This window comes from Paenibacillus sp. J22R3 (assembly GCF_056269305.1).
The window spans coordinates 461,374-519,044 of record NZ_JBWDNS010000002.1 but is presented as its reverse complement, the minus strand read 5'-3'; the positions used below and the strand labels follow the sequence as shown (position 1 = coordinate 519,044).

Sequence of the window (57,671 nt, the reverse complement as noted above, 5' to 3'; positions counted from 1 at the left end):
GCAAAGGATCTAACAGACAACAGACCGCTAAGAGAGCTCATCGTTCGTGGCGCTAAGGAGCACATCCAAACCGCATTCTCCCCAAACCGATATGCGGCTGATTTGATCAACATCTTCATCGCACTCCGGTTAATGCAGCATGCTTAATCCGCAAAAATGGTTTTCTACCTAAGAACAACTGCTGTGTCTGCATTCGCCCTGTCCCCATATAGTAAGGATAGATATGAAACCGTCGAGGTGAGAGAAAGACTATGCTGCCAAAAGTGTCGATCGTCATTCCTTTCTATAACGATCCTTATGTTGATCAAGCTATCGTCAGTGCGCTCTATCAAACCTATCCGAATATCGAAATCATCGTCGTTGATGACGGCTCGACCCGGCATCAGAACATGATCGCCCCTTATCGCAGCCGCATTCATTATCTTGGCAAAAGAAACGGTGGAACAGGCAGCGCACTGAACTACGGCATTACGATGGCCACCGGCAAATACGTCGCGTGGCTCAGTTCTGACGATCGATTCACGCCGGATAAAGTGGAACGGCAAGTGGCCTATATGGAACAAACACAGGCGCGTATCTGCCATACGGATTACCATGTCATCAATGAACATGGGGCAATTACGGAATATACGGCAGCAGCCAAATATGCGTCAGCCAAAGCGTTCATTAACGGTATACGGCACGGATGTCCGGTCAATGGATGCACGATTATGATGACCAAAGAGCTGTTTCACGGTTTAGGGGGCTTCAACGAGGGGTTGCCCTATACCCATGACTACGATATGTGGATCCGCGTGCTGCTTTCTCGTGTTGATTTTCATTATCTGAATGAGCCGCTGACATTGTACCGCCGCCATTCCCAGATGGGGACGGTCCGAAACTTCAACACGGTCATGCATGAGGCTAACGGCGTCAATGCCAAATATGCGCATCTGCTCGATCAACTGCTCGCAACACTGCCTGGCTAGCTGATTCGACAAGAAGAGAATGCCTGCTGAGATTACTTTCGGCGTTGGGCATTCTCTTCTTGTTGTCAGGCCTAATTACCACGCCCGATTCGTCCAGCCATTCTGTCTTTCCTCACGGAAGCGCTGTACCCACTGCTCGGCAATGTCATCTGCAATCGGATCAAAATGTGGTGGTGCTACAACAACACCCTCCGTCTCCATGCCCAAATAGGTCAGAATATCCAGCACCGTCTGCTCGTAGTTCCGGATAAAATCCTCATAGACGATGGTCATCGGCGTAATTCCGCCCTCAATGAAGAACTCTTCCATCGCTGCCTCGCGCAATACCGATTCCGCCACCAAATGATTAATCGCATCAAAGTTATACTCATTGGAAATATCGACTTCACTAGGCTTCTGTCCATGCCCGCGGTGCCATTCATCTGAAACAATCGCACGCCACCAGGATACGGCAAGACGTACTTTGTTCCGCCTCGTCATGAAGATGTATTTGCAGTTTGGAAAAGCAGCTTCCCACACAGCCGGCCGAGGTACATCGTCTGCCAGATTATAAGCCGCTTTAAAACACGTGATCCACTTGTCGAACTGAGGGAAGCATATTGAATCCTTGATACCGAAGACCCCGTTCGGAGTAGTCCCTTCCTCCAATTTCTGCTCGATCTCTTGTAAGCTGATTGTTTCGGGATCATTAACGTGCATCCATTCTCTCGGAACCCCCGCTACACCTGTCGATGTCAGCGCTTCTGCGAGCAAAGTACTTCCGGTTCGTTGCGAGAAAAAGATCGTATACGATTGAGTTGGTTTCATAAGGTTATTCCTGCTTTCATCATGGATTATTTGTAGGTATGGAGTAAAATGCACGCAAAAAAGCCGCAGATGAACGAATGTCCATCTACGGCTTCAGGCAGCACGAGTACGCAGCACGAGCTGCGCGTCCGATTAGGCCAAGCGTTAAGGATGAATGTTCATGACAGGGTGCATGGTAGCCGGTAACACAAACAGACCGCTGCTGAGCAGCTGTTCGATCGCGTGTTGTAGCTATCATGCCTATTCAGATATCGATTAACCGATAACTGCTGTCAAGAACTGGGTCATCTTTGCACGCTCCATCCTCTTACAAATTTATCCTAGTGTAATCGCTTCCTTATTCGATCGTCAAGTAAAATTTTACTTAACAAGAATTATCATCCAACATAAGCTTCCCTCAGCCAGACCTGCTATGATAGATTAGACGAACTATTTTATACTAGGCAGGTTACTTATGAATGCTACTCAGCTTGATCTTGTTCCCTACATTCGTTCCGCGGCGAATGCGATTCGTAAGCCCTTCCTCCTCGGCGAGCGCACCTTGCTCGATTACGTGATTCTTTATGTGCAAGAGGGAACGATGCGCGTGACACTTACTCGGGAGAGTAGAGTATTTACCATAACGAGCGGGCAATTCTGCATGCTGCAGCCCGGTGATCTTCATATTCTGGAGGGGACGACGGATACCATCTCCCCGTATGTCCATATGGATCTATTCTATAACCCGCATCGCGAGCGCAGCTTCGTGACGTTGCCCGGGCAACTTCAAGTCGCTGGGCAAGAGGAGCTGATCCAGCCTCGGATTTCTGAATTGGAGGGCTTTCAACAGATACCGATCTTATTCACTCCCCGAAATAAATCGGCATTCGTCGAAACGCTGCTTGCGCTTATCCAAGCCTGGGATGACGGAGCTTGCGGCCTGCTTAATCGGATGAAGGCGCATGGCGCCGCACTGCAATTGATTTTCCAGCTGCTTGAGCCGTATGTCGAGGAGGAGCGAACTCCGAATAAGAGCCACTCGCTGCTCGGCTGGGTAACATCTTACTTTGCTTTGCACATCTCAGAGCCGCTGCGGGTAGCCGACATGGCAAAAAGGGCGAACCTGTCCGTGCCGCGCTTCAACGTCGTATTCCGCGAGACATTCGGCGTTTCGCCCTATCACTATTTTCTTATGATGCGGCTCAAGCACGCAAAAGAGCTGCTTCGCACGAGTATGCTGACTATGCACGAAATCGCCGATTATTGCGGCTTTACGGACAATCATCATTTTGCCAACACGTTCAAGCGAACGACGGGAGTTACTCCCGGCCAATACCGGGCCGGGATGAACGAAAGCGAGTAGGGTGGATGGCTAGTGTGGATGTATAGGGCGTAGTGGGCTAGAGCTTATGCGGCTTGTGGACGACTTGGGTGTGAACGGCTTAGGCGTAGTCGGCTGGTTGAACGGACGGCTTAGGTGTGGCATGTAGAGTGGAGCGCATAGAGATGCGCCTCTAGAAACAGGGAAAGAGAGGTACGATCTACCTCTCTTTCCCTGTTTCTACTGATTTCCCGCTCATGTAGACCCCTGGGTACCCTTCATTAGCGGATTCCACCGGATTTCCGCTGATGTAGACCTCTGGGTACCCTTCATTAGCGGATTTCACCAGAATTCCGCTCATGTAGACCCCTGGGTACCCTTCATTAGCGGATTTCACCAGAATTCCGCTCATGTAGACCCCTGGGGACTCTTCATTAGCGGATTTCACTGGATTTCCGCTCATGTAGACCCCTGGGTACTCTTCATTAGCGGATTCCACTGGAATTCCGCTCATGTAGACCCCTGGGTACCCTTCATTAGCGGATTTCACCTGATTTCCCGGTTTCCCACCAATGTGTGGCTCCCAGAACCACTCTTTCGCAGAATCCCCCGGTTTCCCACCAATGTGTGGCTCCCAGAACCACTCTTCTGCTGAACCCATCACTATTCCGCTAATGGGTTACTCCCAGAGCCACTCCATTCACCAAGCTCAATACCACTCGAATCGAGCTATTCGGCGAGAGCACGGCGCTGCCGTTAACTAGGCTTAGCTGCTCTCCGCTCTGCTCGAATTGCAGCTCTTCGTCGCCTAGGCGAACGGTTTTCACGCGGCTTGTGAGCGCTTCGCCCAATTGAAGGCGTTGCAGCGCAAATTCCCCGTAGAGCACTTCGATTTCAAGCGCATCTTCACCGCATTTTACCGTTCCCCATGCGCCGTCCAGAGCCCAGAAAGCCTGATAACTCGCCGCACCGACTCCTGCTGCAGCCGCAACCTTCGGCTCAAAACCGAGCAGCCCCTGCCCTTTGTGATAGTGGAATCCACTGTAAGCATGCAGCAGCGAGTAGCTGGCCATCGAGCGGGCATAATTGCTGCCGCATTCGATTTCATTCCAAGGATTGCGGCGGTTCCCATCGTAGCGGCGGCGAATGGCTTCGACTATGGATAAGCCTTCCTCGTACAGGCCCTCTTGAATCATGTGCACCGCAGCTTGATATTCGAAGCCGGTCATCGTCTCCGAATTATAGGTCAGCGGAACGGCTGGTTTCGTCCGACCTTCCGGCCAGGTGCAAATGAGCAATCCGCCCTCGTCGCCTAGCGAATACAACCGCCATGGGTTGGCTTCCTTCCTCATCTCGCTCTTGAAATTATAGCGATAGAGCGATTGCAGCGCCGTTTGCGTCTGCTCCCCGTCAAAGATCTCGCCTAACCCGCACAAGTTGGCATGCCACTGCGCGACGACCTGATCGATGCTGCAGCCTTCGCCGATTTGGTATTTGATCTCGCCCGCTTCCGCATTCCAGTACGCATTCACTACTGCATTGTCGAACGACGACTTCCCATCTGAATAGCGGGTAAGCTGCGACAAATCTTGTAATTGAACCTGCTGCGTATAATATTCTCCGTTAAACAGCTCGCGGTCGGTATAGGCTTTTCCACGTTCGAACAGCCCGCGGTAGAGCTCCGCCGTTTCCGGCTCGCCCAGATAATCCGCGATCTCCGCCCCCGCCTTCAAAGCGGCCAGGTAAAATCCGTTCAGCCATGAATTGGGTCCAAACAGCTCCATATCGAGCGTATGATGCTGCCGTCCTTCGAGCACGCCATCTTGATTGGCATCCCATTGGTCCTCATTGGTCTCGGCCCACGCGTAGGAAATCATCGATTTTGCCGCTTCCCAGTGCCCTCTTAGCCACTCGTCATCTCCACTAATCCGCCAATCCCGGTACAGTTTAATGATCCCGCCGAATTGCCCGTCAGCACAGGCGTGATATTTGGAGCGCTCGCGCCCAACAGGAAGCATCAGTCGGAACTGCATCTGCCCGTCTTCGCGGCGATTATGTTTAAAGTCCAGATCGCGCATGCTCCGCTCCAGCTGCGGGAACAAATACGGCAGCGCATAAGCGTAGTTCCAAACATGCGTACAGGAGCCTTCGCAGCAGCCGACATCCTCGATGCAGCCTTCGAAGCCGTAGAAAGACCCATCCTCGAGCCGCAGACAGGTTGGCGATTTCAGCACGGATAAATTCGCCACTACCGCATCCAGTACAGCCTCCGGAAGCGTTGATCCATACAGTGCATCACGGAATAGCCGCGTTTCTCGCTCCAGTCGATCCCACTCTGCAAATGCATATGCACTGCTGGCGAGCGAGTCTTCGAATCGAACCGCATAGTGATTTTTCCAGATGGTCTGTTTGCCGTCTTTCTCGGGATTCCAATGGTTGTACATGAACGGACTGCTCCAAGCGAGCATGAACCTTACACTGCGCGACTCACCTGCTGGTACGTTTATTGACGCTGCCAGTGAAGCCATATCTTGATTGCGGAATTTGGCATCCGGCTCATATTCGCGATTGTTGAAGGGTCCAAACGTAGTGAAATCCCGCCAAAACATCTCTAGCGAGTCACACCATCCGCCGCGATACCAGTACTGTTGGTAGCTGCCCTCTGTTTGATCCGTCGCCATCGTCAGCTCGCCATATTCCGGATTGTCCTTCTGCTCCGATAGTGTTGCCATATGTATCCGCTTCAAGCCGTTATCGTTCACAAAGCGGTGCTGACTTGGCGAGGTCTTCATCATATTCGCCGAAGATAAATTGACAGTGTAGGTTAATGCCTGCTCAGTCGTATTCGATACGGTAATCGTAAAGAAAGCTGCCGGCAGACTGGAATCATCTTCATTCGAAGGAATGAACGGATTAAACGCGCTCATTCGCACTTGCCCTGGGAATGCCGGATCTTGAAACTCGATATCAGCCATCGGGAACGTACCCGTGAAGACAGTCTTCTCAAAATGAGGCATTCCCCCCAGCGTCCCAGCATGCGGGCCAAATCCATATCCGGAATGCAGCGCGCCTCCTCGCACCGGCTCACCCATATATGGAGGTTGGAGTTCCCCTTGTAAAATCCGAGCGTCAAGCACGCGCTCGCCATCCTCCGCTTTGATTGCAAAATGACTAAGCACATTCATGCTGCGCTTGTTTGGACGATTCAAAATCTCCCAATCCATTAATCTGCCATTACCCGCCAGACCGATGCAGCCTGTGCCAATGCCGCCTATCGGAAACGATATCGCATTTAGCCGCTCATCCTCATATACAAATTGCTTCACTGTAATCGCTCCCTTCTACTTCACATTGTAGTACGAAGCCAGAGAGGAAGCATTGTAAAAGGGATTTCTTTTGTTGTAAATTCCGATTGAATTCTGACTTACACCCTATAGCACACTTACAACCAAGTAACTGGTACAATGGCTATAACTGGAAATCAAAGGAGTGAGGAATGTCGCACGTTGGATAATGAGCACACTTATTATTTTGTGCAGCGTTGTTGTTCTTAGTGGATGTACGAAACCGTCTGATATTTATGGAGGTATCAGCAAAACTGACTTTCCTGAATTGACCGATTCCAATCTCGAATATGTCTATGAGTATAGAGGGCATGCCGATAATTGGAGTGCTGTTCTGTTCGTTTACAAGCTCAAAGGCGCAGATCAATTCAAAATGAAAGAGGTGCTCGTGTACAACGGTGAAGATCCGAGACCTACCGGCCAACTTTCGACCGAATACACATTTGGTGACGCCGTTGGCGGCTCCGGCATATTAATTCCCGAGGCACCGGAGAACGGAATTTATGCGATGCTTCCATCGCTCGGAACGAAGGAGCTAATACCAAACACAACTGCCAAGCTGCTGGTCAAATGGGGAGCTCAGTCTGAGTATTTCGAGTTAAAGTCTGTGTCGGAGTAGCGTTCGCAGCAGTTATTTATCCCTATAACAAAAACAAGGATGCGGGCTTAGGCTCGCATCCTTGTTCACGTCCAACCTTAACGCACCACTACAACCGCGAACGGAAGCAGCTCCAGCTCAAAAGAGCCGTCATCCTGCACCACCGGCGCCGGATACGCTGCCGGCGCAACCGGCTGGACCGATCGCTCATCCAACGCGAACAGCTCCGCCGGCTTAATCGCCGTCGACTGCACACGAACGCGAATGGTTTCGTTCGTATTATTCGCTGCGAGCAGCGTCACAGCGCCATCAATGCTTCTGACTGCGAGCGCGTCGCAGCATAACCGATCAGATACTTGGCAATCCAGCACTTCTGCACCTTGCAGCTTGGCCGCAGCCGCCAATACATGATAGAGCGGATACTTCTCTTCCCCGCCATCATGCATAACCCCAAGCGGACCGGCTGTCTCTAGATAGCAGACCCGCTCGGCTCCGGCTTCCGATAAGCTTCGCAAGCTGCCAAGCGTCCACGCCGCGCCGAACAACGACCATTGGCGCGCATCGGTATGATTAGCCCGGTCCTCGGACTTGCGCCTTCCTTCTTCGCTAGTCGTGTTCGGATTCAGACGCGGCTTAAACGTGATTGGACCGATGCTTAGCGGCATTCCGGGCACAATACTTCGCGCACTGCGAACCGTATCGGCCTGAGCGGAAACCGTCTCGGCGAGTGAAGCAATATCGAAGGCATGCACCTGCGGATTAATCGTGTACATCGCCGCTTCCATCGGAGCAAGCGGCAGCTCCGCGCGGTTCAGCTCCGTGAAGTAAGCACGAGTGCCTCCGCCAACGCGAAAGGACAGCTTCGCCGAATCGCGCAGCTTCATAAGCTCGGAGGACAGCTCATGACTGCTCACGAATCCGGCCTCTGGGAATACAAACACCGTATCCACCGTAGCTTCCACTTCGGCAATAGCTTGAACAAGTTTCTCCAGCAACTGCTGGCCTGGGCTTTGGGTTTGCCCGTGGCTTTGCCCTTGCCCTTGCCCTTGTCCTTGTCCTTGCCCTTGTCCTTGCCCTCCCACTTCGCCTTCCCTTTTCCCCGGTACAACCACTTCAAGCTCTATACCTGCACCAAGCGCGCTTGCGGCAGCCGCCGTATTCGCAAGCTCCTGCTCCCAGCCCGCATCTGCCAATCGAATAACAGCTCGTAGGAAAGTAAGATCAAGCGGGCGAAGTGCCTCAATCTCAGTCATCGCTGCCGTACGGCCCGGCGTCATGCCTAAACCGATACCCGGAACCTGCCCGACCACATGGTCACGCAACTCAATTCTAATCTCTTGTGTACCCGAGAATTCAGCCGAACCCCTTACCAAGTCTCCGCCAACCTCATCCGAACTCAAGTCCGAATCAAGCGAATCCACAGCCTCGTCCACTTCCACTCTCTCACCAATCAACTTAAGCGTAACCGATTGCTTAACTCGCTCCCCACGTACCACTTCCACCGGGTAAGGGATGCTAAGCGGTGTGCAATATGTTTTGTAAGAGGCATCTGTCCAATTTCGCTGATCCTCCATCTCGAACAAATCACCGCTAAATCGCAGCTCCGCAGTCAGCTTCGGCGTTATTTCATGGCGAATAGCTGCCATGCCGAGGAATGGCTGATGCGGCGAAATCCGCTCCGGGAACACCCCCGAAATTGTCCGGTTCCCCGTTCCGATCTCCGACTTGTTCCCCATCCCGTCCCCCGACTCGCTCCCCGTCCCTTCCGCCGTCTCTACCTCCACCTTACAACCTGCCAGATTGGAAGGATGCAGAATGCAGAAGCCAATTCGGTTGCGAAGAAACGTCGAACGCGCCTCACCGTCGAATGTGAAGCTAATCGTTCCATCCTTCGAGCCGGTGATGGCTCCCTCCCACTCCAAGTCGATTTCGCCCTGCCGATGCTCTGCTACGAAACGGACTTCAAACTCATCCCTGCGATTCGTCACCACACGAAACTCCCGAAAAACCGGCTTGATCGTGCCCCAGTTCTGATCCCGGACAGCGGCGTAGATGCCACGCACAACTTCTTGCCCGCCATGGCGAATATAACGAAGTCCGCCCTCTTCCAGCGCAGCTGTCAGCGGCCCCGCCTTTAGTAGCAGCCGCTCCGGCAGCGGCTCGGCACTTCCGTACCGCAACACGGATATCTCCTTTGCCTGACTTACCATAACTCACGCTCTCCCCTTAGTTAGGCTTGCTTCTTCAAACACAGCACCCAGTCACTTTCATGCTCATCACTTTGAACTCCAAGATCATTCCGTCAGTGCAGCTGACCCTCTGAAGCAATAATATCGTGATCATGCCGAACACTTGTAACCACGGCGATTTCGATGGCTTTCACCATATCTTCCAGACTCATGCTAGGCAGCTGAGGCTTCTGATTCGTTTGGATCGGTAAGTAGGGGATATGAATGAAGCCGCCTCTTATCGCCGGAAACTCCGTCGCAATCATATGCTGAAGACCATAGAAGAGATGATTGCATACAAATGTACCCGCAGTATGGGATACCGAGGCCGGTATGCCTGCTTTGCGCAGCTGCGCGGTAATGGCCTTTATCGGCAGTGAGGACCAGTAGGCAACCGGACCTGCTACCGCGATAGGCTCATCGATCGGCTGATTACCCTCATTATCCGGGATACGGGCATCATTCAAGTTGATCGCCACTCGCTCTATCGCAATATCGCTTCGGCCTCCCGCTTGCCCGACGCAGATCACTACATCCGGCTTTACCTCCAGAATGGCCTGCCTTAGTGTTTGTATGGACTTCGTGAACACCGTCGGGATCGGTCTGACCTCCACTTCGAACCCTTCAAATGGCTGATGGCTCAAATGGCTGACTACCTCCCATGCGGGATTGATCGTTTCTCCACCAAATGGATCAAAGCCGGTTAACAAGACTCTGTTCATGAAGCTCCGCCTCCTCGCTTGCTAATCCTTCAGTCTCAAACCGCAGCTCGGACATTCCGGATCATGCTGGATAACTTTCTCGCCACAAGCAGGGCATTCCTCGTAGAGGTCTTCAGGTGCGCCGGGTTGATTTAATCGGAGCCGCTGGGCTGCATTGTGTTTACTCGGTTTGCCTTCCTTCTTCGCATCATACAAATAATCCCTTATGTCCTGAATGTTCTTAGCCATGTTCGAAGAATCCAGTGCGGACTGAATGACTGCATGCAATATAAAGAAGAAAACGGAAACCATAATCAACCATAGAACAATCGCTCCAACCATTGTGAATCCCCTTTTCGCTTCTCATCGCTTTGATAGTAAATAGTAGCTATCCCTATCTTCTCTATCTCTCACACGAATACCTCCCTGCCTTTCCAATTGAGTCTTTCTTCCTCTAACGGGATTCGAGAGATGATAAATGCGCGATAGACTAGTCCATTTGCTTAAACAAATCATAGAATACTAGTAGTGATTGGAGGTGATTATATGCCCATTCAATTTCTGGATTCTCGTATTTCCATTCATAGCAACGAATTCGGCGGATCAGACCCATTATCCGATTTGCCTCTGTTAATCGGGGACATCGGTCTGCAAGTTCTGGGTGCGATTCCACTCAACACATCCAACGTCCGCGTTGCTTTGACAGGGACGGCAGTCATCGATTTCGCACCGGCGGTAGAGCCTGAAGAAGGGATTCTGGACCCAACTGTCGTGACGCTCACTGTGGAACGCGGCGGCGACGGCACTGCAGGTACAGGTGTGATGATTCTTAATGAACAGTTCGAAATTTATCGTTGGAGCACCTTGTTCCCGATCACAGTGTCTGCCGGCGACTTTCCGCCTGCAGCTGATGTCTTAGGCCAACAAATTCGTTACACGCTGTTTATTGCCGTAGACGGTTATTTCAGTCTCGTTCTAGCCGGCCCTGCCGTATTTAACGGCATCGCTTCGGCTGGTTCGACTTAGTGTCCTTCCATTAGAAAAGGGCCAATGAACGGAAGCGATGCTTCGCGTTCATTGGCCCATTTTTTCAGCTTATCGTTATTGCATATTTATCCAGACGCTCTTGACTTCGGTGTAGTTGCGAAGCGCGTAGTCGCCCATTTCGCGTCCGATGCCAGACTGCTTATAGCCGCCAAAAGGAGAAGCAGCGTCAAACATATTGTAGCAGTTCACCCACACAGTACCTGCGCGAAGCCGGTTGGCTACATAGTGAGCATTTTTAAGATTCTCTGTCCACAGACCGGCGGCAAGTCCGTATTCACTGTTATTGGCGCGATCGATCACATCATCGATGGATTCAAACGGAATCGCACACACAACCGGACCGAAGATTTCTTCGCGGGCGATGGTCATCGATTCGTCAACGTCGGCAAAAATCGTCGGTTTGACGTAATAGCCGGCATCGAATCGGTCCTCCCCACCGCAAACGAGCTCCGCACCTTCCACGCGTCCTTGGCGAATATAGCCGAGCACTTTTTGCTGCTGCTCCAGTGATACAAGCGGGCCCATTTCCGTGTCGGCGTGAATGCCGGGTCCCTGTTTAATTTGGGCTGCAAAGGACGCCATGTCAGCAACCACGTTATCATATGCTTTTTTCTGAACGTACACGCGGCTTCCGGCGCAGCACACCTGCCCTTGGTTAAACATTACGCCCCCGAGTGCACCGGGAATCGCGCGGGAGAGATCCGCATCCGGCAGAATAATGTTCGGTGATTTGCCCCCAAGCTCGAGGGTTACGCGTTTAACATGATCCGCCGCTTGACGCGCAATGAGTTTGCCGACTTCCGTGGACCCGGTGAAGGCAATTTTATTGACATCGGGGTGATTGACAAGCGCTTGGCCTGCCGTTTCACCAAAGCCCGGGACAATGTTAACGACGCCATCCGGAAAGCCCGTTTCTTGAATGAGCTTTGCCAAATAAATCGCGGACAACGGCGTTTGTTCTGCCGGCTTTAATACGACGGTACAGCCTGTGGCAAGGGCGGGACCCAGTTTCCATGCCGCCATTAATAGCGGGAAGTTCCACGGGATAATTTGTCCGACAACGCCGACAGGCTCGTGTCTGGTGTAGTTGAAATATTCGCCGGCTACGGGAATCGTTTGCCCTGTAATTTTAGTTGCCCATCCCCCGTAGTAGCGGAAATGATCTATTGCAAGCGGAAGATCGGCTGCTCGCGTTTCGCGGATCGGTTTCCCGTTATCGAGCGACTCGAGCTGTGCAATCTCTTCACAGTTTGCTTCAATTAGATCAGCGAGTTTAAATAAAAGACGACCACGCTCAGAGGCGCTCATTGTACGCCAAGGACCGCTTTCAAAGGCTTGTCTTGCGGCAGCAACGGCGCGGTTAATATCCTCTTCTTTGCCCTCGTGCACCTGAGCAAGCGGCTTTCCGGTTGCCGGGTTATAGCTTACGAATGTTTTGCCTTCAGCTGAAGGTACAAATTGACCATTGATAAATAGCTGCTGCGGCTGCTTGAGTAGATTTTCAATCGATTGATTTACTTTAACTTCCTGTGCCATTCGTTTACATCCCTCCACTTGGATTGTAGTTATGTTCACTCAATCACAAATATATGGGGGAATGTCCCATTTCATAACTGCACAAAGTGACAGTCCGTCATAATACTTAATCAAGAAAGCACAGCTAACGTCGCCTTCCAACTACGGCGCATTCGTGCCATGACACGTTCATGACCCTCGATTTGGTCAACCAGTTCCGATAAAGCTCGCTGAACCTGTGACGTATATCGCCGAAATTCACGATCCGGCAACAGCTCCGCTCCTTCACGAATAATCGCATCCGACAACCGAAGTCCAGGAGACGTAGGCACGATGCGCATCCTCAGACGAACCGCTACCCTCCGCAGCTGCTTCCCGCACCGGCCGCCGCCATGACCGCCGTAGGTTACAATCATGACCGGCTTGTCTCGCCACTCGTGGTAAAGGTGATCAATCGCGTTCTTGAGGACCGCCGGATACCCCCAATTATACTGAGGCGTGACGACAATCAAGCCGCTTGCACTCTTGATCTTCTCGCTCCAAGCCTGCGTGTGGGGCTGGCTGTAGGTTACCAATGCGGGTATTCCCGGTTCATCGTCCATCGGCAAGGACCATTCCCCCAGATCAATGATCTCGTACTCGTACCTTGGATTCGCTCGGCCGATGGACTCGATCCAAGCCGTGATTTTCGGGCAATTTCTCCCCGCTCGTGTGCTCCCCATGATCAAGAGAATGGTCTTCTTCTGTTCCATTATTACACCTTCATTTCTTGTTATCGTTCCATGTCATTCCGAACTGCAGAGAATTAGGACGAATTCCCCCTTGGTTCCATGATGTTAACCAGAAGCACTGCCGCAAGCGTTGTAACTGAAGCGAAAATGACATCTTTACCCGCGTGAATCCAAAGTACGGGGATCCAGCCAATAGCCAGGTAACGATGAATCATTCTCATCCATTTATTCCGTACCTTCCTTATCCAATAGCCATATCCCACAATTGTAAGCAATATAATCAAGCTGGATGCACCGGAGTAAATATGTTGATCATGAATTTCTTTGATTAGAAAGTAAGTGCCATGTACAAGTACGAGAACTAATGCTGCCCAGCCCGAACATTGGTGTAGTTTACGCACCCACTTTGCAATTCGTCGGACGAGTGTAGACCGAGATTTCAATCCCCGTTTAAACCCTAACAAGGACATACATACCGCTCCCAGAAAAACCGCATATGTGCCCATATCATTCGCGATTATTCCAATTCTAACGTTAAGCTCGACACTGCCTTGCGCAACCTGCTCCGTTGCCAAACGTTTCAGATCACTGTCTCCGTTCCCGTGCAACGAAATGTAGTAGCACCAATAACCCAGGAAGAGCACGGCAAAGCCAATAGCGATTATGGCAAGAATCCAAACTCGTTTATTATTGCTCATGCGATATGGCGTCATAACCTCCAGCAAGAGAATATTAGTACGCGGTACAAACTACGTGTTACAAACAATATAGTTTGTGTGACGTACTATGTCAATGACTTTTATGATAAAATGAAAATTGACTAAGGCTTACAGGCTTCACACGACTATCTAAGCTTAAATGGAGTGAATCATGGTGAACCACAAAAACGCTGCTCCCCAGGAAAACCTCTCGATCATGGATAGTTTGGTCCAATTATCCTTTCTTGTTCAAGGCATCCTTAACGGAGTCGGAGCCGAATACGATGTTTCCATCATACAAATTCGATTGTTCGGCATTTTACGAGATCGAGAACTAAACATGTTACAGCTAGCGCAGTACCTCGGCCTCGACAAATCCAGCATTACCGGACTGATCAATCGCGCGGAGCGCCGAGGGCTTGTTGAACGCAGTAATTCCCCACACGATCGTCGTGTCATTCATGTAAAGGTGACCGCCGAAGGACGGCAACTCATTCAGACCGTAAGCAGTAAGATCCAACGTCAAATACAAGCAATAACGGATAACCTTAATGAAAATGAGCGCTCACAGTTCATTGCTCTTGCTTCTAAAATGCTGCTTCCTTCAGGCCGGTCGTAGTTCATTGCTCTTGCTTCTGTTCATTAATGAAGACAAAACGGCGGCCGATTGATCGGCCGCCGTTTTGTTTGTAATTTTTTATATGATATTGTACGAAAGAAATTCATTAACAAAACCTTCCAGCCAATCTTCTGAATAATCAAGAACTCCGGAATCAATGGGGATAAATATCGTATCAAGACCCATCACCCATAAGCGGCGAACAATCATAAATAATTCAATCGCTTCTTCATCTTGGACGGTGAAGCTTCTGATTGATTCGATAACCAGACATAAATGCATGTTTATCCATTTGGAAAGCATTGTTATTTCCGTGCATATCGCCATGACACAGCCCCCAATCCAAACCTAAAAATTCGCTGCCGCTGACAAACGACTGTAAAGTTCCCCATTATCAAAAGTTCACAATTTAAATCCGATAACTAAAAAGGCCTATAGTAAACACAGACTTCATTCTTTTTACGTCAGACAGCCAATCGGCTGCTCGCCATCAAAAAAGTTTAATCTCTTACTGAACCTTTTTGCAAATAGGAGCGAATTAAGAGTTGTAACACGTTCAGGAGGGGCCCCTATGAATGATAAAGAATTAATTCCATTGCTTGAAAATGCAACGTTAGGCGACGAGTCGGCTTTTCAGCTTGTCTATCAGGCGACTCACCAAGATGTCTATCGGACGGTTGCTTTTCTCGTCTACAACAAACAAGACATTGAGGACATCGTAAATGAGGTTTATCTGCGAATGTGGAGGTCTTTTCACACTTACGACTCGAGTCGGCCATTCCGATTTTGGTTGCACGGGATCACTGTACATCAGGTCCAGGATTGGAAGAGAAAGGCTTGGCGACGAATTCGGCTCATTGAACGTAAGCGCCAGACGACTGACGAAACTTTCGACTGGACGGACAAAACTGTCCTACAGTCCGAAATGCAGCATGAGCTGTTGAACCTTGTCCGCCAGTTGTCATACAAACTAAGAGTGGTCATCATCTTGCGTTATTTGCACGACTATACGTTGGAAGAAATCGCAGATCTGCTGCATATCCCCGTTGGCACAGTGAAATCCAGGCAGCACCTGGCACTGAAAGAACTACGAAATCGATTCAAAATGACGGGAGGAGATGCGTATGTCTATTGACAAGCAGTTACGTGAAGAGCTTCGTCAGATCGCAGATTCAATGCAGTGTCCTCCCGATTTGTATGGACGTGTCCGACGATCCTATCAACACTATGCAAACGAAAAGAGAGGAAAATCCATGAAAAAACGTATTCTCATCGGAATTGCGGCAATCGTAATCCTGATTCCATCCGCCGCATATGCTGGTTCCTATCTGGCTAATGATATTTTTGGTTCTCCTAAGACCATTGAGGAGCATGGCGGTACGCAGGAAGACTACAAAGAGATTGAGGGAATGCTTCAGGAAGCAAAAGGCAAGCTCACGGAAGACGAGTTCAAGGAGTATACAACACTGACCAAGCGGCTTGTGCAATTAAAGCTGAAAATCACCGATAAAAATGGAGTCATACACGAGGAGAAACTGACTAAAGAAGAACAGCAGCAATTTAAGCAGCTCGCCTCCAAGCTTGCCCCGTTCTTCGAGAAAATCAATGAGTCCGCCAAACCGTAAGAAATAAGAAAGAAACCCGGCATATTCTAGCCGGGTTTCTTTCTTCCAGTTAAATAAAACAACCTTTTGAACTATTACTACAAACTTGTCATTGCCTTAATCGAAGCCGAAGCCGCTTGCCTCGAACTTGCCGCGAAAAGATAGCGTGTTGAATATCCTATTTCTTCTGGTTTTTCCGGATCCGGGAAAAGACTACGAGTCCGGCGATCAACATAGCTATGTAACCCATGTTTTGAGCTGCTTCGGATCCCATACCCAGCACCATGCAAAGATTGGTAACCAAACTCTTCGTCAGGAGCGCAATCGCAATGAGCATGATCGGACGAAGAATATTGAACTTATTCATATAGGCCATCCTTTCGTTATCCAGCTAATAAATTCTCATACGACCCTGCTGATTTCCCAATTATTCATTACTCTTACGGAATATAGGGTCTATGGTTTCGTTTCATAGACTTCATTCTTTGTATCCATTCATGATTCTCTCATGAATCACCTTGCATTACTACCGCAACCGCTTCCGCAACAGTCCGATATCGCACCCGCCATAATTCTAACGAACCGTACAGGCCTTATTTGATCAGAAAGTAGCGATTTGAAATTCTAACGAACGCTACAGGTCCTATTCGCTCGAAAACTCGTGCACTTCTGCCAAATTCGAGGAAATAAGACCGCAGTGGTCCGTTAGAATAATTGAAGGGCCGATTTCTCCAAAATAAGACCTCCACGATTCGTTAGCGTAAGAGAGGTGCTGGCGAGAGCTGCTTTTCAGATTGTGTGACGGTCCTTTTTCGTGCTACGGTAGTTCAATCCGAATTAGTTCTACTTCCTTATTATTGCTGCAGATCAGTACACAAGGAAAAACGTACGGAACATAAGAGCCAGTGCCCCCGAGATCGATACGCGTATACTGTTCGTCCCCATGCTGGACGATGTGACTACCCATAATTGTAAGTGATAATTCATTAATTGCTTTTAAAGGTAGTAATAATGCTTTCACTCTTTTACGTTCTCTTTCAATTAAGCACCCTTCATTGAGATAGACCACAAACTTGGTTTCATCATCTTGAAAGTCTACCGGGTCTATTACAAAAATTTCGACAATTCTACCCTCTCTCTTGTATACAAAGTTACCATCTCTCTTCATGAAGAGTTTACTCATTCCCTTAAATATCCGAAAAGTTTTTCCATGAAAAGTGCCATAAGCGAAAAGCCCAACAGCCATACCGATTACGAGCACATTATTAGTGGGTTCATCCTTCAAATACATCATGTATGCTGAAGAAATCTCATAAAGATTTCTTATGCTGAATGGAATGGATGCCGTCAGAAATAGATTTGTAATCATAGCAATGAAAATTTGCAAGGCACACAATAGCCCAACAACTAACCTGATCGGCCAAACGATGACTTCCTCATGGACATTCTTCTGATAGAAATAGAGAACAAACATAAGCCCGAAAATTGGAATTAATATGAAATTCGATTTAAGCAAATAGATCGAGATCCCATAAACAAATCCCCAAAGGAGAACGAACAGCGTTAATTTAAGAATCGAGATCAGCCGGTTGGGTTCTCCCTGTTTCTCTATTCCTGACTGATTCTCTTGAGATGAATCAAGATCACTCGGCTGCAATTTCAATTGTGCCCTAATCGTGGAATACAACGTTTCAATATTGAGAGAAGGGAATTGGGAAATCGGAATTCTGATTGCGAACATCCCGCCGTACATATTGTTGATTTCAGACAAGAAGGATTGCTAGAAGTACGTGCATGGACCACTTCAGTTTGGCACGTTGTTCAATCGGTAAAGTATAATTTCCGTTTTCAAGTTGTAATTCCATCACTGTGGCCAGCCACCTCAATGCAGTCACTCTCTTTTACAATACTCACAACGTCCACTCCTTGGATTTGTATTGATGCTGGATTGCTACACGCAATGAAGCCGCCTATCATGCCGGCAGCTTCATCTTAGGTTCCCCGTTATTGCCTATCAATTCTGTAACGGTTGTGAGCGTGGCTATTTCATGAAATGAACACCTTTTATAATGCTAACGGTTGTGAGAATCGTTATTCGATGCATAATGGTTGATTTCTATCGAAAAATCTCCAAATAAGCCCGCTAGCAACCGTTAGAAAATATATTCAGACTTTTTAGTCCAAATAACCACTCCCACAACCGTTAGAGTTTGGCAGGCGACTCTTAACTCATCCACAAGCATCTATAAACACTCCAACAATTGATTTATGCGAATCGATACGTCCAGAATCGCTCCGTTCCGAAGCGCCCTTGGATTTCCGCATCCGATAATTTCTTGTTGCCTAACAATTCGGCTGCTTGAAACTGGGACTTATGGGCTTGAATAGACGCCATCTTCTGTTTCAAGTAACCTTTGACGTCATTGATGATATCGGGCTTCCCGATTTCTTGTTCGTGATTGTTGGCGAATGCCATGCAATGCACGGTCGGCCTGCGGTCGGCAGGCATTTTGGCGATGGTTCGGATTACCGCCGCCCCGCATGCGTTGTGATCGGGATGAACGCTCAGCGTCGGGTGAAACGTAAAGACCAACGTAGGATTCAGCTCTTCAATGAGCGCTTCGATACTCCCGTCTAACTTTGTTTTATCCTCGAATTCGAGCATTTTATCGTGAAACCCAAGCATCCGAAGATCCTTAATTCCAATGGCACGGCAAGAAGCTTCCAGCTCCTGCTTGCGTATGGCGGGTAAAGTGACCCTGCTCGCGAAAGGCGGGATTCCCATGTTGCGGCCCATCTCTCCTAAAGTCAAACAAGCGTAAGTGACATTTGCCGTTCCTTGATCGAGATGCATCGCAAGCGTCCCTGACAAGCTGAACGCTTCATCGTCCGGATGCGGAAGCACCACCAGTATGTTTTCTTTCATATCTGTTCCAAATCTCCCTTTACCTTAGAATGGTTCCCGGCTCAATTGCAATGCTACGACGAGTTTCCCCGCGGTGTCATGACCCGCAAGGATGAGCCTTTCGGAATCCGTCTCTTCATAGTGAGTAAGCCCCTCGGAATAAACCCAGCCTTGCTCCGTCTTCAAGCCGACGCGATATGGGCCGTCCCCGGAAATCGTGCCGTGGGAATAACGAATAACGGCGTTCGAAATAAAGGTCGCTGCCGGATGCTTCGTACGATCCAGATGCGCGGCGTAAGCTCCCGTTGTCATCTCGAGATGGATATATAAATCCCGATCAATAAGGATATCTATAAATTGCTGGACTTTCGTTTTGTCGATGAGCTGCATGTTCTTCCTCCAAACACCTATTGTATTTCCTAATCGCCAACAACTTTTACTTCATCATGCTTGCCGCGAGTCAGAGCGTTTAATCGCTTTATTTATTATATTATCAAAAACGATACAGATATATAAATTCAATAATTTGATGATATTCTTGACGTAATTCTTGACGCTCCTTTAATTCCGTTTGTGATATTCTGAGTGGAATATTTTTCTAATTTTTGTACACAATAACTCCAGATGGTGGGTTCAACTGTGCCTAAACCCGCCTCATTCTATCCTCGATCATAAAATCGGCTCTTATAGATGGGTTTGTCATCAAACTCATGCTTGCCTCCATTCCAATCGAAGAGGAAGGTTGTACACTATATAACTAATAATGGAGGGTTCAACTGTGCCTAAGCTTTCCGTTACTCTGCCGATGCAGGAGCAAATCCGAAATCGTATGAAGGAAGCTCCTGACTTCGTCATTCGGCCGTTCCCTCTCCGTGGATCTTTGGCTTTCACCTGCCTCTATCTATCCTCGATTGTGGAATCGGCTCTAGTGGATGAGTTTGTCGTCAAACCCATGCTTGCCGCCGTTTCTCTTGAAGAGGAAAAGGAATTTGATATGGATGACCTAGACTGGTTTCATCGTCACATCCCCTTCGTCCAAAACAAGGAATGGACAGATGCCGATGAGGGCATCCGCCTGCTGCTGGAGGGCCAGTGCCTGCTGATTCCAACACATATTAATCTTTTCCTATGTTTTGACGTCAAACGTAGTGACTATCGCAGTGTAACCGAGCCTCAGTCGGAAGCCACAGTACGAGGACCACGGGAAGGTTTCGTCGAAGACATCGGTCGGAACGTGGCTCTCATCCGTAAACGACTCAAAAGTGAACAGTTAGTTTTTGAAGAGATGACCATCGGAACAAAAACGATGACCAAAGTATATTTGACCTATTTGCCCGACGTAGCCCCCACTGGCGTCGTAGAAGAATTTCGTCGTCGGCTGCAGGCCATCCAAGCTGACAGCATTCTGGAAAGCTCATATTTGGAAGATTGGATCCAAGACAAGACATGGTCACCGTTCCCTCAACTCATCGGGACAGAACGACCGGACGCGGTTACGGGCAAATTGTTGGACGGGCAAGTAGCGCTTCTCACCGACGGCACTCCGATTGCCTTGATCGGTCCAGTGACTTTTTTTCAACTCTTCTCTTCACCGGAAGATTATTACCAGAGGCCGGATATCGCCACACTTTCTCGATGGTTGCGCATGTTAGCTTTCATGCTCTCGATCTTCATCCCTCCTTTATACATTGCAGTAGTCACCTTCCACCAAGAGCTGCTACCGACTTCGCTCTTGATCAACCTGGCCGCACAACGGGAAGCTGTGCCTTTCCCGGCGTTCCTCGAAGCCATGATCATGATGGTCACGTTCGAGATTTTACGTGAAGCCGGTTTGCGAATGCCTCGGATTGCCGGTCAATCAATTTCCATCGTAGGCGCGCTCGTACTCGGCATGACGACGGTCGAAGCGGGACTTGTCTCCGCAGCCATGGTTATCGTCGTTTCGATCACGGCCATCTCCAATTTCGTGTCACCTATTTACGGCTTTGGCGTTGCGCAGCGGATCCTCCAGTTCGGGTTCATGTTCCTGGCCGGCTTTATGGGGTTATATGGTATTCTGTGCGGGACGTTGTTTGTCTTAATCCATCTAGTCTCTTTGCGATCCTTCGGAGTGAAGTACATGTCTCCCATCGCGCCTTTGATTCTGTCAGACTTCAAAGACACGATCCTGCGCGTTCCTCGGTTCTGGATGAAACGATCGCCTCAGATGTTCTCTAGAAAAAAATAGGGGGCTGAACATTGCGAAAATTATGGCTCTTGATCTTACTTGTCGCTTTACTTCTCTGTTCAGGCTGCTGGGACAAGAAGGAAATCAACGAACTGGCAATCGTCACCACATTCGGCATCGACCGGGAACCATCGACTGGCATGTACACCGCTTATTACCAAGTAATTAACCCGCCGGCTCTCTCCTCCAGGCAAGGCGGCGGATCCAAGGCATCGGTTTACACCTATCGTTTCAAGGAATATAGCTTGGGCAGGTTCATGCAGAAAACGTCCACGATGATGCCGCGTTTGCTGTTCACTTCACATTTACAGTGCTATATATTATCCGAAGAGGTAGCCCGTCAAGGAATCATTGATATCCTTAACTACTTGGAAACGACACCCGAATGGCGCATGAATGTTTATCTGTTTGTAACGGATTCCCCTCTAAAGGACGTTATGAACAGCTTTACGACACTCGAAAAGGTGCCCGGACGCCATGCCACCTCGCTTGTTCGCATTTTATCGCGGGGGTCCTTTACGGGAGGCGTAGAGCCGATCCGCGTCAAAGACATCGTGACAGGAATGGAATTTCAACTGCCGACACTCATACCAATGATTCACTACCGCGGCAAACCGGCGGATACTACGGAGAGAATGGAGCAGATTGATGTCAGCGAACAAGCACCTTCTTTTTTTGCGGACAGCGCGGTGTTCTTCAAAGGACGCATGGTGGGACACTTGGACAGTGATAATAAATACTATTATCACATCCTTAACACCAGATATCGGAAATTCACAGAAACGGTTAAAGTAGGTGGAAGTTACGTCGACGTCGAGACGAATAACGTGCAAGTGAAGCGGAAATGGCATCGATCCGCCAACCGTCTCAACATCCTCATTCATGCTGATCTCCGCATATTGAACAACACACAGAATACCAAGTTAACGTTGCAAAACATTCAATTGATCGAAGAGGCGTTTAATCGCGTCGTAGCAGACAAATCGGAGAAGATGGTTGCTTTGGGAAAACGAAATAACTGGGATCTGTTGGGCTTGCAGGATGAAGGGGCTACTGCGGCTACATGGAAGCAGACGTCGGTGAATTTCTCGGTCACTTCTGACGTTACGACGACCGGCAACAAGAGTGATCCCTATACCAAGGAAGGCAAGGAAGGATGAAAAGCATATGAAACCCATCCGGCTCAGCGCGTGGCAGTTTCATTTGATGACGCAAGTCTATGTCATCGGAACTGCATTTATTCTGCTGCCCGGCCCAATCATCTCAAGCGCAAAACAATATGGTTGGGTTGTCGTCATTTGGGCGACCTTGTATGGGCTGGTGCTTGCTTTCGGCTACTTGTACCTTGCAAAGCTGTATCCGGGAAAGACGCTTGTCGAGATCGCTTTGCAGGCATTTGGCAAGTGGGCCGGCGGCTTCATCTCTTTATTGTATATCATCTTTTTCATCCAAATTGCATCGTGGGTTACCCGCGAACTTGGTGATTTCATGCATATTAACCTCATGCCACGCTCACCTATTTCTTTTTTCCATATCATGATCTTGCTCGTCAGTGCGTACGCCGTGTCGAAGGGGATTGAATCAATCGCCATGGTGAACGAACTTCTGGTGCCTTACCTCTATTTGGCGTTTTGGGTTCCGATAGTCATCATGCTGCGGGAGTGGAATTGGCGTTATTTTCACGTCTCCTACCCTTTCCAGCTTAGCGATGTCATTATTCAAACCCGATACGTGTTGGCGTTCCCCTTTATGGAGACAGTGGCGTTCTTGATGTTCATTCCGTTCGTGCAGGGGAAAGTGAAAATCTCGTTTATTACGGGAATCGCTTTCTCTGGCTTAATGTTGACGGGGTGCGTTTTTATTTCGATTGGGGTTCTTGGTGTGTATCGCGGCCAGAAATTGGTTTACCCCATCTTTTCGATATTCCGCGAAATGAGATTTACCGGCTTCATTGAGCATTTGGAAGCGATTCTGGCCGTAAATATCGTGCTGGTTGTATGTATGAAGCTGTGCATACTATTTTATTGCGCCGTTTCTGGCGTTTGTCAGTTGTTCAAAATTGAGAAGCGAAACGTTGTGATTTATCCAATGGTGTGGATCATTTCCGCCTATTCGTTGCTGTTTATGAATATAATCGAACTTCTCGATTGGGTAAAAAAATATTTGTTCGAATACTATTCCTTATTCGCCGTAGTTTTTCCAACACTCTTCATCGTCACGGCCAAATGGAGAAATAACGGTCGGCTGATGAAGAAGGACGGCTCGGCATGACAATTCTGATCGCCGTCTTCGCCCTAACCATCGGAACCGGTTATGCGATGCGATAGCCAACGGATATGATTACGGAAATCAGTGGGAATGCGATCAGCAAGTTAGCGCAGCGACCTGAGTCCATTGCGTAGTTCATCCACATAGAGCATTGGCTGCTCCCACGCCGCGAAGTGTCCGCCTTTATCGAGCTTATTGTAATAGATGAGATTCGGATACGCCTTTTGGGTCCAGCTCTTCGGCGCTTCGTAGACCTCATCGGGAAACACGCTCACAGCAACGGGAAGTTTTACACCATAGGTGCCAAAGAACGGATATTTATTCTCCCAGTAGAGGCGAGCGGAAGAAATCGGCGTATTCGTCAACCAATAGAGCGTAATATTGTCTAGGACATCGTCCCGGGAAAGGCCCTCAGGTTGTCCATTGAAAGCCTTAGTAATCATCTCCAAACTTTTCGCGTCATGGTCCAGCATAAAGGCTGCCATACCGATTGGCGAATCCGCGAGTCCCGTAAGCGTCTGCGGACGAGTACCCATCATCAAGGCGTATCCAACATGCTTGTAAAAGAAGTCCAGCTGTTCGCATGCACGTTTTTCTTCGCCTGTTAGATCAGGCGGGCAACCCTTGCCAGCTTGAATCGCCTTCTCGATATCGGAGGGAACGACGAAAGGCAAGTTGGTGTGAATGCCGATCAGTCCACTAGGTTGTTGGACAGCCATTACTTCTGCTATAATGGCGCCCCAGTCTCCGCCTGACGCCACATACTTCTTGTAACCAAGACGATTCATCAGATCTCCATAAGCACGAGCAATGCGGTCTGGACCCCAACCGGTCGTGGTCGGTTTGCCTGAAAACCCAAAGCCAGGCATCGAAGGAATGACGACATCAAATGCGTCTGATGCCTTCCCGCCATAGGCCGTGGGATTGATCAGTGGGTCGATTAGCTTCAGCTTCTCTACAATTGAGCCTGGCCATCCGTGCATAATGATGATTGGCATCGCGTTTTCATGCTTCGATCGGACGTGAATGAACTGAATGTCCTCCCCATCGATATTGGTGACGAACATCGGCAGAGCGTTCAGCTTGTCCTCAAATTTGCGCCAATCGTAATCGTTTGCCCAATAATGGGCCAAGTTCTTCATCGTTGATAGCTGCGTTCCTTGCGATTGATCCGACACCGTTTCTTTGTCCGGCCATCTTGTCGCAAGTATACGCCTATGCAAATCGGTAAGATCCGCCTCCGGTATATGCACCTGAAACGGTCGAATGGCTTTCGAATCCTCCTCGGATTCATGTGGACCTCCATATGAAATCGCGCTAACCGTTTTGGCCATCGCGCCGAACGTCGTCAATGCCAGGGATAAGGCCAAAAGAACGACCAAACGGAACCAGAGCTTGGTGCTGATTATATGCAATTGTAGTAACGCTCCTTTCAAAAAGCTATTGGTTGGTCCTTATCAATAATTTTCTAACAAAGCAGAATAATTATCCCTCTATTAAAAAATAAAAAAACTGATGCGGTGATTTAGAAGGGGTGTCGTGCGGGAATAACCTTGCAGATAGTCAAAGAAAAAAGGTGCAAACCCTTCTTGTTTGGAAGTGATTGCACCTTTTTATTTTCCAACAATTTATATAAACCCTCTCATCAAAGAGGCTAATCATCTTTTTTCTATTATTGGGACAATAATCTTTTATAGGTGGAAAGGACTCCTGCGTGCAATCCTTCATGGTACAGGTTATATCGGAGCGATTGCTCTGGCGTTACCAGAGCGAGTTCCGTGGACGTGTTAATTGCAGCTACACTTTCGTTCAATCGCTCCATTGGATACTGCTTGCGGATTCTCACCAGTTGTTCCGTTAGCAGGGTTTTCAGTTCTGGCAATGTCGGATTAGGAAGCGAATCAGGGTACATGTCCAACGGTGATTTTCCGGAAACGAACCGATCAGTAAACCCTTCAGGCACATGCATCGTGATATTCAGCTGCGATAGTGCCAAGAACTCCGTAACGAAATAGATGTGACCAAGGTGCCAACGGATATTATTGCGGAAACCAGTGGGGATACGATCCGCGAGTTCCTCAGTTACGCCTTCCAAAGCCTTCAGCGTTGCAGCTCTAATATTGTCCAAATCTTCGAAGATAGTTGATGTCAATTGTATCACTCCTTGTTTTGTATTTTGATTTATTTCACTCGGTCGTTCTGAACGGTTCTACCTTCATAGAACATGCGATCCGGGATTTCTTCCTTCTCTTTGGCCGCCAAGGAGACCGCGCTTAATTTAAAGATGGCGGTTTTGCTGCCTAGCGGGGAAACGTATCGATCCAAATGAGTCCGCCCCAGCGAACGATCATAATAGCCTGGCACATATTTGTCCAGCATAATCTGCATAGCGGCAGTCGCTTCGTCTAAATCGGTTACGTATTCCAAGGAACCTTCAATGATCACGCTCATAAAGGCAGTATCCGTTTTAGCAGGTATCGGACTCGTAATCGTTCCGTAATTTTCACTGATGGTGAAACAGGCTCGAGGGTTTTGCTCGATATAAGCGATTTTTCTTCCTTCTTCCGCCCCATGAAAGTAAATGGCATTGTCCAGCCAAGCGAAATTGAGTGGAATAACATATGGGACATCTTCTGAAGATAGGCCGAGAAATCCAATTTGGGCTTGATTAAGAAAGTGCTGGATTTTGTCGGCATTCGTTGCGTTGCGTTTCACATTGCGAAGTGGAAACATCGTATTCATCGCCTTTCAGTTACAAATCAATTGATTGTATCCAAGTACTCTCTGATTTGTGCAGGGGTCTTGGCAAATTTGCTGTGTAGATGCGCTAATTTCTCACCATTCTTAAATACCAGCAAGCTTGGAATGCCTCTGACGTCATACTTTTCAGCAAGGCCTTCGAATTGTTCGGAATCTACCGCATAGAATTGCTTATCCGAATGTTCGTTAATAATATCACCGATAAATAATTCTAAATTTTTACAATCATGACACCAGGTTGCATCAAACTTCATGATCGTGTAGCCTTCACCGCTGATTTTCTCTTGAAACTGCTGTTGGGTTTGAATACGTTCCATGTTTATACGTTCCCCTCTCAGTGAATTAATGGATTTCGTTATATTCAAAAAATTTCTCAACATCGATTGCTGCCATTGCACCGGTGCCTGCAGCCGTAATCGCCTGACGATATTTGTTGTCCTGGACATCTCCGCATGCAAACACGCCCGGGATGCTAGTTTCGGAAGTTCCTGGTTTTACAACTAGATAACCGACTTGATCAAGTTCCAATTGTCCGTTTAGGAATTTAGTATTCGGCGTATGACCGATGGTAACGAAGATGCCATCCGTCTCAATAATTTCTTCCTCACCAGTCGTATTATTACTTACTTTCAAGCCATTTACTCCATTGCTGCCCGAGACTACTTCAAGCGGCGTTTTGTTCAGGCTCCACGTAATTTTACCGTTATTGCGAGCACGGCCCTGCATAATTTTCGAAGCTCTAAGCTCCTCGCGGCGATTGACAATTCGTACCTCGGAAGCAAATTTCGTAAGGAAATGCGCTTCCTCCATAGCAGAGTCACCACCTCCTACAACGATAATCTTTTTCCCACGGAAGAAGAAACCATCGCAAGTGGCACAGGTGCTAACACCACGCCCAACATTTTCTTTCTCGCCGGGAATACCCAGATATTTAGACGAAGCGCCGGTCGAAAGCACCAAGGTTTGCGTTACAAGTTCTTCTCCGCCTTCAAGTGAGAGCTTAAATGGACGATTGGATAAGTCGACACTGTTGACCCAGCCTGTACGAAATTTAGCACCAAAGCGCTCTGCTTGCTTGCGCATGTTAGCCATTAGTTCTGGTCCCATAATTCCATCCGGAAACCCCGGAAAGTTTTCAACTTCTGTTGTGGTGGTCAACTGCCCTCCTGGTTCGGGACCTTCAATGACAAGAGGCTCCAGATTGGCACGCGCTAAATAAATAGCGGCGGTTAATCCTGCAGGACCTGTTCCTATTACGATTGTCTTATACATTATGTGAATTCCTCCTTCGAATAATGTGTAACTAAATGAACAGCGAAGTTATGGCTTCACACAGTATTTGTCTTGTATAGTGTAGAACGAATGAATTCGCCTCTTGAAACGTAACCACTTAAATTTGTTATGATGGTTACTCGACATACTGTATCATGAACCTTTACGGTTGACAAGTAACTGGTTAAATGTGGTTTTAATTGTTACTAGAAAATGCCCAACATCTATAGGAAAGGAGTTGAGGCACTATGTTATGGGACGAATTTATGGCGGAAACTAATCTTCAGGCGATTTCACCTTGGCGGCTTTAGTTCCTGGTCATAATGAGAGCGCGGGCATATGGCCGAGCACTCGCTAAAAAAGGCAGGAAACGAGCCGCTAATATAGTTACTCATGCATGTTGAGTATCGCTTACTATTTGCTATCTAGAAAAGAAATGTAGGTAGACTTAGGCGAAGACTATTTTGAAAGGCATAAACAAGCAGCTGTTGTCAGGAATTCCGTTCGAAGACTTGTATCATAACTGGTTGCAATCAACCACCTTTTCGCAATATTCTATAAAGCATCGATGGAGAAAACAACGTCCTTACCGGGCGCAACAAGTTCATGACATGGATAAACGCATGATAAACATCGGTATTTTGCGAGGAACGGTGAAAGATACGGCCGGTATACCATTGAAGCAAGGAGAGTCCGAATGGCTTCTTTCCCACCACGTGGGGATAACGAAAATCCTCTACTATCGTTATTTTCCAGACGGGGTCTATGACCCTGGCTATTCTTCTATAGAATCGCTTGGTCAATTGGGCTGAAATGCTTGTCGTCGATGTTTCTTTCCTTCTCGCTCTATCTTTCCATTCTCGCGCGAGACACTCTTCTAACGCCAACGCTTCCATAGCAGCTACCGACATGCCTTGTCCGAAGACGGGGTCAAATCGGCAGAACGCATCACCGATAAACAAGAATCCTTGCGGGAGATTATTGACCTTCTCATAATGATGACGCACGATATAGGGGACCTTATGTACTTTGACTTCAGAGAGTGGTGTTGCTCCTTGAAGCTCATTGTAAATCTTCGCGTGCGGCAGCTTCTTCGTAAAGGCAATGAAGCTCTCGGCCTCGTTAAGATTGGCATGTGCCAGCTCACTATCGTAGCCAAATAATGTGAAAATATGACGATTGCCCTCTATACGGCAAACCGCTCCTCCGTTTCTTTCAATGGGCGCAGAAGGATACACCAATAGAGTGGACCAATCCCGATCGGCAGCATCTAATTGATAGATTTGACTAACATAACAGAGGTCTATTCTAACCTTCTCTTCGGGATCATGGAATTGATGGGTTTGAAACCATGGATGAAATCTTGAGCCATACCCGCTCGCATCGATGACCAAATCCGCATAGAGAGACGTCGACAGAGACGAATCTGCTTCTGTTACCTGTACGCCAAAGATCGTATTCTTCTTCTCATCGTATAAAGGTGCCAACGCCAGCTTGTTATATCGGATGCGCAAATTCGTGTTTTTCTCCACTTGAAGTCGAATATGATTTTCCAGGAAGGGGCGACTTTGAAGATGGACCACGATATCCCCTTCAAATCTCTTCTTCCATACCCCGTGATGAAACCAGTTCAGATCTTTGGATCCATTGATACCGGTCGAACCATCTTCCATCATGGCCTGAACGATACCGGGAAACAGCCGCTCCAGTGCTTGTTCCCCTCCCTTGAGTAAAGCATGAAGATGATAGCCTTGAGGGACTTCCTTTCTGGGTTGTTTATCGTGAGGCTCTGCACCTCTCTCCAGTAGGGTAACTTCTTCAAAGTAACGACATAACACTTGGGCTGAACACAGTCCGGCTATACCGGAACCTATAACGATTGCATGTGCTCCTAGTTGACGAGTCATCTTTACCTTCACCGTCCCCTCCATGAGAATTTAACGATGGTATTCAACAAATTTCCTTCATTTCCTTCTGCAGCACGGTCACCCTCCCGCTCCCCACCTAAACAGAAAACCCGCCAGGCCGGCGGCCTGACGGGTACATTCAACTACACACTTCTACTACTTTGCAGCAAGGAAAGCGTTCAATTGCTTTTGTTTCTCTTTGAGCACTTTATCCAGTCCGTTCGCTTTCTCTTTCTTCTGGAATTCTGCCGCTTTCGAAGGATCGATTGCGCCTGTTTCCAGACCGGCGATGTATTTGCTGCGTACGGTTACGAGTGCGGCTACTTGCGATTTCACCGGCTGCGCGTTAAACGTGAAGCCAAGTGCAGGCGACAGCTTCGCGCCTTTGTTGAACTTCTTGAACTGAGCCCATTTGTCCGGTGCTTCCGTATTCCATACATAGTTCAAGAATTGGTTACCGAACATCCAAGTCGCGCCTGGATTGTAGTTCGCGGCATCCGGACCTGGTTTAATGATTTCGGTCGATACTTTCTCGTAATGCTTACCTTGAATACCGAAGTTCAGCAAGTTATTCAAGTATTTATCGGAGTGCAGCAGGTTAATGAACATCATCGCACGTGCCGGATTTTTGGAAGTCGTGGAAATTCCCAGCATGGAACCTGCGGTTTCGCCCGTTGATACGGTGCGCTCCGTCATGTTAATCTGCTGCAGCTTGCCTGCCAAATTCGCGGCAATCGCCATCTCGGCGTCTTTACCCGGCTTCAAGGATGACACGATCATGAACACATTGCCCTTCTTCAAGGCATCCTGTCCAGACAATTGCGTCGTTGCTGCGTCTTTGTTGATGTAGCCTTTCTTGAATAAATCGCGTGTCAATTTCAATTGGTCCATATACTTCTTATCGTCGAACCGTGTAATGACTTTCGTGCTTGTGCCGTCTTTGCGGATCAGTCCTTCGATCGTCGTATCGCCAAGGAAATCCTGCTGGATGAAATAGTGAGAGTTGAAGGTTTCGCCGTCACGCAGGAACAGTGGCGTCATGCTTGGCATTTTCGCTTTAACCTTCGCCAGGATCGGAACAAGATCACTTACCGATTTCACTGCATTCAGTTGAGCGGTCAAGCCGAGCTTGCTGGCAATATCTTTGCGGTAGACTACGCCGCCTTGCGCTGCCAATTCTTTGTTAGTCGGCACACCGTAGTTATGCCCGTTTACTTTAGCTCCTGCAAGGAACGCCGGGTCAAGCGATTTCGTAATGTCTTTGCCGTATTTGCTTAACAAATTACCTGCCGGACCTTTCGCATCGTCGAGCGCCAGGAACACTTTCTTCGCCACATCGTTAGCATGGCCGTTCCATTGTGCCGTGAAGATGACGTCCATCGGCTCGCGGCTTGCTTTGAGCAGGTTCATCTTGCTGTCCCATTGGCCCCAATCGATCGGAATGAGGTCAATCGTCGCGTTGATTTTGTCTGTCAGATATCTGCTCATTTTCGCTTCGATCTGGGCTTCATCTTTGGCAGGTGAGCCCGGATAGTACAAAGTAAGCTTGTAAGGATCCAGCGTGCTGCTACCAGCGGCGCTGGCAACCGGTAACGCGGATAGAACAAGGCTTCCGCCCAAAATCAGAGAGATGCTTTTTCCCAGCTTGCTTTTTCCTTTGAACATGCGGTAGTGCCTCCCTTATAAGTTTAAGTGCTCTGTATACTCAACCGGATGAACCGGAACGAGCCAATTTCAGTAGACTGCCTTCTCCCATTCTCTATCCTTTAATCGCACCGACAGTCAATCCCTTGATGAAGTACCGCTGGAAGAACGGATAAGCAAACACGATCGGACCAATTCCGACAACCGCCATAGCCATGGTCACGGTCTCCGTAGGCAGCTGGTAGTCCGGATTTTGAGCCAGAATAGCCGAGTATGCTGACGAGTTAGCACTTAGGAATGTAATATCAAGCAGCGCCTGATACATGCGGTACTGGATGGTGTACAAACTGTCCTGATTGATGAACAGTAAGCTAAAGTACCAATCGTTCCAATAGCTCAGCGTACAGAATAAGCCTATCGTCGCCAATACGGGCAAGGAGAGCGGCAGTACGATTTGAGCAAAAATCCGCCACTCGCCTGAGCCGTCAATCTTGGCCGATTCCAAGAGTGCCGGCGGTACCGAGTTCGTGAAGAAGGTACGCAATATGAGTACGAAGAAAGGCTGAACGAACATCGGAATCATGAGCGACCATATGTTATCCCTCAGGTGAAACCCTTGTGTATACAGCAAATAGAAGGGAACCAGCCCGCTATTAAATAGGAGCGTAAAGAACATAATGAAGGAGAACACCTTACGATGCTTGAAATCCGTCCTTGAAATCGGATATGCAAACAGCGACATCATCGTGAGCGCAATTAAAGTGCCGACCACCGTAACGAAGAACGAGTTGCCATACGATCTTATGATGCTCTGCCAATCGCTGAGCAGAAAATCATAGGCTGATGCACTAAACTTCTCGGGCCAGAACTTATAGCCATTAACGAGAACCAAATTCTCATCGGAGAAGGAGACGGCAATGACGAGGAGCAGCGGCAACACGCATAACAGCGTGTAAATCCAGAAGAATCCATTTATAAAGAAATTAGATAGATTTGATATTTCATGAAGGCCCTTTTTCCGTTTGGTCATAACCGTCGTTGCCATTCGCATGTATCCCCCCTAGAACAAGGCATCGTCTCTGCTGATCCGACGAATGACCAAATTTGATAGCAGCACCAGCACGAATCCAACGACCGCTTGGTACAAGCCGGCGGCAGATGACATCCCGATATCCCCGCTTACGATAAATCCTTGGTACACGTAAGTATCAATGACGAGTGTCGTGTCGTAGAGAATGCCTGAATTACGAGTAACTTGAAAGAATAACCCGAAGTCCGAGTAGAAAATACGGCCAATCTGGAGGAAGGTAAGGATGATAATGACAGGTCTAATCAATGGGAGCGTAATGCTGAAGATCTGGCGCCATCTGGAAGCACCGTCGATCGTTGCCGCTTCATAATACTCGTTGTCGATCCCGATAATGGCCGCGAGGAAGATGACCGCATAATAGCCGATCCCTTTCCAGGTATTAATGATGGGCAGAATGAATGGCCACCACTTTGACTCCGTATACCAATCCACAGGCTCGATCCCAAGCGCAGGGAGTACGAATTTGTTGAAGATACCGATATCCGGATTTAAGAAAGCGTATACAAGATAGGAAATGACAACCATCGAGAGAAAGTAAGGCAGGAACATCGTCGTCTGGTGGAGCTTTGCCAATCGGCGGTTTCGCATGGCGTTGAAGAGAAGTGCGAGTGTAACGCCGATTACTAGGTTCAGAACGATAAAGACCGCATTATAAGCAAGCGTGTTTCGGGTGATGGTCCAAGCGTCAGTCGTGCTGAACAGATAATTGAAGTTTTCCAAACCCACCCATTTGCTCTCCAGAAAACTCTTGATGAAGCTTGTTGACGTATACTCAATTTGTTTGAACGCGATTAAAGAGCCGATCATTGGCAGGTAATTGTTCATCAACAACACGAGCAGCGCGGGAGCCATCATAATATAGAAAGCTCCGTATCTCTTCCAATAGCCAATGTTCTGCTTCGTTCGTGTTCTAGGCGCCTTCGCCTTCGCTACGACTTCCGCGGCTTCCGTTGAAGGAGTCATCCCCATAACCATCCTTTCGTTCTCTTGTACTCTCATTGTATAGGGCGGGAACCTACTCCATCTATCTACTGAGATGACGCACATAGCACTCTGGTGACATTGGAGAACAGAAAAAAAGTGCTAGTTCCATTTAGCGTATATTCTGATGCTTCTTGCGGTACTCTTGGGGGGATAGTCCGGTCATCTTCTTGAATAGCTTGGCAAAATACGAGAAATGGACATAACCGACCTCTTCGGCAATGTTGCTCACTTTATCATTCGTATCGATTAGGCAACGCTTCGCGCGTTCGATGCGCAGCTCCGTCATGTAGTCCGACAAGGAAAACCCTGTCTCCTTACGAAATAATCGCGATAAATAGGCCGGGTTTCGATAGACGTGCGCAGCAATGTCGTCCCGCGTCAATTCCGTATGTAGTTGCTCTTGAATAAATGTCTTCACCTTCGCAATGACGGCGGACGCATCACGCGGACGCTCTGCCAATGCTTGTCCCATCTTGGTTACCATTCTCCCCGCACAAACCATCAGCTGCAGGGAATTGCGAGCAGCTTGAATGTCTTTCATTTCAGCAGCAGTAAACACGTCGTAGATCGAGAAGCCTTTGCGATATGCTGCGCCATACATCATGTTCAGGAAACCATAATGAAACAGCTCCATCGCTTCACGGCTTGCTTGCTCAGCCTGCCAGCGTTTCAACGTCTCTTCCAATTGGATGATGAGCTGTTCATGTCCGCCATTATCGAGCAGCGCCCCCCAATCGGTAAAAGAAGGAATCGGAATGCCCGAATCCGTCCCGACTGCTTCATATCCCACTTGTGCTCCCGCATCCTGTACAGATTGTGGTGCCGATACATTGGCTCGCTCCAATTGCTGCAATCGTTCGAGTGCACCGGCTAGTCCGCCGATAGCTGCCGGCTCTCCCACATAACAGGAGACTCTGCAGTGAAAATAGTTTTGGCATGCCTGCACGTACTCGGCACATCTCCGAAGCAACCCATCACGATCGACCAGCTCGCTGTCCTTAAGATAGAGCAGCGCCATATTGAGCTCATTTCGGTCCTGCAGCACCGTACCCGGCCAATTCCCGAGGATGATCTCCGCGGCTGATTTGCGCAGCGCATACTCCATGATGTTCTCATCACGCGCATCCAATTCAATATCCCATTGCTCGATACTAAGCAGAACAGGAAGAACCTTACTGCTCGCAGAGATTGGTATTTGATAGGATTCCAACTGGCGATGGAGTCGTTCCGGGGACAGCCTCACTCGGCCTGCCAAGAGCTCTTGCCAGAACCGTTCTACCAATATCGGAAGCTGGCTTGTCCATTGTCTGCGGTTCGCATCCACCAATTCTTCGACTTGGAGCCGTTCTCTTCGCATTCCGATCTCGGTGATCGCACGTTTCACAAGCGACTTCAGATCGTCATGATCAACCGGCTTCAAGATGTAGTCAAAGCAGCCATTATGCATAGCCTCCTGCGCATAATCGAATCTCGCATGTCCCGTGAGGAATATCGTCAGTGTCTGCGGCTTGTTATCCCGAATCCAGCGGAGCAGCTCCAGTCCGTTCATACCGGGCATTTCGATATCGGATATGACCAAGTCCACGGAATGCTCCTCTAACACCTTGATGGATTGAGACACATCCTCGGCTTCCCATATGGACTGGATGGGTAAGTCACTCCAGTCGATGCCTTGTGCAATTCCCTTCAGTGCATAAATCTCATCATCTACAACAAGCATGTTCACCATTATTTTCGCTCTCCTTCGTATGCCAGACCGTTATTCATTGCCTTCGAACGTAGTAGGCCTCTCTATAGGAAGGCGCATCTGCACGATCGCCCCTCCCGGCTTCCCGTTCATGAACGTGATTCCGCCTTCATTGCCGTATAACATACGGAATCGGTGAAGGATATTCCAGATTCCCAGATGAAGCTCGCCCGAGCCTTCGATTTCAACACCATCGCGCAGCCCTTCCAGAACGGATTCCGGGAACCCCGGGCCATTGTCAATGATCGTCAGCTTTATGAACCTCCCGGCGTCCTCTTCATCGTGTTCGGAGTAAATGCCGATGCGGAAAGGCATGCCATCCTGAACTTTCTTATTAAACCCATGAATGACCGAGTTCTCGACAAAAGGCTGCAGCAATAATGGCGAGATCGGCACCGGTGCATGCTCGGGCATCGTCTGGATTTCATATTCAAGCTTCGTCACATAACGGATTTTCTGGATTTCCAGATAATGCTCGATATGCCGAATTTCATCTTCCAGGGAAACTACGGCGCGATGTCCAAGCATGACGAACCGGAAGTAATCCGCCAAGTGCAGGCTCATTTTCTGAACGAGCTTGTAATCCTTCAAGGCGGCCAAATTATAAATAATATTCAAGCTGTTCATATAGAAATGAGGATTGATCTGAATCTGCAGATGCTTGTATTCCGCTTTCTGCACCCGAATCTGCTCCTCGTACACGTCGATCTTCAGCTTCTCGATCTGCTCAGCCATCTGGTTGAACGTCCCTGACATAAAAGCAAATTCACTGTTGTCGGTGTTAACCGGCATCCTAACGTTGAACTGCCCTTGACCCAGCTTCCGCATGCCTCGAACGAGTCCAACAAGCGGCTTGAACATGACCCGCTGCAGGAACAGCAGGTATAAGGATAGGACGATGGCGACGGTGAGAGGAATCCAGATGTAGAGCATCTTTTGGAAATAGGGGAGGTTCTTCAAAATATACGTTTCCGGAATGACGATCATATAGTGGATATCCGAAATGGCCGAAGGCTGTGTGATGACGAGAAAATGATTCTGGTTCCACGTCGTCCTGTCTTGCTTCGTCATTTCTACAATATCCTTCTGTACGATGGATTCCTGCACAACCGGCAAAGGGGAGTTGGTTAGCGGATTGCCCGCCGGATCCACGACGAACGCAGCCCCGTCGGGGCCAACATCAAATTTATTTAATTCCTCGTTTAACCGATCGACTTGTACAAGCGCGCCGATATAGACGCCTGAGCCCAGATCAACGGTTTTGATGAGATAATTGGTATCATTCGGAATGGAGAAACGCTCCCAGCGCTGCGTCTCTTCCGGCAGATCCTTAGAGGCGAGATTCGTGGTATAGTCCAGCAGCGCGGATTGCACCTCCGCGAAGTGAAAGCTGTACTGCGTAGCGAAGAACATGTCGTCGTCCTTGCGAGAGTAAACGAAGAAGGTATCTACTTTATTGTAATAACCGGTATCCAGCAGGAAACGTCTCGTCAGCTCCATCTTCACCATCGTATAGTCCGAGTCTTCTTCGGCCAATGACAGCTCCTGCAGCGATTGAATGTTGGGGTCGCCCTGCATCCGGTACAAATAACGCATCGTTTCCTGCAATATTGCGTCATTGTTCTGCACTTGCTGTTCCATCAGATTGTTGTAATGGAGCGAGATTTGTTCACGCACGACTTTGGTCGCATAGACGTTATTGTAGACAAGAAAGAGCACCATAGGTGCAGTCATCAGCAGAAAGCCGAAGACGATCTTAAAACGAACGGACTGCCAAAACGGCATATAACTCCACCCTCGCTGATAGCATTAAAATCCACTCTCAGCATACCTTACGCGAATGAAAGCGGCAACAAAATATCCCGGTCGCTCGTTCCGCCCCCTTCTATCTACCTTAGGAAACAGTGGCACGTTGCTAGGTCTATCCTCCTGCACCGTTTCGTTCTTGCAGTAATCGAATAAGGGGCTCACGATCTTCTTCGAATGATAATTCCAGCTCTCTCAGCTCTTCAACCGTCTTCCATGCAATCTCATAGATTAGGCCATCCGGATCTTGGATACACGGCTCGCCGCCTACAATTTCACCACGGAAGTAAGCGATTCTCTCATGCTTCATGAAGAGCTGCTCTGCCAACTGAATGCGATAGCCTGTTTCCTCGAAAACCTCGCGGATGCAGCAATCTTCATAGGATTCGTTCGACTCCCGTCCTCCTGACGGAACAGACCATCGTTTCTCCTCATGCGGTTTCCCCTGCAGCACCATGAGGAGGCCGCCGGACGCATTGAAGCAGAGCGCGGCTGACCCGCTCCAACTCATGCGATACCATAACGATTCCATCTGCGCCGTATGATGGCGGTTATGCCACACAAACCGTTGCAGCGCTGTATCCAGTGTGATACTCCCGAGCGCCAGCGTATGTAACTTCCTGCTGAATTGTTCTGGTTTCAACCCGTGTAGTAGAATCACAAATCGCCGATGCAGAACCTCTAGTAAATCCAGCGCATCCTCAATTGGAACCGCTCGATAATCATGAAGCTCCGCCCACAAATCCTCCCGATACGTCGCTCCGAGCGGTTCTTCCTCCGTCAAAGCTCGTTTGAACCTCAAATACGCATTCATATCATTGTCGGCCAGATGATGCACGATTTGCCTGGCAGACCAGCCGCCTTCGCGGTATGGGATGTCCAGCTGTTCTGAGCCGAGGCTGCGAATCAGCTTCCTCAACGACACGGTAATGCCGGGAATCTCCTTGATAAGCGCTGCTCTTTCTTCGAGCGTAGTTATCGGTGCCGCTTGAAACTGTCCTATAGGGAAACGAATGTCGTTCATTGGTTTGGTTTCCGCCTTTCCTGAGCTTCCATAATCTATCGCCGCCATAAGCATCTCAACTATATTCGAGAGACGACAAATGAATCCTTTTTACGCTCCTGCTGACACGTGTACGTTCCCTTTTCTAGCGATGCTGCATAATTTAGTAGAAAAAGAGTAGGTGACACTGTGGGACAACTTATCGATGCACGAACATCGAGCAATATTCCCGTCGTTCTCACGGAGTTTGAGACTTTCCCGCTAGATACCCCTGTCATCGTTGGACAGGTAGGACTGAACATTCCACATCCTACCCCGGGAATTATCCGGGTTCAATTGACCGGGATGGCAGGTGTCGCGCTTCCGACGGATTTTCCGCAAGGCTTCACACTAGAGCTTTACATGGTAAGAGGGCTTACGATCGACGATTCGCTTATTTATAAATCCCTGCATTCGTTCGATTCCGGAATACACACGGTTGGTTTCTCTGCATCCGATTATAATATCCCTGCGCCTGCGTCAGGGCTTCAACCCTACACGTTATTCGCAATCGCTCACTCAGAAGGAATCGGTCGCGTCGGTCCGGAGAACTTGAACGCTTCCGCTTATTTCGGTTAATGAACAACATTAGGTTGAATTCGGCTGTGCAGGGAGCTGAAATGTTGCCTTTTCTGCAACAATCTACTACACGCTCGCGGTCGTATAGAAGAACAATGCCCCTCTCCACTCTCGCATGGCCTCGACCATCTTCCTGGCAAAACAAAAGCTGCCCCAAAAGCCATAACATGCACTTTTGGGACAGCCATTCTACATACAGAATACTCGCTCTCTAAAACCCCGTATTCCCGTTCAATACCGGCACGACCAAAGGATTCGCATTCGTGTAGTTCGCAAGCGCGTTGCCTGAGGCAACGTTGAAGTTGAACTGCGTCCGACCGCCGCTGTCTCCGTAAGTCGAGTTGTCGATATGAATGCCTTCCGTCTCGCCGTTCGTAATATTGTTGAGCTCGATTCGCACATTGAGCATCGGATTGACGTAGAGCCAGAACTGGATCCCTGCATGGTTGTGACCCGTATGACCTGCTTTGTTAATCGTGTTCCGTTGGAACTTGAGGCCGCTGATCGTATACGAAGGTTTCGTCGGTTCAACCGGCTCCGTCGTGACGATCATGCCCGCGTTAAAGGTACTGTCGATGTAGTTATCGCGGAAGATCAAGTTATTGCCGCCAACATCGGACATGCCGCGCCCCCAGTAGCTCGCGATAATCGTGTTGAACTGCCCCACGTTATTCTGCGCGACGCCCGGGAAGTTCATCAGGTTCACCTGCGCAACCCCATCATCGCCAAGTCCACGCATGAAGTTATTCTGTGCCACGTTGCCGGCATTCCCGTCATCTCCCCAATGAATGCCGTCAAAATACGTATTGTACAGCCGCACATTCTGAATGGTAGAGTTCGACCAATCCGTCCAGCCCTCTAAGCAGCCCATATGCTCTGCCCATAGATTCTGCAGCACATTGTTAGAGCCCGTACCGGGATTGGTAAGCACGATGATGCCATAATGCGCATCCCGCTGCGTATCCACGCTGCTAATGCGAAGATCCGAGATCGTCGTGTTGTTGTTCAGCGTGAACCCTACCTCGCCGCCCCAGATTCCATTGGTAACGGTACTGTGCAAATGGGAATACCAGATGCCTGCGCCTTTCAAGCTTACACCTGAAGGGACAGCGATTTTATCGCTTTGGTTGTAGGTTCCCGGCGGGAACCAAACGTTCTTGCCGGACGAAGCCGCGGCGTTAACCGCGCTTTGAATCGCTGCCGTATCATCTGCGACCCCATTGCCGACCGCATTGTATGGCGCCGACTTGACCGAAATATAGTTCGCCGGCATGGCAATCGGAGCCGCCGCTGTCTCCAGATCAATCAGGTCGACCCCGTACCAAACGAGGCTGTTGCCGGAATCCTTTTGCAGCTTCACTGTATCCCCGGCATTAATATCAATCGCAAAATCCTTATCGTCAAAGCTGCGTACATACGAGTTTCCCGGTGCCGTATCATAATTGAACGTGGAGGTGAGCGACAAGTCTTGACGCTTCACGCCGTTGACATAGAGGGCCAATGTCCCGCTCGTATTCTGAGGAATGCTGTACCGCAGAATCAGCCGGTTCGCATCGCGAACATTCGTCCACTGCACGGACTCGCCTGTCGCATCGAGGTGCACGTAGCTTTTGCCGGAAGCAGCTTCCTTCTTCATCGTCGTGTCATTATTCGTAGTCGCTCCGCCGCCAAGTGTCCCATTCTCCGCTTCATAGGTTGTGAATGGCATCGTTGCACCGCGGGAATTGTTGTTCGTCAGCCGCAGCCAGTTGATATTCGCGATACCGGAACCCGATATCCCTTTCACATATAGATTATGTGTACCTGTAGCAGAGCCCGTAATCGGCCACGTTTGGGTCTCGAACGTATTCCAGCTATCCGTATTGGCCACGGTAAACGTGCTGATTACCGGCCCCGTCAGGCTGTCGAGCCGAACCTCGAACTTGCTGCCTGTAGCCGTTGCGGCCACGCGAGCCTCAAGCGTCTTGTAGCCGCCGCTTAAATTCACGTTGTTATACACCATATAATCATTCGTGTCGAAGCTGCCTACCTGCTGTCCGCCGCCAGTATCCGGTGTCGTCGCCGATGTAACGCCGGACATCGAGTTGTAGCTCTCCGCTTCGATCTTGATTGCCGTCGTCATCGTTACGACGGGCGACCAATTCGTTTCATCAAAGTTCATATTCCCGTTAGCATTGATGACAAAATACAGCGCATCCCCGGCCTCGACATGAATATTCGATACACCGCTTGGCGTTACATCGGCTGACGGCGTCACAGTAGCGCTCCAGAGCTGCGTCGTATTTTTGAGAATTTTCGCCACGACCCCGTTGCTGCTGGCATTCACCTTGAGCACATTGCCCGTAATATCGACATTGCCTGCCTGCGGCGCTACCCATTTCTTCACCGCGTCATAGGTTGCCTCCGGATGGAAGAAAGAGTCCCTCACGTACGGATACCCAGAGGATTCCTTCCACTTGGCAGGGGTAGTCGCATCATAAACGCTGAGATACGAATACGTGCTCCCCGCCTTCTTCATATTGAACCAATTGCCGACGCCTTGCGTTGTTCCGAAAGACGTTAGTGCGCTGTACGTTACCGTTTCGGGAATCGGCGCCGCTTCGGATTTCCCCTCATTCACAAGCAAACCGCTGGCAATGAGCGTAAATGCCATGGCACCGTAAATGCCTTGCTTCAACTTTCTTCTGATCATCGCTGCATATCTCCTTTTCACATGTTTTATATAGCCAACGTTTCGTTGCAAAGCCGATCACATTTCTCCGCACCACCTCCATCTCAAACGGATTTGGTATGACGAATCTGGATGTCGATGTCTTCGAAACTGAAGCGCTTTCATGAAACTGCGAGAGGAAGCAGAGCCTATTAGCCCCAGCATCTTAAAGGTAACATAGTGAAATAAGTAATTTTCTAACATGTTATTAGCAAAATATTAACTTTCTATTGAACACAAAAAGAGACCGCCGTAGGCGGTCTTCAGGCTGTCGAGAACCCTCTGCGATGAGCGCATGCTTTGTCGCTTCCAGCTCTAACGGTTGTCACAGTGGTTATTGGGCATAAATTCGCCTATTTTATTTTCTAACGGTTGCCAGCGAGCTTATTTGAACGTTTTCCACTAGGAATAGCCCCATATGCTGTAAATAACGTCTGTCACAACCGTTAGCCTTTCAAAAAGCCTTATTTTCATGAAATAGCCACGCTGACAACCGTTAAACTTTATTCCCACCGAAACCGAGACTTCTCGGGCAGATTAAAGGCTTGAACATTATTGTTCAAGCCTCAGGCTGTCGAGACTTTCTCTACAATCTGGAGACCGCCGTAGGCGGTCATACTTCTTGATGTTAAATCATCCTCTATATGGACCCCAAAACTCTTGCGTCCACCAGGTCCCATTCCCTGTTACATAGCCGACACCAAAATGAGTAAATCTACGATCCAATATATTCTTTCTATGGCCTTCGCTGGCCATCCAACCTGCGACTACTCCTTGAGGTGTAGATGGTACTCTAGCTCCGCCGTAAATATTCTCTGCATAAACGCCAACTAGATTAACTCCGTAATATTTCAATAAACCAGACAAAGAACCATATCTAGGAGAGTTATGGCTTGCAAAATTATTGTTTTTCATATCTTGCGACTTAGCCCTTGCAACGGTAAACATAATTGAACTCAAGGTCATTGCAGGTATTCCTTTTCGAGTCCGTTCCAGATTCGTTAATCGGGCGACTTCTAATTCAAACGAGTTCGCTTTGATCGTTACCTTCTTTGTATCCGTCACCTATTACCCTCCTTTCAAATGAAGATAATGTATATATATGGAAAACAATTGAAATGGTTTGGACAAGTAGCTAAACCGCTGAATTTCGACATTCTATGCTATACTAGAAAGCAATTATCCTTTTATTGGGTCAACCTAGCGGATTGGTTTCCGTTCGAAGCCGGAGCTTTGAATGGAGCATTCCGCCCTATACACCACGAAGGCAACCAACATGAAGGTAGGGAACTCGTGCATGGTACGGAGCGAAGCGGCAGGAAGCTATATGCAGCGTGTTTTTGCAGTCGATATTGGAACCAGAAGCGTCATTGGCTTAACCGGCTATTACGAGGATGGAAGTCTGATCATCGAGCACGGCGAAGTAGAGTATCATAAGGACCGCGTGATGATAGACGGACAAATTCATGACATTGAAGGCGTTACGGAATCGATCAAGGTGATTAAGGAAAAGCTGGAAGCCAAATGCGGACAACGACTGACCGATGTTGCGATTGCAGCTGCAGGCCGCTCTCTGATCACAGGTCGTGCTGAGCTTGAGCAAGAAATCGATCATAACAAACCGATCGAGAAACATGTCGTGGACTCTCTCGAATCCGAATGCTTAAACCTCATCTATAATCAGCTGCTAGAGCAATCCCAGGATATCAAAGATTATTTCTGCATCGGCCATACGGTCGTCCATTACTATATTAACGATGCGATGATGCTCAGCTTGATCGGCCACAGAGGCAGAACGATTAAAGTTGATCTCATCGCCACCTTCTTGCCTCGTACCGTCGTGGAAAGCCTCTATGCGTCAGTCAGTAACATCGGATTAAACGTCAGCTATCTGACCCTTGAGCCAATCGCAGCGATTGAAGCTGCCGTTCCCGCCAACATGCGCCTTCTGAGTATCGCACTCGTTGACATCGGGGCCGGAACCTCGGACATTGCCATTACCATGGATGGCACGGTTGTCGCTTATGCGATGACCTCGACCGCAGGTGATGAAGTGACCGAAGCCATTGCCAAAGCCTATTTACTCGATTTCGACAGTGCGGAAGCCTTGAAATGCAAGCTGAACCAAGGTGCAGAGCAGCAGACGTTCACCGATATTATCGGCCTCCAGCATACAGTCGCATCCGAAGAAATATTGGACGCGATCCAGGAAGTCACCGAGCTGATTGCCAGGAACATAGCCGACAATATCTTGGAGAAAAACAGTAAAGCGCCAAGCGCCGTATTCTTAACCGGCGGAGGAAGCAAGCTGCCCCGATTGAGCCAGGCCATAGCCTCCTATCTGCAATTACCGGTCGGCAGAGTCGCTACTCGAGATCTTGCAACGATTCCTAAGATGACCATTCGACACTTTGAGATGAGCGGTCCCGAGGTGATGACGCCGATTGGCATCTTGATCAAAGCTGCCGCTCATTTGGGCAAGGATTTTGTAGAGGTTACCGTTAACGGAGATCAAGTGAAGTTAATTAATACGAAGGCACTGCAGGTGATTGATACCCTCATGCTGATCGGGTTTAATCCGCAGCAATTAATCGCACGAGCGGGCCAATCGATGGAAATTACGATAAACGGACGCACACGGACGATATTCGGCGAACCCGGACAGCCTGGCGAAATCTACGTCAATAACCAATTAGCCAGCATCAGTACACCTATAAGGCTTCACGATGACATTACGATCACGCCTGCAATACCGGGTAAACCAAAAGAACTGACAGTTGCTCATTTGTTTGATCTGAACGCAGGCTTCTATTGGAACGAGCACTGGGTGCAGACCACTCAGTCCGTAACCATTAATGGTACAGCGGCGGCTGATGATCGTCTCATTACCGCTAACGACACCGTTACGGTCCGGCAGCTTACGACACTAGCTGATGTGTATCAGCATTTTAATATTCCGCCGACTGTAAGGGTTCTTGTCAACGGCCAAGCCATGGAGATGCAGTATCGGATTCAACCTCGCGACTCCATTTCAGTTGCACGCGAAGTCGCGGACGAGGTCGAGGTCGCTGTAGAGGTCAAGGTCAAGGAAGAGGTCGCTACCGCGGCTGCGAAAGAACAAGAAGCGGTGCTTCTCGAAGAGCAGCTTCAACCTCAGTCTCCTGTGAAACCGTTCATCCACATCACCTATAATGGCGCCCCGCTCTCGCTGCCTTATCGGACAGGACTCGCTTTTATCCATCTATTCGATTACATCGATTTCGACCGCACGCAGGTTAAAGGTTCATTACGAATGACGCTCAATGGCGAGCCTGCCGTTTATAACGAGAAGATTCAAGATGGCGATGCCGTCATTATTGAATGGACAGCGAAACGAGAATTTGAAGCTGACGATCGATTAATTGGATCGCAATAATATGCAAAGAAGAGAAGACCGGGCGCTCCGCAATTGAGGAGTACCTGGTCTTCTTGATGCCGGACAATGAGCGGTAAGCTAGCTTAGGTCCTTCTTCAAATAATAATGCTCGAAGCCGCCGGCATTCGGGATGATCCCATAAGTTTCGTAGCCCTGCTTCTTGTAGAAGTCGAGCGCTTGGGAAGAGGATCTCCAGCCAATTCCAGCATATTTCACCGACTAAACCTCCATAGATGTGACCGTCAGCATCTGGATAATTCCATTGCGATACGATCCCCCTTAATAAGAAGGCCGGAAGCACTTTATCGAGTGTCCGGCCTTCATGCCTACCTATAGATTCTGTACGCTTATTCCCGCTTCCGGTTCGAAGGTCAGCATTTTCGTTCCGATCTTATCGATAAAGAACCGATCATGGCTGACGGTTATGACTGCCCCCGGGAAATGGATCAATGCCTGTTCCATGACCTGAATGCTCGTCAGGTCCAGATGGTTGGTCGGCTCATCCAAGATGATGACTGCCGCTCCGGAGAGCAGACATTTGGCCAGTGCAACACGGGCTTTCTGTCCCCCGGATAGATTGCCTATGAACTTGCTTAGATCCATCTCCGAGAACTGCAGCATCGAGAGGAATTTGTTCACCTTCTTGCGCGGAGCATCGAGTCCGAGGCCGTATGTGTTCACCGCATGGCTAACCGTGTCCTTGGGATTAAGCTCCTCCCACATACGGTTGAAATACGCATAACTGACGCCCTTCTCCCAGGTCACCTCACCGGATTCAGGCTTCTCCTGTCCGGTTAACACCTTAATCATCGTCGACTTCCCGCTTCCGTTAGGGCCAACGATGACCAGCCGATCTTCTTTCTGAATATCGAAGCTGACCTGCTCAAAAATCTGCCGTCCCTCATAGGATTGGCTAATATTTTTCACTTCGCACAGCTTGTCCGGAAAACGAAGCTTCTCGTAAATATCCGTAATCAGCACGTTAACCGGATGAGGTTCGATTCGTTTCTTGTTATCAGCCAGTTGACGAGAGAGACGATCCTTGGACGATTTGCGGCTTGCACGGCTGTCGATCGCTTCGGATTCCATAAGGAGCAGCTCTTCCTCCCACTCGAACTGACGGTCGAGCTCCTTCTTGCGCATCTTCTTCTTACGAATATAATCCGTGTAATTGCCTTCGTATTCCTGAAAATGATAGTTCTCAATCTCAATAATACGTGTCACTACTTTATCGATAAATTGCCGGTCATGAGAGATGAGAATCATGGCGCCTTTGAAGCGGTACAACCACTGCTCCAGCCACGCAATGCCTTCCATGTCTAAGTAGTTGGTAGGCTCGTCGAGCAGGACGACGTCAGGCTGCTCAATGAGCATCTTAGCCAGTGCCGCACGGTTACGCCAGCCTCCGGACAGTTCGTCCACCGGCTGATGGCGCGACCTATCGTTAAATCCAAGCTTCGTCAGCACCGTGTTAATTTCAACGGATACATTCCAGCCATCCAGATGCTCCATTTGTTCGAACAGCTCCGCCTGTCTTGCAAGCAGCCGCTCCATTTCGCCGTCATCGGTGACAAAACCCAGCTTCTCCCCGACCTCCTGAAGCTCACGCTCGATCAGCGCGACCTGCTCGAAGCAATTTTCCAGCTCCTGCTGAACCGACAAGCTGCCGTGCATTTCGGAGAATTGCGAGAAGTAACCGATTCTAACCTGCGGATCGACTTCCACATTGCCGGTTGTAGGCTCTTCTTGCCCCATTATGAGCTTGAATACCGTCGACTTCCCGGCTCCATTGCGCCCAATCAGGCCGATTCGTTCTCCCTGCGTTACTTTAAAATAAATATTGCGAAAAATCATCGACTCTTCATATTTCTTCGTTACATCTTCCAATCGGATTACGCTCATGACAATACCCCTTCTGATTCCGTCCGTCTTAGGTGATTATAACACTATATTTAACTTGATACCCTCACAACGGTTGAGCCTGCGTCACCTATCAGCTGCTATGAGCCATAGGGTCACACCGACATGAACAATACAGAGGCACTGGAATATCGCTTTGCTCTTTCGAACCGAATCTATTAGACTGCAGTTCGATCTCTCTCCAACAAAAAATAGCGAAGAAGTCACCATGACTTCTTCGCTGTTTCCAGACAAATATTCTAACGAACTGTTAAGGGCTTATTTGAAGGAAAATACCCCGAAATAAATTCTAACGAACCGTAGGGGTCCTATTGAAGGTAAATGACGCGAAAATGGCGAGAATACACTGCTTGGGATTCAACATGCTGCCTATTGCTCAACATTTTCATGGTTTGTGCCAAGCTTCCGAGGAGATTGTTGCGATTTATGCAACATTCTCCTCGGAAGCTTATAGCCCCTTTGTCGCTAGTGAATGCTGCAGTTTTTGCAACATTCGCTAGCTTTCAGCCCGAAAGACAGGAGATTGTTGCAGTTTATGCAACATTCTCCTCCTGAATCAGCTTATAGCGCCTTTGCCGCTAGTGAATGCTGCAGTTTTTGCAACATTCGCTAGCTTTCAGCCCGAAAGACGGCAAATTGTTGCAGTTTTTGCAACATTCGGCAGCAGCGGCGGAGTTACTTCGAGTGCAGCTCATGCCAGCTTCATCAGAATCGCAGTTTGTGGCTCTGCCAGCCGATGTCCACTAGCTGAACCATTTTAGCCGCTAGATATAGCCGAACCATTCTATCCGCGAGCCGACTTTCGCTTCTGATTCGTTCTAGTCCGATCGATCGCGGACGGTGTCTTGGCCTTTCGCGGAGGGCCGAAGCCTAGCTGCGTAATATACGCGCGCCAGCGTTTCTCGTATTGGGCGAATGTTGTCTTCACCTCTACCGCAATCGCGTCACGATGGCGGACTGTCCCCATTTCCTCATGGCGGCGGTAGGCGCTGAGCGGCTCGGGGATAAGCAGAAACGGAATGCCCGTCAGCAGCACGCGGTACCAGTAATCCAGATCATGCGTATACTTCAGCCCTTCATGAAAGGGGCCGGTAATTCGATAGAGCGCCTTACTCATCATGACCGTGCAGCCATTGATCGGGTTGCTCGTTTGAAGCGCGCGATAGAACGCGCCGTTCTCGTAGCCCGGTGGGATGAGGTCGAGCTCGGTCATTTTGCCGCGGCCGTCGATGATGTCGAAGCCGGTATGGCTGATGAGCGCTTCCTGCTCCTCCATCGCCTCGACTTGGCGTCTGATTTTGTCCGGATAGAATCGGTCGTCTGAGCTGAGCCATGCTACATATTTGCCGCTGGCAAGGCGGAACCCCGCGTTCAGCGCGCTTGCCGTGCCGCCGTTCACTTTACCGGCATAATGAATTCGTCCCTCATACGGACGCAGCTTCTCTGCATGCTTCGTTGAGCCGTCATCCACGACAATAATCTCGATATTGTCATAGGTCTGCGCGAGTGCACTCTCGATGGCTTCCGTCACATAGGGGTCGTTATAAAAGGGGATGACGATACTCACCTTCGGGTTTCCCATCCTGCCTGCCTCCTGCTGCTTCTTCTCTATTGTTGTCCTTCACCATCAACTCCGGATGCTTCTGAAGCTCCCGATACTTCAGATACTCGGATACACTTCAGATACTTCAGATACTCCATATGCTTCAGATACTCCAGATGCTTCAGATACTCCAGATGCTCCAGCTGCTCCTGCTCCAGCGCTTGTTCCAGCGCTAGCTCCAGCTTCAGCGCTGCCGTGCCGCTTCCAGCGTTTCGCGCAGCGACTGCTCCATCGGTATAAGCGGCGTCCAGCCAAGGGCGATGACGCCTTCGCAATTCACCGGCGCCGGCGAGACGGCTTGCGACTCGCCAACCTCCCACTGCAGCGGATGCTGCGCCAGCGCATCGAACGCATCCGCGATTTCGCCGAGCGTGCGCATCACGCCGGAGGCGACCGGGTAGATGCGGCCGCTCTCTCCGGCGCGCAGCAGCAGCTCATAGGCGCGAATCGCATCGCGCACATCCAGCAGATCGCGCTGCTCGCCGCGCGAGGACAGCCGGAACGGCGCCGGCGCAGCAGCACCGCTTGCCGCTGCCTGCTCCGTCTTGGCCGCGTAGCGCGCAAGCAGCGCGCACAAGCCGCCGGATCGGCCGGGGCCGATCAGATTCGACGGCTCGGCGATTACAACCTCCATGCCGTAGAGCGACGTCCAGCTCTGGGCAACCAGCACCTGCATCGTCTTGCTCAAGCTGTACGGATGCTGCGGCTGCGGCCGCTCAACACCACCATGTTCAGCCGCGACGAGCGGGAAGCGCAGCATCGAGCCGGCTACGACGACACGACACGCAGTCCCTGCCCGCCGTACACCTTCAAGCACGTGTACGGTACCCATCACATTACTTTGCAGCACAGCTGCAGGGTCATTCCATGAGGCGCCAACCGCATTGGCACCTGCCAAATGCAGCACATAGTCCGGCTTGGCACTCTCGATAAGCGCCAGCACCTCGGATTGCGCGGCCAGATCACAAGCCAGCACCGCATGAACGGCGTTCAGCCATGCCCACTCTTCTGCATCAGGCTGCGGCAGACGGCGAACGACCGCCGTCACATCCCAGCCTGCCTCGCTAAAGTAGCGGCAGGCATGCTCGCCGCAGAAGCCGCCGGCCCCTGTTACCAGCAGGCGCGGGCGGCTCAACCTTCATTCATCCAGTTCGCAAGCTCCTCCAGCATCGGTACATAGCTAGGTGAACGGTAGCCCCAATCGCTCCGCGAGGATACAAGCGTCCGATCAAGATACAACCGATCATCCGGTACGATCTTGATCCCGTTTACGTGGAAGGTGGATTGAAACAAGTGCAGCAGCGTGAGCTTGCTTACCGTCTCGGCAGCTGTCAAATGGACCAATCCCCCAATCTCCGGATTTGCAATGGCATAATCCACTGCCTTGGCCAGCTCAAGCGTCGTAACCCCGTTCCACCACACTCTCGCATAGCCGTTGACGGTTCCTTGTTGCGCGAGATACCACTTCAGCAATCCGATCCCCTGCGGCCTGATCTCAGGCCCAATAATGGACGTGCGAATCGTGAGATGGCGGGAGCTCGGCGCTTCGCCGAGCGCCTTGGATCTCGCATATACGGAGGTGCCATCCGGCACATGCTGCTCTGTGTACCCGCCTTTCATCCCGCTGAACACACAATCGGAGCTGATATGAATGACGCGTGCCGGCGTGCCCAGATGATCGGCCAGATGTCGCAGCCAATGAGGCAGAAACCCATTCACCTGATAAGCGGCAAGCGAATGCTGCTCCGCATCCTGATTCAGAACGCCCACCGCATTGACGATGACATCCGGCTTAACTGCACCTACAAGAGCAGCTACAGCCTCACTGTCTGCAGCATCCAACTGAAGCCCCTTAGCTCCCCCCTCTGCCGTTCGAGTCGTGTACACAACATCCATTTCCGGATGCAGCTGTTCAAAATACCGGATCAGAACATGACCTGCCATGCCGCTTCCTCCGATAATGAGCAGCTTCATGACAGAAACCCGCCCCGGACCAGCATCGAACGAATTTCTTCCTTCGTCAGCAAGGACTGACTGGAGCTGTAGCTCTCGAAATCGACGCTGGGATAGCTGCTGTAATGCTGCCGAAGCCCCGGAATATCAAGAGTTGGCAGAATGACCAAATACTCTTCATCGTACACAACCGTAGTCGTGCTTTCATGGTCTGTCAGCAGAATCTCATGTATTTTCTCCCCTGGCCGAATCCCTGTTGTCACCATCGTCGCGGGAATACCTAAGTCATCGATCAACACGGCTGCCAAGTCCACAATCCGGCAGGTTGGCATCGTCATCACGAAGATTTCTCCGCCAATGCTTTCCTCCGATGCTTTGAACAACAACGTGATGGCATCCTGCAGCGTCAGGAAGAAGCGCGTCATGTTCTTGTCTGTAATCCGCACTTGCCCCTTTTCTCGGATTTGATTCATAAACAGGTGCACGACGCTCCCGTTCGTGCCAAGTACATTACCGCCGCGCACGCAGACAAATGTCGTATCGGAATGCAGCAGGTTCGCGTATACGATCAGCTTCTCGCCAATCGCTTTTGTCATGCCATAGAAATTCGACGGGTTCGCCGCCTTGTCGGTGGAGATATAGACTACTCGTTTGACCCCGTTTGCGATGGCGGCCTCGATGACATTTTGCGTTCCGATGACGTTCGTTTTGAGCGCCTCATACGGCTGGTCCTCACAAACGGGCACATGCTTCAGCGCTGCCAAATGAAACACGTAATCGACCCGCTCGCACGCACGCATCAATGCTTCTTTATCCCGAATATCTCCGATGCAGAAGGACAGACGCGAATCCTCAAACGTGCGGCTCATCGCCACCTGGCTGGACTCGTTACGGGAAAACACAATAATTTGTTTGGGCTGCTGAGGCAGCAGCTGGCGGATCAATTCGTAGCCCCAGGACCCTGTTCCCCCGGTGACCAGTATGCGCTGATTAGTAAACATTCCATTTCCCTCCAAGCACAAATTTAACCACTTTATCCGACACATCTTTGGCCAAATACCCGTCCGGACACTCCCAAGCTGCAGGCAGCGAAGTCATGATGACCGCAGCCTCTTCGATTCGCTCCGCCTTCAATCCGCATACAACATTACTGCCGCAGTCAATGGTTTCCGGACGCTCCGTCGTTTGCCGAATCGTGACGGTTGGAACACCGAACAGGCAGCATTCTTCTTGAACGGTACCGCTGTCTGTAATGGCACAGAAGGCATTCTGCTCCAGCCGGACAAAATCAAAGAACCCCAGCGGCTCATAGAAAACGACCCGCTCATCCATTTCCACGCTCACTGACCCGCTGTCGATCCGCGATCTCGTCCGTGGATGAACACTGCAGATGACACGCTTGTCAAAACGCGCCGCTACGCGATTAAGCCCCTCCAATATACCGGTCAGTCGCTCCGGCACATCGACATTCTCCGCGCGGTGCGCTGTCACGAGCACGTAGCTGCCAGCCTGCAGACCGAAGCGTTCCAGCACATCGCTGGCATCAATCTGCGGCTTGTAATGCTCAATCACTTCATGGATCGGATTACCTGTCAGCACAATGCGATTGCTGGGAAAGCCTTCACGCAGCAAGTTGTTCTTGCTGTATGACGTGTATGGCATGTTGATACTAGCGATGGCGTCGATAATCCGGCGATTCTTCTCCTCGGGCACCGATAGGTCGTAGCAGCGATTGCCGGCTTCCATGTGGACAACCGGAATCCCCATCCGTTCGGCGATGATGGCGCACAGTGCGCTGTTCGTATCGCCAAGCAGCAGCACTACATCCGGCTCATGGGCGATCAGAATGCGTTCCACTTCTGCAAACATGACGGACAATTGCCCGCCGAGCGTCTGCCGTGTCTCCGTGAACATATAGTCCGGCTGCCTCAGCCCCATCTCCCGGAAGAACACATCGCTAAGCGACGGCGAAAAGTTCTGTCTTGTATGCACGAGCACATGCTTCTCGGCCAGCGCATCCAGCTTCTGAATGATAAGACTCAGTCGTATAATTTCCGGGCGCGTGCCCAAAATCGTTACAACGCGCATGAAACGTCCCTCCTTCGTCGTTCAATTGACGGGCAAGCTGCTATCGCTTCTTCTTAGCGCTTCTTGCCCGATTCCTCTGGCGCCCCGGCTGCCTTCGGCGCTTCAAGCTGCTTTGCTTCCGAACGCCTTGGCGGCGCCGGTTCTTCCCTACTCGGCCTGTCAGTCGTTTGCGGCCCTTTCTTCTACTTCTGTACGCCGTGCCAATCGGCTCGCCTTTCGGCCATGCGGCAATGTAAACATCCGGAACCTCGCGAATCTCTTCCATTCGATGACCTGCTCTGTGGAAGGAGCGCGTCGATCGAAAAGGCCGGAGAACGCCATTGTCAAACTTGTAGATTGTAGCTGTGCTGCTGCCTTTGAGTACCGTTGGCGGTGTATATCCACGAAGAACCAGCGTAGCAATGAACCTGAGCAGCCGTTCACGATAGGCATTAACCCCATACACTTCATGCGCCGCTTGGACATTGCGCGCGCCAATTGCTTGCATCGCCGCCTCATCAGCCAGCAGCGATGACACGCGGTGCTTCAGTCCTTCCGTGTCCCCCATTGGAACAACGTAGGCTTCGTTTCCTGTAGCTCGGCCTATTTCGGAGAGTCCGCCGGAGCCGTACACGACGACCGGCTTCCCGAACACCATACCCTCAAGCGCCGTCATACCGAACCCTTCCACCGTTAAACTGGGTACAACGAGTACATCCATGGCCGGATAGACCGTCTCCACCTGCTCTTCAAACCGAATCCAGCGAAATCGCTCCATTAGTCCGCGATCTCTGGCGATGCCTATGCATTTGTCAAAATAGCCTTGATCCACTGGGTTGCCCACGATGAGATACATCGCTAGGGGATGCTGCTCGGCCGTGTTTACGGCCATTTGCATGAAATGCTCAAGTCCCTTTGCTTCGAAGATTGACGATGAAATGTACCCGACCAATCGTTGTTCATCGGCAATCGCCAGCTGCCTGCGCCGATTGATGCGGTGCTGCTGCCAGCTATGCGGATTCAGCTCGCTCTGATGCCAAGATGGCGGAATCAGCGTCGATTTGGGAATCATACCCGGCGTGCGAAGCGGTGCCAGTGTCGTCTCTGAGATGCCGACGATGTAGTCCGAATATTGCTCGATAACGGAAGCTGCGAGCGCGGTGTGAGGCGTTTCTCGAATGGCTTCCATAACCGTCCAGACGACCGGAATACCAAGCAGCTTACCGGCGATAGCAGGCAGTGGATGAACGCATGTATTGGCAATGATGATACTCGGACGTTCATAATGAATGAGCTGAATCAACTGCAGCCATAGGGGGTCACGTTGGTGAGTGCCTATCTCATCCGTCATATGAGAGAGTCCTAGATATAGAGGCACGACGAGTGGAATTTGATGCACAATGACCGTAATTCCCAGCTTGCGAGCATTTGCGGCAATAATGCCCTCATTGGGAACGACAAGCGTGCAGGCGAAGGAAGGCAACAGCTCCCTGACCATAAACAGCAGCAGTTTCTCAGCGCCTGTCACATATTGCGGGCTGCAAATATGCGAGAATACTAGCATTTTTGGTTTGCTAAGCTTCAATTGGTTGACTCCCCTCCGCCTTTTCATCGCAGCTTTCAAAACCCTAGTTGTACAATATATTGTGACGGCTACTTAAACGGCACGACATTTGAACCTTTCCAAACGCACAAAATACTCGCAACTCTATCTCCGCTGCTCACTATGAATGATAGCTGTCCCCCTCTTAACCGGGAAACAATATCGCAAGCATCCGCTCAATCCGTTTGCCATACGTATGCTCCCGCATCGTCCGGTACATGCCGCGCATGGCGATTGCTTTGCGCTCTTCCTCGTGCGCCAGGTAATATTGAATTTTATCGATCATCTCTTGCGGCGAAGAGTAGGTGACAATGTCCACATCCGGCGTGTAAAAGGACACGAGATCACTGCGAATATCCGTCAGCTGCAGCGCTGCGCAAGCCGAAATCTCAAACGTCCGCGGGTTCGGCGAGATCGCGCCGATGCCAGCACTGTTGTTGTTGAAGGTTTCATCATCGTGGGCACGGTGCATGTTAATGACGATTTTGGCTCCGTTGTACATATTTGCGGTTTCGTCCGGACCCATCCAGCGGCCCAGCTCAATCTTGCTCTTCATCAGTTGAAAATCTTTCAGCCGCTCCCACCAGATGCCGGATATATGCGTATCCTTCGATGCGAGAAATTTCGTCACTTCGTTAAAAAACTCGACGCGCCGCCAGTAAGCCGAGCCGATGAAGCAAATGTCATGACGCTGCGATCTCAGAGGATTGCGCGGCCTGAAGGATGCCGGATCTGCTCCGAGCGGCAAATAATAAACATTCGGACAGCCTAGGCGGCGGTAATAGTCCACGCAAACCAGCTCCAGCGTAAACACTTCGTCATAATGAGGCGCAATGCCTGAGGTGATGTCCGTGTAGTAAGGATCATCCGTGAGCCATATAGCGGTACGAATGCCGGCTGCCCGCATGGCATCGGCTTGCGCGACATTGAATTGCAAACCATCGAGGACGATTACAATGTCCGGTCTGATCCGCATCGCGATATCCGCTACAGGCTGCAAGGTGTCCGTAATGGTCAGTTGCGTTACCTGTGCACGAAGTGCGTTCGCAATGGCCTCATCGAGCGGTGAATACGGAAATCCCTTCCCTGTCGCGACAAACAGCACATGCGCCTGTCTCACCGGGAAAATCTGAGTTTGTGCCGTACTTTGCAAAACCGACTCGCATTGACCGAACCAATGGCCGTGCTGCCAGCCAAGTCGGAAGCCGTCTACTCTGCCTCGCGCTTCCCCCCGAAGTCCCCGAGCCACTTTACCTTTGCGAATTCGGCGTCTTCGTGTTTTGGTCGCCATCCCATCCACTCCTCCCTGCCTGAACTTTCTTTTGCTGCGACGTATTACCACTTCAACACCTCAGCAACCTGCTGCAAACGCTGAACGAAGGTATGGTCCTTCAATGTTCGATGCAGCCCCCGTAAGGCAACTTGCCTGCGCTGCTCTTCATGATTTAAGTAGTAATCCAGCTTCATAATGAGCTCATCCGGTGAATGAAAGGTGTCGAGTTCCACGCCAGGCACATAGTAGTTATGCAAATCTTCACGCACATCTGTCAGCTGCAGCGTGCCGCATGCCGCTATCTCGTAAGTGCGCGGGTTAATGGATTGGCCGGGTAGGTTCAGCTCGTTTTTATTGTCCTTGCCCCGCTCCGTAGTCCGGTGCATATTAATGACAATCTTGGCGCCGTTGTAATAACGGATCGACTCATCGACCGGCAGCCAGCCCATTCGGATGAATTTCTGCAGCTGTTTATAGTTGCGCAGTCGATCCCACAAGCCGCCTGCTATAAACACTTTGCGGTTCTTCAAGTAGGGAGCGATGGCATCAAAGAGCTCCACGCGATTCCAGAATGCTTGCCCGATAAAACAAATATCGCTGCGATGCCCCGCCTCCACTTTCATAGGCTTAAACCAATTGGGGTCTACAGCTAGCGGCATGTAAACAACATCAGCGCATCCAAGTCCTCTGTATAAGTCCACCGTGCTCAGCTCATGAGTAAGGACAACATCGTAATGAGGCGCGATTTGCACCGTATCTGCAGTCACATAGGGATCATCGGCGAACCAAATGGCCGTACGAATGCCCATTGCCCGCACCGCATCGACCTGTTCCAAATGATTGTCCGGGAACACATGCAGTCCGTTGAGCACCAGCATCCAATCCGGCCTGATGAACGAAGCTTGCTCCGCCATGAACTTGGCATCTGCTACATGCACCTCGCGTACGGTATGGCGTAGCGCTTCAACGATGCCTTGGTCGATTGCTTCGAAGCCCTGCGGTATATACAGCACACAGACATTCCGTTTCGGGAATGCTGCGGCCGGATGCAGTCGCTTGTAGATAAAGTCGCAAGCGCCATCCCGCTGGCCGTTGCTGTATCCTGCGGCGAATCCTTTTCTTGCTGCTTTGGCGTTAAATTTCCGCTTCGCCTGCACGCGCTCCACCCCTGATTTTCGAGTATTCTGTCTCCATATATATGCGAATGACAGGCAAGGCTCTTGGTCACTTGTCCGCTTGGCTCGCAAAATTGGCGTTTGACCCCTAAGGCAGATTGTCTAGAAAAAAGTAGTATATTTCTGGCAATACAGTCACATATTAAAAGAGGTTACGGCATGAACATGAAGGAGGGCTTGATTATTCATTTCTCAAAGAAAGTGATTGAACCGATTCCGGAAGAACAAACATCCATTTGGACATGCAGTAACGAGGGTTGCAGCTGCTGGATGCGAAATGACTTCTCCTTCGGCGAATTCCCCAACTGCCCCATCTGCCACTCCAGCATGACCAGCGATATCAAAAGCCTGCCCGTACTTACCAACGGCACGAAGCGCAGCTTCCAGTAAAGCTGCCGGACCTATGCTATGGGTCGGCAACAGATAATCAGCATGAAGAGGCTGACTCTTAATCATCAATGATGATTGAAGGTCAGCCTCTTCATGTTGCTGTTTCGGCGGATGCCGGGTGATGCAGCTGCGCCGAACCCCTGGTCATCACGCTTCATTGGGGAGCTGTTAGCGGATATGCTGCTTACCGGCACGGACTAATGGCGTGGGTTCCGCGGCTGAGCGATCGCTTCGCACTCTCAGCATCCGACGCAGGAGGGACAAGGTTAGTTGGTTCGCGGAGAGTTCAATTCTTGAACTCTCCGCCTCATTTCGGCCTGGTTTTATGTGGATCGCTTTCCAAAACAAAAGTGCCAAGAACGTCCCGCGGGGGACTTTCTTGGCACCTTATGACTAAACCGTAAACCGAGCCGCTGACTGGGACAGCTGCTGCGACAGTCCGGAGAGGCTTTGCGAGCTCATTGCCGTCTGCTCGGAGCTGGCTGAAGCTTCCTCGCTGACTGCCGCGATGTTCTCGATGGCCTCCAGTACTTCCCTTGTTTGCCGCGACTGTTCCTCGCTGGCAGCGGCGATATCGGTAACCTGCGCCGTAACCTCGCCTACTTTCTGAGTAATGTGCACCAGTGACTCCCCGGTTTGTTTAGCGAACAGAACGGAATCGAGCGCTGCTTGCGAACTCTCCGAGGTGAAGGTTTGCATCTCCCCGATAATGCCGGTAATCTGCTTCGCCGCCGCGCTGCTGCGCTCGGCCAGCTTACGTACTTCCTCCGCTACAACGGAGAAGCCTTTGCCGTTCTCCCCTGCTCTAGCCGCTTCGATGGCCGCATTCAAGGCGAGCAAGTTGGTTTGCTGCGCAATCTCATCGATGACGCCGATGATTTCACCGATCTTCGACGATGCTTCCTGCAAGGTGCTCATTTTGTCGCTGAGTACATCCATACTTTGGATCGAGCGCTGCACGATTCGATCGCTCTCCTCCGCTACATTTCGCGTATCGCCGCACAGGTTAGCCGCACCTTCCGCACTGATGGCAACGGTATCGATTGCGACCGATAGCTCTTGCATCAGCTCATTAATCGATTGTGCCGATCTTGCCTGTTCATTGCTGCCTCTGGCGATCTCATCCGTACTTTTCGTGATATCGACGGAAGCTACGGAAACGGAATTCGCC

At 49.9% G+C, this 57,671-nt stretch carries 54 protein-coding genes (2 of these 54 only partly in view); 14 read left to right on the top strand and 40 right to left on the bottom strand.

The window, feature by feature from the left end; all coding sequences use genetic code 11:
• Together AC0YN4_RS10540 and AC0YN4_RS10535 are read left to right on the top strand one after the other, a co-directional pair.
• A protein-coding gene (locus AC0YN4_RS10540; RefSeq protein WP_475835764.1) for a glycosyltransferase family 4 protein crosses the window boundary here: on the top strand, nt 1-147 show its 3' end. It extends 942 nt beyond the left edge of the window; the window shows 147 of its 1,089 coding nt (coding positions 943-1,089); its start codon lies off the left edge, out of view; it ends in the stop codon at nt 145-147.
• Between the two features lie 104 nt (nt 148-251).
• Nucleotides 252-968, top strand: coding sequence for a glycosyltransferase family 2 protein (locus AC0YN4_RS10535; protein WP_475781424.1), 717 nt, complete (start codon nt 252-254; stop codon nt 966-968).
• Nucleotides 969-1,043: 75 nt separating this feature from the next.
• Here the strand turns inward: AC0YN4_RS10535 and AC0YN4_RS10530 are convergent, their stop codons facing one another.
• Nucleotides 1,044-1,775, bottom strand: a complete 732-nt coding sequence (locus tag AC0YN4_RS10530; RefSeq protein ID WP_475835763.1) for a Stf0 family sulfotransferase — start codon at nt 1,773-1,775, stop codon at nt 1,044-1,046.
• 454 nt (nt 1,776-2,229) lie between these two features.
• Between AC0YN4_RS10530 and AC0YN4_RS10525 the strand changes: the two genes are divergently transcribed.
• Nucleotides 2,230-3,117: a helix-turn-helix domain-containing protein gene (locus tag AC0YN4_RS10525; RefSeq protein ID WP_475781422.1), complete on the top strand. Its 888-nt coding sequence runs from the start codon at nt 2,230-2,232 to the stop codon at nt 3,115-3,117.
• A gap of 178 nt (nt 3,118-3,295) precedes the next feature.
• Here the strand turns inward: AC0YN4_RS10525 and AC0YN4_RS10520 are convergent, their stop codons facing one another.
• Complete coding sequence (locus tag AC0YN4_RS10520) at nt 3,296-3,589, bottom strand: hypothetical protein (protein ID WP_475835762.1); 294 nt, start codon at nt 3,587-3,589, stop codon at nt 3,296-3,298.
• Nucleotides 3,590-3,746: 157 nt separating this feature from the next.
• A complete protein-coding gene (locus tag AC0YN4_RS10515) occupies nt 3,747-6,401 on the bottom strand; it encodes a GH116 family glycosyl-hydrolase (RefSeq protein WP_475835761.1) in 2,655 nt (884 codons plus the stop codon).
• 187 nt (nt 6,402-6,588) lie between these two features.
• Between AC0YN4_RS10515 and AC0YN4_RS10510 the strand changes: the two genes are divergently transcribed.
• Nucleotides 6,589-7,038, top strand: a complete 450-nt coding sequence (locus tag AC0YN4_RS10510) for a hypothetical protein (protein ID WP_475835760.1) — start codon at nt 6,589-6,591, stop codon at nt 7,036-7,038.
• Nucleotides 7,039-7,115: 77 nt separating this feature from the next.
• On the opposite strand, the gene AC0YN4_RS10505 is transcribed toward AC0YN4_RS10510, so the two are convergent.
• The 3 genes from AC0YN4_RS10505 to AC0YN4_RS10495 all read right to left on the bottom strand — a co-directional run bounded on the left by AC0YN4_RS10505 (nt 7,116) and on the right by AC0YN4_RS10495 (nt 10,288).
• On the bottom strand, nt 7,116-9,227 hold the full coding sequence (locus tag AC0YN4_RS10505; protein WP_475835759.1) for a D-apionate lactonase family protein: 2,112 nt from the start codon (nt 9,225-9,227) through the stop codon (nt 7,116-7,118).
• A gap of 92 nt (nt 9,228-9,319) precedes the next feature.
• Nucleotides 9,320-9,967, bottom strand: a complete 648-nt coding sequence (gene pcp / locus AC0YN4_RS10500; protein ID WP_475835758.1) for a pyroglutamyl-peptidase I — start codon at nt 9,965-9,967, stop codon at nt 9,320-9,322.
• Between the two features lie 21 nt (nt 9,968-9,988).
• Nucleotides 9,989-10,288 carry a hypothetical protein gene (locus tag AC0YN4_RS10495; RefSeq protein WP_475835757.1) on the bottom strand — a complete coding sequence of 100 codons (300 nt, stop codon included), beginning with the start codon at nt 10,286-10,288 and terminating at the stop codon, nt 9,989-9,991.
• Nucleotides 10,289-10,492: 204 nt separating this feature from the next.
• Between AC0YN4_RS10495 and AC0YN4_RS10490 the strand changes: the two genes are divergently transcribed.
• Nucleotides 10,493-10,972 (top strand): hypothetical protein, encoded by a 480-nt coding sequence (locus tag AC0YN4_RS10490; RefSeq protein WP_475781415.1) that lies wholly within the window; start codon nt 10,493-10,495, stop codon nt 10,970-10,972.
• A gap of 75 nt (nt 10,973-11,047) precedes the next feature.
• Here the strand turns inward: AC0YN4_RS10490 and AC0YN4_RS10485 are convergent, their stop codons facing one another.
• The 3 genes from AC0YN4_RS10485 to AC0YN4_RS10475 all read right to left on the bottom strand — a co-directional run bounded on the left by AC0YN4_RS10485 (nt 11,048) and on the right by AC0YN4_RS10475 (nt 13,937).
• Complete coding sequence (locus tag AC0YN4_RS10485; RefSeq protein WP_475835756.1) at nt 11,048-12,529, bottom strand: aldehyde dehydrogenase family protein; 1,482 nt, start codon at nt 12,527-12,529, stop codon at nt 11,048-11,050.
• A 110-nt stretch (nt 12,530-12,639) separates the two neighbouring features.
• Nucleotides 12,640-13,260, bottom strand: a complete 621-nt coding sequence (locus tag AC0YN4_RS10480) for an NADPH-dependent FMN reductase (RefSeq protein WP_475781413.1) — start codon at nt 13,258-13,260, stop codon at nt 12,640-12,642.
• Between the two features lie 53 nt (nt 13,261-13,313).
• Nucleotides 13,314-13,937: a hypothetical protein gene (locus tag AC0YN4_RS10475; protein ID WP_475835755.1), complete on the bottom strand. Its 624-nt coding sequence runs from the start codon at nt 13,935-13,937 to the stop codon at nt 13,314-13,316.
• Between the two features lie 217 nt (nt 13,938-14,154).
• Between AC0YN4_RS10475 and AC0YN4_RS10470 the strand changes: the two genes are divergently transcribed.
• Entirely contained in the window at nt 14,155-14,556 is a 402-nt protein-coding gene (locus tag AC0YN4_RS10470; RefSeq protein WP_475835754.1) for a MarR family winged helix-turn-helix transcriptional regulator, read from the top strand.
• A 78-nt stretch (nt 14,557-14,634) separates the two neighbouring features.
• Here AC0YN4_RS10470 and AC0YN4_RS10465 read toward each other — a convergent pair whose 3' ends face one another.
• Nucleotides 14,635-14,883, bottom strand: coding sequence for a hypothetical protein (locus AC0YN4_RS10465; RefSeq protein ID WP_475835753.1), 249 nt, complete (start codon nt 14,881-14,883; stop codon nt 14,635-14,637).
• Nucleotides 14,884-15,127: 244 nt separating this feature from the next.
• On the opposite strand from AC0YN4_RS10465, the gene AC0YN4_RS10460 reads away from it, so the two are divergent.
• Together AC0YN4_RS10460 and AC0YN4_RS10455 are read left to right on the top strand one after the other, a co-directional pair.
• Nucleotides 15,128-15,691 (top strand): sigma-70 family RNA polymerase sigma factor, encoded by a 564-nt coding sequence (locus AC0YN4_RS10460; RefSeq protein WP_475781409.1) that lies wholly within the window; start codon nt 15,128-15,130, stop codon nt 15,689-15,691.
• 118 nt (nt 15,692-15,809) lie between these two features.
• Entirely contained in the window at nt 15,810-16,181 is a 372-nt protein-coding gene (locus tag AC0YN4_RS10455; protein WP_475835752.1) for a DUF3600 domain-containing protein, read from the top strand.
• Nucleotides 16,182-16,338: 157 nt separating this feature from the next.
• Here the strand turns inward: AC0YN4_RS10455 and AC0YN4_RS10450 are convergent, their stop codons facing one another.
• The 4 genes from AC0YN4_RS10450 to AC0YN4_RS10435 all read right to left on the bottom strand — a co-directional run bounded on the left by AC0YN4_RS10450 (nt 16,339) and on the right by AC0YN4_RS10435 (nt 19,455).
• Nucleotides 16,339-16,527 (bottom strand): hypothetical protein, encoded by a 189-nt coding sequence (locus AC0YN4_RS10450; RefSeq protein ID WP_475781407.1) that lies wholly within the window; start codon nt 16,525-16,527, stop codon nt 16,339-16,341.
• Nucleotides 16,528-16,977: 450 nt separating this feature from the next.
• The gene (locus AC0YN4_RS10445; RefSeq protein ID WP_475835751.1) at nt 16,978-17,931 is read right to left on the bottom strand and encodes a hypothetical protein; all 954 of its coding nucleotides are present in this window, start codon (nt 17,929-17,931) and stop codon (nt 16,978-16,980) included.
• A 495-nt stretch (nt 17,932-18,426) separates the two neighbouring features.
• Complete coding sequence (gene bshB2 / locus AC0YN4_RS10440) at nt 18,427-19,086, bottom strand: bacillithiol biosynthesis deacetylase BshB2 (RefSeq protein ID WP_475835750.1); 660 nt, start codon at nt 19,084-19,086, stop codon at nt 18,427-18,429.
• A gap of 24 nt (nt 19,087-19,110) precedes the next feature.
• Entirely contained in the window at nt 19,111-19,455 is a 345-nt protein-coding gene (locus AC0YN4_RS10435; protein WP_475781404.1) for a YojF family protein, read from the bottom strand.
• 388 nt (nt 19,456-19,843) lie between these two features.
• Here AC0YN4_RS10435 and AC0YN4_RS10430 point away from each other — a divergent pair, with 388 nt between their 5' ends.
• Genes AC0YN4_RS10430 through AC0YN4_RS10420 form a run of 3 tightly spaced genes read left to right on the top strand, consistent with a single transcriptional unit; the run spans nt 19,844 to nt 23,563 of the window.
• On the top strand, nt 19,844-21,292 hold the full coding sequence (locus AC0YN4_RS10430) for a spore germination protein (RefSeq protein ID WP_475781403.1): 1,449 nt from the start codon (nt 19,844-19,846) through the stop codon (nt 21,290-21,292).
• A gap of 11 nt (nt 21,293-21,303) precedes the next feature.
• On the top strand, nt 21,304-22,452 hold the full coding sequence (locus tag AC0YN4_RS10425; protein WP_475781402.1) for a Ger(x)C family spore germination protein: 1,149 nt from the start codon (nt 21,304-21,306) through the stop codon (nt 22,450-22,452).
• Nucleotides 22,453-22,459: 7 nt separating this feature from the next.
• Complete coding sequence (locus tag AC0YN4_RS10420; RefSeq protein WP_475781401.1) at nt 22,460-23,563, top strand: GerAB/ArcD/ProY family transporter; 1,104 nt, start codon at nt 22,460-22,462, stop codon at nt 23,561-23,563.
• 101 nt (nt 23,564-23,664) lie between these two features.
• Here AC0YN4_RS10420 and AC0YN4_RS10415 read toward each other — a convergent pair whose 3' ends face one another.
• The 12 genes from AC0YN4_RS10415 to AC0YN4_RS10360 all read right to left on the bottom strand — a co-directional run bounded on the left by AC0YN4_RS10415 (nt 23,665) and on the right by AC0YN4_RS10360 (nt 37,794).
• Nucleotides 23,665-24,975: an epoxide hydrolase family protein gene (locus AC0YN4_RS10415; protein ID WP_475781400.1), complete on the bottom strand. Its 1,311-nt coding sequence runs from the start codon at nt 24,973-24,975 to the stop codon at nt 23,665-23,667.
• A gap of 257 nt (nt 24,976-25,232) precedes the next feature.
• Complete coding sequence (locus tag AC0YN4_RS10410; protein WP_475835749.1) at nt 25,233-25,712, bottom strand: DinB family protein; 480 nt, start codon at nt 25,710-25,712, stop codon at nt 25,233-25,235.
• A gap of 29 nt (nt 25,713-25,741) precedes the next feature.
• Nucleotides 25,742-26,293, bottom strand: a complete 552-nt coding sequence (locus AC0YN4_RS10405) for a pyridoxamine 5'-phosphate oxidase family protein (protein ID WP_475836097.1) — start codon at nt 26,291-26,293, stop codon at nt 25,742-25,744.
• 26 nt (nt 26,294-26,319) lie between these two features.
• Nucleotides 26,320-26,637, bottom strand: a complete 318-nt coding sequence (locus tag AC0YN4_RS10400; protein WP_475835748.1) for a thioredoxin family protein — start codon at nt 26,635-26,637, stop codon at nt 26,320-26,322.
• Nucleotides 26,638-26,662: 25 nt separating this feature from the next.
• The gene (gene trxB, locus AC0YN4_RS10395; RefSeq protein WP_475781396.1) at nt 26,663-27,592 is read right to left on the bottom strand and encodes a thioredoxin-disulfide reductase; all 930 of its coding nucleotides are present in this window, start codon (nt 27,590-27,592) and stop codon (nt 26,663-26,665) included.
• A gap of 533 nt (nt 27,593-28,125) precedes the next feature.
• A complete protein-coding gene (locus tag AC0YN4_RS10390) occupies nt 28,126-29,511 on the bottom strand; it encodes an FAD-dependent oxidoreductase (RefSeq protein ID WP_475781395.1) in 1,386 nt (461 codons plus the stop codon).
• Nucleotides 29,512-29,655: 144 nt separating this feature from the next.
• Entirely contained in the window at nt 29,656-31,164 is a 1,509-nt protein-coding gene (locus tag AC0YN4_RS10385) for an ABC transporter substrate-binding protein (protein ID WP_475781394.1), read from the bottom strand.
• Nucleotides 31,165-31,258: 94 nt separating this feature from the next.
• Nucleotides 31,259-32,188: a carbohydrate ABC transporter permease gene (locus tag AC0YN4_RS10380; protein ID WP_475781393.1), complete on the bottom strand. Its 930-nt coding sequence runs from the start codon at nt 32,186-32,188 to the stop codon at nt 31,259-31,261.
• 15 nt (nt 32,189-32,203) lie between these two features.
• On the bottom strand, nt 32,204-33,232 hold the full coding sequence (locus tag AC0YN4_RS10375) for an ABC transporter permease (protein ID WP_475835747.1): 1,029 nt from the start codon (nt 33,230-33,232) through the stop codon (nt 32,204-32,206).
• Nucleotides 33,233-33,326: 94 nt separating this feature from the next.
• On the bottom strand, nt 33,327-34,946 hold the full coding sequence (locus AC0YN4_RS10370; protein WP_475835746.1) for a response regulator transcription factor: 1,620 nt from the start codon (nt 34,944-34,946) through the stop codon (nt 33,327-33,329).
• Between the two features lie 30 nt (nt 34,947-34,976).
• The gene (locus AC0YN4_RS10365) at nt 34,977-36,749 is read right to left on the bottom strand and encodes a cache domain-containing sensor histidine kinase (RefSeq protein ID WP_475781390.1); all 1,773 of its coding nucleotides are present in this window, start codon (nt 36,747-36,749) and stop codon (nt 34,977-34,979) included.
• Between the two features lie 136 nt (nt 36,750-36,885).
• Entirely contained in the window at nt 36,886-37,794 is a 909-nt protein-coding gene (locus AC0YN4_RS10360; protein ID WP_475781389.1) for a YfiT family bacillithiol transferase, read from the bottom strand.
• Nucleotides 37,795-37,962: 168 nt separating this feature from the next.
• On the opposite strand from AC0YN4_RS10360, the gene AC0YN4_RS10355 reads away from it, so the two are divergent.
• Nucleotides 37,963-38,391 carry a hypothetical protein gene (locus tag AC0YN4_RS10355; RefSeq protein WP_475835745.1) on the top strand — a complete coding sequence of 143 codons (429 nt, stop codon included), beginning with the start codon at nt 37,963-37,965 and terminating at the stop codon, nt 38,389-38,391.
• Between the two features lie 211 nt (nt 38,392-38,602).
• Here AC0YN4_RS10355 and AC0YN4_RS10350 read toward each other — a convergent pair whose 3' ends face one another.
• Entirely contained in the window at nt 38,603-41,083 is a 2,481-nt protein-coding gene (locus AC0YN4_RS10350; protein ID WP_475835744.1) for a carbohydrate-binding protein, read from the bottom strand.
• Between the two features lie 651 nt (nt 41,084-41,734).
• Nucleotides 41,735-42,166 (bottom strand): CAP domain-containing protein, encoded by a 432-nt coding sequence (locus AC0YN4_RS10345; RefSeq protein WP_475781386.1) that lies wholly within the window; start codon nt 42,164-42,166, stop codon nt 41,735-41,737.
• Nucleotides 42,167-42,377: 211 nt separating this feature from the next.
• On the opposite strand from AC0YN4_RS10345, the gene AC0YN4_RS10340 reads away from it, so the two are divergent.
• The gene (locus AC0YN4_RS10340; RefSeq protein WP_475781385.1) at nt 42,378-44,516 is read left to right on the top strand and encodes a cell division protein FtsA; all 2,139 of its coding nucleotides are present in this window, start codon (nt 42,378-42,380) and stop codon (nt 44,514-44,516) included.
• A gap of 78 nt (nt 44,517-44,594) precedes the next feature.
• On the opposite strand, the gene AC0YN4_RS10335 is transcribed toward AC0YN4_RS10340, so the two are convergent.
• From AC0YN4_RS10335 to AC0YN4_RS10285, 11 genes are all read right to left on the bottom strand, one after another.
• Nucleotides 44,595-44,732, bottom strand: coding sequence for an N-acetyltransferase (locus AC0YN4_RS10335; protein ID WP_475781384.1), 138 nt, complete (start codon nt 44,730-44,732; stop codon nt 44,595-44,597).
• A gap of 114 nt (nt 44,733-44,846) precedes the next feature.
• A complete protein-coding gene (locus AC0YN4_RS10330) occupies nt 44,847-46,418 on the bottom strand; it encodes an ABC-F family ATP-binding cassette domain-containing protein (RefSeq protein WP_475781383.1) in 1,572 nt (523 codons plus the stop codon).
• Between the two features lie 802 nt (nt 46,419-47,220).
• On the bottom strand, nt 47,221-48,018 hold the full coding sequence (locus AC0YN4_RS10325; RefSeq protein ID WP_475781382.1) for a glycosyltransferase family 2 protein: 798 nt from the start codon (nt 48,016-48,018) through the stop codon (nt 47,221-47,223).
• A gap of 26 nt (nt 48,019-48,044) precedes the next feature.
• Complete coding sequence (locus tag AC0YN4_RS10320) at nt 48,045-48,314, bottom strand: hypothetical protein (RefSeq protein ID WP_475781381.1); 270 nt, start codon at nt 48,312-48,314, stop codon at nt 48,045-48,047.
• Entirely contained in the window at nt 48,224-49,174 is a 951-nt protein-coding gene (locus AC0YN4_RS10315) for an NAD-dependent epimerase/dehydratase family protein (protein ID WP_475781380.1), read from the bottom strand. Before AC0YN4_RS10315 ends, AC0YN4_RS10320 begins: the two co-directional genes overlap by 91 nt.
• A complete protein-coding gene (locus AC0YN4_RS10310) occupies nt 49,171-50,013 on the bottom strand; it encodes a dTDP-4-dehydrorhamnose reductase family protein (RefSeq protein WP_475781379.1) in 843 nt (280 codons plus the stop codon). The genes AC0YN4_RS10315 and AC0YN4_RS10310 overlap by 4 nt, the downstream gene beginning before the upstream one ends.
• Complete coding sequence (locus AC0YN4_RS10305) at nt 50,010-50,993, bottom strand: polysaccharide biosynthesis protein (protein ID WP_475781378.1); 984 nt, start codon at nt 50,991-50,993, stop codon at nt 50,010-50,012. The genes AC0YN4_RS10310 and AC0YN4_RS10305 overlap by 4 nt, the downstream gene beginning before the upstream one ends.
• Complete coding sequence (gene wecB, locus AC0YN4_RS10300) at nt 50,983-52,080, bottom strand: non-hydrolyzing UDP-N-acetylglucosamine 2-epimerase (protein WP_475781377.1); 1,098 nt, start codon at nt 52,078-52,080, stop codon at nt 50,983-50,985. The genes AC0YN4_RS10305 and wecB overlap by 11 nt, the downstream gene beginning before the upstream one ends.
• A gap of 40 nt (nt 52,081-52,120) precedes the next feature.
• Complete coding sequence (locus AC0YN4_RS10295; protein WP_475835743.1) at nt 52,121-53,644, bottom strand: glycosyltransferase family 4 protein; 1,524 nt, start codon at nt 53,642-53,644, stop codon at nt 52,121-52,123.
• Nucleotides 53,645-53,807: 163 nt separating this feature from the next.
• Nucleotides 53,808-54,953 (bottom strand): CgeB family protein, encoded by a 1,146-nt coding sequence (locus AC0YN4_RS10290; RefSeq protein WP_475781375.1) that lies wholly within the window; start codon nt 54,951-54,953, stop codon nt 53,808-53,810.
• Nucleotides 54,954-54,997: 44 nt separating this feature from the next.
• Nucleotides 54,998-56,092 (bottom strand): CgeB family protein, encoded by a 1,095-nt coding sequence (locus AC0YN4_RS10285; protein ID WP_475835742.1) that lies wholly within the window; start codon nt 56,090-56,092, stop codon nt 54,998-55,000.
• Nucleotides 56,093-56,293: 201 nt separating this feature from the next.
• Between AC0YN4_RS10285 and AC0YN4_RS10280 the strand changes: the two genes are divergently transcribed.
• A complete protein-coding gene (locus AC0YN4_RS10280) occupies nt 56,294-56,500 on the top strand; it encodes a cold-shock protein (protein WP_475781876.1) in 207 nt (68 codons plus the stop codon).
• Nucleotides 56,501-56,893: 393 nt separating this feature from the next.
• On the opposite strand, the gene AC0YN4_RS10275 is transcribed toward AC0YN4_RS10280, so the two are convergent.
• On the bottom strand, nt 56,894-57,671 hold the 3' portion of the coding sequence (locus tag AC0YN4_RS10275) for a methyl-accepting chemotaxis protein (RefSeq protein WP_475835741.1). 1,211 nt of this gene lie beyond the right edge of the window; 778 of the gene's 1,989 nt are visible here — the last part of the coding sequence; its start codon lies beyond the right edge, outside the window; the stop codon is at nt 56,894-56,896.

What these genes read in the sequence shown, in the direction of transcription:
- AC0YN4_RS10525 (WP_475781422.1), top strand. Translation starts at nt 2,230, where the DNA reads ATGAATGCTACTCAGCTTGATCTTGTTCCCTACATTCGTTCCGCGGCG.
- AC0YN4_RS10290 (WP_475781375.1), bottom strand. Translation starts at nt 54,953, where the DNA reads ATGGCGACCAAAACACGAAGACGCCGAATTCGCAAAGGTAAAGTGGCT.
- AC0YN4_RS10420 (WP_475781401.1), top strand. Translation starts at nt 22,460, where the DNA reads ATGAAACCCATCCGGCTCAGCGCGTGGCAGTTTCATTTGATGACGCAA.
- AC0YN4_RS10360 (WP_475781389.1), bottom strand. Translation starts at nt 37,794, where the DNA reads ATGAACGACATTCGTTTCCCTATAGGACAGTTTCAAGCGGCACCGATA.
- AC0YN4_RS10305 (WP_475781378.1), bottom strand. Translation starts at nt 50,993, where the DNA reads ATGTTTACTAATCAGCGCATACTGGTCACCGGGGGAACAGGGTCCTGG.
- wecB (WP_475781377.1), bottom strand. Translation starts at nt 52,080, where the DNA reads ATGCGCGTTGTAACGATTTTGGGCACGCGCCCGGAAATTATACGACTG.
- AC0YN4_RS10495 (WP_475835757.1), bottom strand. Translation starts at nt 10,288, where the DNA reads ATGGTTGGAGCGATTGTTCTATGGTTGATTATGGTTTCCGTTTTCTTC.
- AC0YN4_RS10375 (WP_475835747.1), bottom strand. Translation starts at nt 33,232, where the DNA reads ATGAGAGTACAAGAGAACGAAAGGATGGTTATGGGGATGACTCCTTCA.
- trxB (WP_475781396.1), bottom strand. Translation starts at nt 27,592, where the DNA reads ATGTATAAGACAATCGTAATAGGAACAGGTCCTGCAGGATTAACCGCC.
- AC0YN4_RS10505 (WP_475835759.1), bottom strand. Translation starts at nt 9,227, where the DNA reads ATGGTAAGTCAGGCAAAGGAGATATCCGTGTTGCGGTACGGAAGTGCC.
- AC0YN4_RS10460 (WP_475781409.1), top strand. Translation starts at nt 15,128, where the DNA reads ATGAATGATAAAGAATTAATTCCATTGCTTGAAAATGCAACGTTAGGC.
- AC0YN4_RS10465 (WP_475835753.1), bottom strand. Translation starts at nt 14,883, where the DNA reads ATGGCGATATGCACGGAAATAACAATGCTTTCCAAATGGATAAACATG.
- AC0YN4_RS10365 (WP_475781390.1), bottom strand. Translation starts at nt 36,749, where the DNA reads ATGCCGTTTTGGCAGTCCGTTCGTTTTAAGATCGTCTTCGGCTTTCTG.
- AC0YN4_RS10325 (WP_475781382.1), bottom strand. Translation starts at nt 48,018, where the DNA reads ATGGGAAACCCGAAGGTGAGTATCGTCATCCCCTTTTATAACGACCCC.
- AC0YN4_RS10435 (WP_475781404.1), bottom strand. Translation starts at nt 19,455, where the DNA reads ATGCAGCTCATCGACAAAACGAAAGTCCAGCAATTTATAGATATCCTT.
- AC0YN4_RS10450 (WP_475781407.1), bottom strand. Translation starts at nt 16,527, where the DNA reads ATGAATAAGTTCAATATTCTTCGTCCGATCATGCTCATTGCGATTGCG.
- AC0YN4_RS10405 (WP_475836097.1), bottom strand. Translation starts at nt 26,293, where the DNA reads ATGTTTCCACTTCGCAATGTGAAACGCAACGCAACGAATGCCGACAAA.
- pcp (WP_475835758.1), bottom strand. Translation starts at nt 9,967, where the DNA reads ATGAACAGAGTCTTGTTAACCGGCTTTGATCCATTTGGTGGAGAAACG.
- AC0YN4_RS10350 (WP_475835744.1), bottom strand. Translation starts at nt 41,083, where the DNA reads ATGATCAGAAGAAAGTTGAAGCAAGGCATTTACGGTGCCATGGCATTT.
- AC0YN4_RS10490 (WP_475781415.1), top strand. Translation starts at nt 10,493, where the DNA reads ATGCCCATTCAATTTCTGGATTCTCGTATTTCCATTCATAGCAACGAA.
- AC0YN4_RS10370 (WP_475835746.1), bottom strand. Translation starts at nt 34,946, where the DNA reads ATGGTGAACATGCTTGTTGTAGATGATGAGATTTATGCACTGAAGGGA.
- AC0YN4_RS10340 (WP_475781385.1), top strand. Translation starts at nt 42,378, where the DNA reads ATGAAGGTAGGGAACTCGTGCATGGTACGGAGCGAAGCGGCAGGAAGC.
- AC0YN4_RS10520 (WP_475835762.1), bottom strand. Translation starts at nt 3,589, where the DNA reads ATGAGCGGAATTCCAGTGGAATCCGCTAATGAAGAGTACCCAGGGGTC.
- AC0YN4_RS10530 (WP_475835763.1), bottom strand. Translation starts at nt 1,775, where the DNA reads ATGAAACCAACTCAATCGTATACGATCTTTTTCTCGCAACGAACCGGA.
- AC0YN4_RS10455 (WP_475835752.1), top strand. Translation starts at nt 15,810, where the DNA reads ATGAAAAAACGTATTCTCATCGGAATTGCGGCAATCGTAATCCTGATT.
- AC0YN4_RS10400 (WP_475835748.1), bottom strand. Translation starts at nt 26,637, where the DNA reads ATGGAACGTATTCAAACCCAACAGCAGTTTCAAGAGAAAATCAGCGGT.
- AC0YN4_RS10485 (WP_475835756.1), bottom strand. Translation starts at nt 12,529, where the DNA reads ATGGCACAGGAAGTTAAAGTAAATCAATCGATTGAAAATCTACTCAAG.
- AC0YN4_RS10480 (WP_475781413.1), bottom strand. Translation starts at nt 13,260, where the DNA reads ATGGAACAGAAGAAGACCATTCTCTTGATCATGGGGAGCACACGAGCG.
- AC0YN4_RS10475 (WP_475835755.1), bottom strand. Translation starts at nt 13,937, where the DNA reads ATGAGCAATAATAAACGAGTTTGGATTCTTGCCATAATCGCTATTGGC.
- AC0YN4_RS10535 (WP_475781424.1), top strand. Translation starts at nt 252, where the DNA reads ATGCTGCCAAAAGTGTCGATCGTCATTCCTTTCTATAACGATCCTTAT.
- AC0YN4_RS10310 (WP_475781379.1), bottom strand. Translation starts at nt 50,013, where the DNA reads ATGAAGCTGCTCATTATCGGAGGAAGCGGCATGGCAGGTCATGTTCTG.
- AC0YN4_RS10385 (WP_475781394.1), bottom strand. Translation starts at nt 31,164, where the DNA reads ATGTTCAAAGGAAAAAGCAAGCTGGGAAAAAGCATCTCTCTGATTTTG.
- AC0YN4_RS10330 (WP_475781383.1), bottom strand. Translation starts at nt 46,418, where the DNA reads ATGAGCGTAATCCGATTGGAAGATGTAACGAAGAAATATGAAGAGTCG.
- AC0YN4_RS10510 (WP_475835760.1), top strand. Translation starts at nt 6,589, where the DNA reads ATGAGCACACTTATTATTTTGTGCAGCGTTGTTGTTCTTAGTGGATGT.
- AC0YN4_RS10470 (WP_475835754.1), top strand. Translation starts at nt 14,155, where the DNA reads ATGGATAGTTTGGTCCAATTATCCTTTCTTGTTCAAGGCATCCTTAAC.
- bshB2 (WP_475835750.1), bottom strand. Translation starts at nt 19,086, where the DNA reads ATGAAAGAAAACATACTGGTGGTGCTTCCGCATCCGGACGATGAAGCG.
- AC0YN4_RS10380 (WP_475781393.1), bottom strand. Translation starts at nt 32,188, where the DNA reads ATGGCAACGACGGTTATGACCAAACGGAAAAAGGGCCTTCATGAAATA.